Genomic DNA, 56,683 nt, shown 5'->3' on the forward strand with positions numbered 1-56,683 from the left:
GCTAGATTCATGCAAGGCTTTGGCGATCACATCTTTACCGGTGCCCGACGGACCCAGGATCAAGACGGGATCTTTTCTTTTAGCGACGTGAACGAGCGATTGAAGTTCTTGATTCCAAACTTCGTTGCGGCTTTTGATTGGAAACTGGTTGCGGATGTCTGCTTCAAGTCCGAACACCAACTCTTGGGATCCGAGTTGAATGATGTCGCCATCGTGTAAATAAGCTTCTAAAACTTGGGCTCCGTTAACCAAAGTCCCTTGGTTGGATCGTAGGTCGCGGATCAGATAACCGCGGTCCTTCTTTTCGATGCGAGCGTGGCGTTCCGAAATATCTTCGCTTTTGATTTGGACCTGGCAGTGGTCATCACTGCCGATGGTGCTGAACTCGTCGAGGTTAAAGATGGTCTTTTTTTCGTTTAAAAACTTTAAAAATGGCTTCTGCATGCGCCCTCCCTTATGCATTGCGCCTTATTCAAGGTCCTTGCCGATCCCAGAACGAATAAAACGAGTTCCGGACGCTTTTCGACTCAGCAGATTATTCAAGTTGCGACCCTCGTCTGAGAATTGAGAAATGCCATCTGCTCTGGTAGTCTATGTCATGCCTAAGTATATCCAATTTATGAAAAGCGCCGTCCTGGCCAAAGACTATCCCGTGCACAAAATGGCCGAAGTGGCTATTGCCGGACGATCTAACGCTGGAAAATCTTCTTTCATCAATGCGCTGACTCGCGACAAGGTGGCGAAGGTCAGTTCGACGCCAGGGAAAACTCGCTTGCTGAATTTCTTTAACATGGCGGACTCTTATGTTTTGGTGGATATGCCGGGGTACGGATTTGCGTCGCGTTCGCATTCTGAAGTTTTAGAATGGCATGAAATGATTGAAGCATATCTGATGACCCGTGAAAATCTGGTAGGTTTGATTTTGGTGATGGATATTCGCCGTGAATGGACTGCCGATGAAGAGCTGCTTAAAAAATTCTCGGACGAACGGGGCTTTCCTTTGGCTATCGTTTTAACTAAAGCAGACAAGATGTCTCGCAATCAGATGATGTCGGCAGCGATGAAGATGAAAAAGGTTTCGGGGCTTAGTGCTGTGTTCCCGGTGTCCTCATTGAAAAAAACCGGCCAAGATGAAATCGAACGTTATGTTTTTGAAAATTGGGTGAAGCAATGAAGATATTGGGCGTGATTCCGGCGCGATTTGGTTCAACCCGTTTTCCCGGGAAGCCACTCGTGTCCCTTCAAGGCCGCCCACTTATTCAATGGACTTTAGAAGGTGCAAAAAAATCCAAACTTCTTAGCGATGTGATCGTCGCCACTGATGATGAAAGAATTAAAAAAGCCGTTGAGGATGTGGGCGGTAAAGTCGTCATGACAGCGAGCGAACTGCCAACGGGCAGTGATCGTATTCACGCGGCCATCCAAGGCCTAGACTGTGATGTGGTCGTCAATATTCAAGGTGATGAACCTTTGGTGACGGGCGAGCTTGTGGATCGTTTGGCGCAAGTTTTTATTGATGAACCAAATATGGATATGGCGACACTAGCTCATCCCATCAGTGATGAGGAATTGCAGTCACCAAATTCCGTGAAGGTCGTGCTAAACCATAACGATGAGGCGTTGTATTTCAGTCGTTATGCGATTCCGTATTCTCGTAATACGGTGGAAAAAATGGGCAGTCGCGAGGGCTGCTTAAAGCATATTGGTATGTATGCTTATTCGAAAAAGTTTTTAAAAAAATTCTGTGAGGCGCCGCCTGCTTTCATTGAAAATGCCGAAAGTTTGGAGCAGCTCAGAGCTTTGTATTTGGGTGCAAAAATTAAAGTGATTAGAGTCAAGGAAGCCAGTCTCGGTGTGGATACTCCCGAGGACTTGGCAAGACTCGAAAAACTCTTGAGTCAGGGGAGATGATGGCAAAGAGAAAAGTCGTAAAGAAAAAGCTGTCGACAGCGAAGTCGACAAAAAAAGCCTTAAAGCAAAAATTTATTTTTGTGACCGGCGGGGTTGTTTCTTCTATCGGGAAGGGACTAACGGCGGCGAGTTTGGGGGCTCTTTTAGAAGCTCGCGGACATCGCGTCACTATTATGAAATTTGATCCGTACTTAAACGTGGATCCCGGCACGATGTCACCATTTCAGCACGGGGAAGTTTACGTCACTGAAGACGGTGCGGAAACCGATTTAGACTTAGGCCATTATGAACGCTTCACATCCGCTTTGATGAATCGTTCAAATTCAGTTTCAACGGGCCAAATCTATGACACCGTGATCGCGCGCGAGCGTCGGGGGGATTACTTAGGTGGAACCGTTCAAGTGATTCCGCATATCACCGAAGAAATCAAAGCCCGTATTTATGAAGCCGGTCAGGGCAGTGAAATTGTCCTTGTGGAAATTGGTGGGACTGTCGGGGATATCGAGAGTCAGCCATTTTTAGAAGCCATTCGTCAAATGCGTTTAGACGTGGGCCAAGAAAATTCCGTTCTTTTGCACGTCACTTATGTGCCATACATTGCGGCCGCGGGAGAGTTAAAATCAAAGCCCACGCAGCACTCGGTGAAAGAATTGCGTGAAATCGGTTTGCAACCAGATTACTTGGTTTGCCGCAGTGAAAAGTATATCGATGATAATTTAAAAGCAAAAATCGGTCTTTTCTGTTCCGTAAAAGCCGAAAACGTGATCGCCGCTCAAGACAGTCGTTTTATTTATGAAGTGCCGCTGGCCCTGCATAAAGAAAAATTAGATGAATTGATGGTTCAGCGTTTGGGATTGACTCCTGGAAAGCCAAATCTAAAAGGGTGGCAAAATCTGGTGAAGGTTTTAGAAAACCCGACTCACACGGTGAAAATCGCTCTTGTGGGTAAATATGTGGAATTAAAAGAAGCGTATAAGTCTGTGCATGAGTCGTTGGTTCATGGCGGCGTGGCCAACCATGCTCGGGTGGAAATCAGCTATGTCGATTCCGAAAAAATCACGGACAAAACAGTCAGCTCTCTGTTAGGCAAAGTGGATGGCATCCTGGTCCCCGGTGGATTTGGAACTCGTGGGGTTGAAGGAAAAATCACCGCGATTAAATTTGCGCGTGAAAAACGCATTCCGTTTTTCGGTATTTGTTTTGGTATGCAGCTAGCGGCGATTGAATTTGCACGCAACGTCTGTGGAATCAAAGATGCCACCAGCCGTGAATTTTCCGGCGAAGCAAAGCGCAATGGTAATTTCGTGATTGATTCCATGATTGAACAACGTGGGATCGTCAACAAAGGCGGCACGATGCGCTTAGGTGCGTATCCGTGCAACTTGGTTTCGGGCAGCAGGGCAGAGCAGGTTTATAAAGCTTCTGCGATCACCGAAAGACATCGTCATCGTTTTGAATATAATAATAAATATAAAGCACTGTTTGAAAAAAACGGCATGATTGCTTCGGGAATTTGTAAAGAACGTGATCTGGTAGAAATTGTCGAGCTTCCGGATCATCCATGGTTCGTGGGCGTGCAATTCCATCCAGAGTTCAAATCAAAACCTCTGGCTCCCCATCCGTTATTCGTGCATTTTGTTAAAGCGAGCATCGCGGGTTCCCATTCGGGTTCGCGCCGAAGCAAGACTTAGTTCTAGAGGTATAAATGTCCAAGATTATAGAGCAAGGTTTGAAAGTATTGGAAGTCGAAGCGCAGGCCATCTTAGGTTTGCGTGAACGCATCGGTGCTGACTTCGAAAAGGTCGTTAAAATGGTTACCGCTTGTAAAGGCAAACTCATCCTTACGGGAATGGGAAAGTCTGGACAGATTGCGCGTAAGCTTGCCAGTACATTTTCTTCTACCGGAACACCGGCGGTTTATTTACATCCAGGGGAAAGTTCTCATGGGGACATGGGCGTTATCGAAAACGATGACCTTATCATTGCGCTGTCTTATGGCGGTGAGGTTCCCGAATTCGGTGCGCTTTATAAGTTTATCGCGCGCAAAGGTTTGCCTTTGGTGGCCATCACGGGAAAGGCAGAGTCTTCTTTAGCAAAATCGGCGCAAGCTGTTTTAAATGTACATGTTCCGGAAGAAGCTTGTCCTTTGGGCTTAGCTCCTACGGCAAGCAGCACAGCCACACTGGCAATGGGTGATGCTGTAGCTATGGCCGTCATGGCTGAAAAAGGATTCAGCTCGGAGGATTTTGCGATCTTCCATCCAGGTGGCAGCTTGGGCTATCGTCTTTTAACTTTGGTGAAAGATGTCATGCACACGGGGGACGCTTTACCTACGGTGAAACTTGAGACGCCGATTCGCGAAGTGTTTTCAATTATGACCCACAAAGATGTGCGTGGTGCTGCGGGTGTGGTGGACGAAAAAGGGGACCTAGTAGGAGTGATCACCGACGGTCAGATTCGTCGTCGCTTAGAAAAAAGCAATGATCCGCTGACAGGTTTTGCAAAAGATCTTATGACCACCAACCCTCGCACCGTGGATGCTAACGAGTTGGCGGAAAAAGCACTCTTTGTCATGGAGCAGTTCCAGATCAATATGTTGTTCGTTTTGGATAAAGATGCCACCCAGGCTCGCAAGCCCGTGGGTATTTTACATGTCCAAGATCTCTTGCGCGCGAAAGTGCGCTAGTCTTTTAAGCGTTTTCGTAAAGACTTTAAATGTTTAATTTCTGCAGATTTGAGTTTAGGGAAATCTAAATTCAGCTCTGCCATTTTTTCGGTGATAATTTTTGAAGCGATTAAGCGCGCCGTGGGTTTATCGTCCGCGGGGATGATATACCAAGGCGCTGCTTTGTGACTGGTCTTAGACAGGCAGAACTCATAGGCCTTTTGATATTTATCCCATAATCCGCGCGCGGTAATATCGGCTTCTTCGACTTTCCAGTTTTTGCTAGCGTCATCAAAACGAGCCAAAAGACGATTTTTTTGTTCTTTTTTTGAAAGATGCAAAAAGATTTTAATAACTAAAATGCCTTGATTCGCCAGGTAGCGTTCATGACTGACGATATCTTCACAGCGATCTTTTAAAAGGTTTTTAGATGTTCGTATTTTTTCCGGCAGACGGCTTGAATCTAAGATTTCGGGCATGACGTAAGGGACGATGACATCCTCATAATAAGAGCGATTGAAAACTTTAATTTCTCCGCGCACGGCCATGGGGGTATGGGTCCGCCATAAAAAATCGTGCTTTAATTCTTCGCCGGAGGGTTTTTTAAAGCTGGTGACCGAACATCCTTGAGGATCGACGTCTTTAAGAACATGCTTGATAAGACCATCTTTTCCTGCGGTGTCCATTCCCTGCAATACGATTAAAACGGCCCATGTCGATTGAGCATAAAGGCGTTGCTGATGTTCCGCGATATCTTTTTGAATCTCTTTTAAAAGTTCGTCGCCGTCGGCGTCCGTTTTATATAACGGCTTGACCCCTGTTTTGGTTTTTTTTAAAGAAACCTCTCGGCCAGGTTTTACAATAAATTCCGATGCCTTCAATTTCATTCTAAATTCCTTCTGTTAACGGAAATGATCAGCAACTTCGAAGCCGAACGAGCGCGAATACGAATATCGCGAGAACCCGTTACTTTAAAAGTATCGCCGGTTTCTACACTTTGATCATCAATAGTTAAAGAGCCCTTGCAGCAAAACAGATAAAACCACCCCTCACCGAATTGCAAGGTGTCGGTCACATCGGCGGCAAATGTTTCTAAATCCATATAAGCGACGTATTTTTCGCGATTATAAATGATTCCTAAATCGACAACTTCCCCGGCAGAGGTGCTGAAAATTTCTTTCTCACCCGCGAATGAAAAAGGCTGCAAGGGTTCATAGCGTACATTATTGATTACCAAGCCATCGCCTTGCCAAACGGCCAAGATGCGATCAAAACCCGGAAACTTTGAAAATGCGGAAGGTGCGCGAACCAAAGCCGAGCTAACGCGAAAATCGAAATCGTTTTTCGAGAAATCTGAATTTGGGGGATAGATTTCAATTTCGTTGGTCACGCCTTCGCCATTTTTCCATGGCATTGATTTATAATCTGAAGATTTAATAAGTTTATTCATGATGACATCATTCTGACGTCACCATGAAGTCTTGTCACTAGTGAGAGTGAGATTTATCGCCGTCGTCGTGAATTTTTAATTCGACGGTCATTTGGATGGTGCCGACGTCTGTTTTAGGATCGTAGGCTTTAAATGGATCATCTTTAAGATCCTTAGCTGCTTTTTGCTTAATCCATAATACATAGTCTTCATCTAGATCCCATTGCACGAAATCGGCTTTGCGATCTGTGGGTTCACCTAAAGCGAAATTGCGAATCGCCGTTTGGACCGCATCGGCCATCGAAGTGGGGCCGGGTTGAAATTCAAAAGACATGTGTTGCACGAAAGGTTTGTTATTTTCATCCGTAAAATATTGCGCATGAAAATAACGAGTCCCGGGAAGGGGGCTTTGGGTGCGGATGATAAACATATCCCCGCTGGCCGGATTGCTGTCCCGAGTGACGACGGGATTTTGTCCTGACTTTTTTAAATCTGAAACGATACGTTCAAAGTTTTTATTTCCGCGAGCGGCATCTAACAAAAAATAACTCATTTTGCTTAATGAAGCTTTGGCATTTCCATTGCTTTTTGAATCGCTGACCGTGTTTGTTGCGGCCTGCTTTGATGGGGGACCTTGTTGAGTTTGGCCTTGGGGTTGAGCTTGAGCCGAGGTTTCACCTGCTGTTGCCGAGCCGTTGCCACTCTGGCCGGTAAGAAAGTCTGAAGTCGTCGCGGGTGTTTGTGAGCGCTTCATTTGCTCTCGACCCCAAAGGCCCAGAGCAATAACGGCAACAATAAGTAATGGTACTAGGGCTCTATTCATAACGACTCTTTAGCTTAATAAGAAGTTCCGAATTGGTTTTTTTCCCACTTCAATAAATATTTGGTTGGGTCCATCAAATCACTTCTGCGACCAAATTTATTTCCTCGGGCAGAAAGGCCGCCTTTCTTGGTACCGCTATACAATTCAAAATGAAGCATCGCCGGGCAGCAGTTCGAACTCACTGTTCCAATATAGCCCATCACTTGACCACGAGTGACTTTCGCACCGGTTGAGACACCTTTAGCGGCTTTTCCGGTCAACTCGCCATAACGAGCTACAAAACCACCCGGATATTGAACATCCAAAGCGTAAGTGTTTTGATAGAAGTAATAAAGTCCACGAGACACTTTACCGTCGGCAATCGACACGGCGGCTTCACCATGATAGCGGTATAAGTCACACGCGGCGTGCAGACGTTTCCCTTTACTGCGACCCGCTTTAAAGCGGCGCATGCCAGACAAGTAAGATTGAGTCGGTCTTTTTATTGTCGGAAAACCGCAACAAGCCGCATCGTTAATATTTTTGATTGGACCTTTAGGAATGGGTGTCATGCGCGTGGCGGACGAGTCTTCGTCAGCCTTTTTAGCAACAGAACATTGGCCCTCAAGTTTTACGTAATCTTGAGCCAGCCATCCAATGTTTTCCCCTTCTTTTTCCGGGAATTGGATTTTAACAAAAGTGTATTCCTTGCCATTAATAACTTTCTTTTTCGTATCAGCTGCGCCCCAGCTTTGAAATGGCAAAACAGTTTCGTTTTTCTCGGCCTTGAAAAGAACTTTCTCAAGGCTTTCATCGCGCACATTCAAAGTGTCTTCATTAATACAAACAACATGCTCTTGCTTGCTGTTGATCAATTTCAAATCTTCATCTTCGGTTTCTTCATCGTCAGCGGCATCGTCTTTTTGAACGGGGGCCGTGTCGACAGCGGCTTGCGCACTTTGTTTATTTTCAGTGGTCACCGCAGGAGGGGTCTGAGTTTTTGAACCTTCCGCGAAAGGCTTATTCACAAGCTTTTCTTGGGCTTCTTTTTGCGCTTTGATTTCATCGGCGGCGGCTTTTGTAACTTCTAACGGAGACGCGGCCACGGATCCAGAGCTGCCCACGCCACTTTCTAAAGATTGACGGCTGCCCGTAGGAGCTTGGTCCATGCGAGAATCTAAAACAACATCCGCCTCTGATGGGAGGTGAGTTAAGATAGAGCGGAAAATTCCGGTATGATCGGCATTGACCCCCACGCGTGCGACGGGGTTGCTTGAGTTTGCGGTGAAGACTTCAAAGATCATGAAGTTTCTAGCTTTTCCATCAATCGTGCAGGTAAAGGATTGTACTTGGTCTTTTTCGGTCGCTAATTGCCAGAACGTACCTACGGTTGGAATTTTTATCCCGGGGATTTCTTTGACGCTGACGCCAGATTTGATTTCAATGACATAGTCTTCCAGATTTTTAAGCGAAGATTCTGCGATATATCCATTGTCCATGCGATCGGCAAACCACTTATTAGTCTGCGCTTTGGGAGTTTGAGAGACGCCGATGACGTCGACGTATTTATATCCTGGGCGAGTTTTCGCCTCTGTTGAAATGCGAACTAGAGATCTATTTAATAGAAAAGATTTGCGAGAACCCTTAGGTGTTTGCAACTCGGTTTTTTCTAAAGACGAAACATTCTTTCCTTGAGAAATATAGAAAGGAATTTCTTTAAGCGATGTGATCTGACATTTTGAAGCGGAAACAAAACCTGCATTATTATGCCAGTAAAGATCCACCGGTGCCGCGTGAGCAAATGAGGATAGGCACACTAGACTAAGCATTGAAAACAGGCCAGATTTATAATTCATAGACAAACCCTCGCTTTGACGAATACGGGGTTTATTCCAAATCTCATGCCGTCTCAAATTGGAATAAATTCAGTGTGGAGGCCTTATAATGTCCATAAACTCTACACTCGTGCGCAAGTCGTCGCATTAAGCCCAGAAAGGTCCAGAATATTACCCGGGTGATATTGACTTTGGATAATACCCGGGTAATATTACCTTTAAGCAAAGGAAACACCTATGGAAGCAACGATCCCTTCACCCAGCACCGGATTTACCGGATACCAAAAATTCATTATCGCGATCTTAGCCTTTTTGCAGTTTACGATTATTTTGGACTTTATGATCTTGTCTCCCTTAGGAGCTATCTTAATGCCCGCACTTAAAGTCACGACGATGCAGTTCGGGGCCGTGGTCTCTGGCTATGCAATCAGCGCCGGTCTTTCAGGATTTTTGACGGCGGGATTTGCCGACAGGTTTGATCGTAAGAAACTGCTTTTGTTTTTCTATGGTGGTTTTATCTTGGGAACATTCTTATGCGGTATTGCGCCCAATTATGAATTCTTATTAGGAGCGCGAATCGTGACCGGTCTTTTTGGCGGCGTGATTGGGTCTATCGTATTTGCGATCTTGACGGATTTATTTCCGATGCACCAACGCGGACGGGTCATGGGTTTTTTGCAAACGGCTTTTGCTGCTAGTCAGGTCTTAGGATTGCCGGCCGGTTTATATCTATCTAATCATTGGGGATGGCATATGCCGTTTATGATGATCGTGGTGATTAGTTTAATTGCGGGGGTGTTCATTGTTTTATACATGAAACCCATTAACGCACATCTAGCGTTGCAAACCGATAAAAAAGCTTATCAACATTTACTTCATACCATCCAAGTGCCGAAGTATTTGCTAGCCTTTGCGGCGACGGCATTATTGTCTATCGGTGGATTTATGATCATGCCTTTTTCAAGTGCGTTTACAGTGAATAATTTAGGCATTCATCAAGACCAGTTGCCGATCATTTATTTGATTACCGGTATTGCTTCTATCCTGATCGGACCGTTGGTCGGAAAAGCCAGTGATAGCTTGGGAAAATTCAACGTCTTTATCTTTGGATCCTTAGTGAGCATGGTGATGGTCATGGTATACACCCATTTGGGTGTCACTCCGCTGGTCGTGGTGATCTTGGTAAATACGGTGATGTTCGTGGGCATTTTCTCGCGCATGATTCCTTCGCAAGCTTTGATGTCCGCAATTCCAACACCGGCTAATCGCGGGGCCTTTATGTCCATCAGTTCGTCATTACAGTCTTTAGCGGGGGGCTTGGGATCTATCATCGCGGGCCTGATTGTGGTGCAAGAGGCTGATGGTATGATTCGACACTTTGAAACCATCGGTTATGTGATGGTGGGACTGTCCCTTTTCACTCTGGTGATGATGTATATGATTAACCGCATGGTGCAAAATGAAAATAGATAGAACATATTCGGCCTTTGCCGAGTCAAAAAAAATAGCCACGGGGGATGTCCTGGAAGTGGCGAGCAGGGTCAAAAAGTTTTTGACCAAAGAGGCTAAAGCACAAGTTCTGATTTTTGATGATTCAACCAGCAATCAAATAGAAATCGACTTTCGTGGAACCCCCGAAAATGTCACTCGTCGTTTAGAGGCGTTGCTAGAAAATACGCAAGAGGGTGAAAAAAAGTCGGGCCCCGGCCGCCCAAAATTAGGTGTCGTCGCAAAAGAAGTAACCTTGTTGCCGGATCATTGGGAATGGCTGGCTCGTCAACCTGGTGGGGCTTCGGTCACTTTGCGTAAGCTCGTGGAAGAAGCTAAGAAAAAGAATTTAGCTAAAGACCAAATCAGAATGTCGCAAGAGGCGACCTATAAGTTTATGACCGTGATGGCCGGTGACCTGCCTGATTACGAAGAGGCTTTAAGGGCTTTATATGCAGGTGATGCCAAGAAATTTGAGAAACTGATCACCGCGTGGCCAAAGGATATTCAAGACCACACGATGATGTTGGCAAAGGCTTCTTGGAAGTAATTTCTTAGGCGTAGGGAACCCCTACGCCATTTTTGCTCTAAGAATGATGTATTCTTCGAGAGCATTCACGATGTGATACAGCGAACTTGATTTCGAAGAATCACCACTGAAGGTGTCTGTCTCTGAAAGCTGGTCGTACCACATGCCCGGAGTGGGAGTCGTAAAGAACTTAAATAAAGTTTCTAAGGCATCGTCCGCGGCTTTGGCATAAGGGCCTTGTAATTCTTTAACAACTTCATTTCCTAAACGAACTGCGGCTTTGATGCGCTCACACTGAGGCCAGAAACGAGAAGAGATCTTTTTGGGTGTCCAATCACTCCAAACTTCATCAAAGGCAATTTTTCTTTGGGGAGATGTGCCGTATTTTTCCGCCAAGTTGAAAATACGATGGCGAATATCTTTTAGATCCTGACCACTTAAATCTTCATATAAAGACATAAGCCAAGACCATTCATATTGATGGCCCGGTTCAAAAATAAATCGACCATTTTCAAACTTGTGATTCCACGAAGAGTCAAAGTACTCTCCGATCACGCCCGTTTTTTGATCAATGAATTTTTCTAAGCACAATGTGATCAGTTCGCGACCTAAATCTTTCCAGCGTGGATCTGGATCAATTTGCATCCAAGCGATCGCTGATTCGAACATGTGCATATGGGGATTTGACTTATAAGATTTGTTTCCCTGGTCATCAAGTTCAGTAAAGCCGCCTCCTGGCACAGTCCTTTCACGTCTTAGATAATCTAAAAGCTGAATAGCGCGATCTTTGGTTTTGGGATCTTTGGTGATGGAATACTCTTGAGCCAAGCCAAATAAGGCGAAAGCTTGAGTGTACAAATCCGGAGTGTCGTTTTTTGGTGTGCCATTGATTTCAATCGAATAGCGAAAGGCCCCTGACGGCAGGGAGAACTTATCTACCAAATATTTTGTGCCTAAGATCACGTGTTGGTGGGCCCAGTTAGGGGGGCACGACCCAAGTCTAGCTCCGGTCAGGAATGAATAAATTTGACGGCACTGAACCATAGCTCTGCGAGGAAGTGGCAAGGCTTCTCCAGAAAAGGAAAGGCTTTCAACAAAACCACCGTTGACCTTATCCACCCCGATATCGCCCCAAAGAGGATAGACGTTATGGCTCAGCCATTTTTTAGCATAATCGATATTCTTTTGTACTTCGTTAGTCATGAAACCACATTGAACTTTACCTGAAAAGAGGTCAAGAGCTAACACCCCATGCTTGACACTCTCAAGCGGGGGCCTATCCTAAACCAAATTCACATTTGTCAGGAAATTTAATGACGGCCACCATTGCAAAAATTCTGGGTTCGATTTTGCGCAGTATGTTTATCTCTATCGTTATGCTGGTCATCGCGTTGTCGGTGATTACAGGGCAATTCCCTCCGGATTTTGAAAAGCTGCAAAAAACCTACTCCAGCGTGCAAGAGCTCGCACAGCTGAGTAATGGTTTTCATGAACGCAAAAATATCGATGCGGCTACATCAACTATGGGCTCCGCGGGGTCTATGGAAGAAGACGACATTCGCCGGCTTGAAGAAATCAATGCGAAGCGAGCAGAAATTGGCGCAAATCTTTTGCCCCATGCTTCTGACAATGGATCTGCTTCTAAAGTGACGACGGTGGCGCAAGGTAAGACCCAAGAACAGCTTGAAGGTAAAATTCGTGACTTACAGCAAGACCTCTTTCGTCTGCAAGAGCGAGTCAATAGACTTGAAAGTCAAAGCAGAGGTGAGACCCCATGAATTTGTTCTTTCGCTTATTATGTATTCTTCTTTTTTCGCGCTTTCGTTCTGAAGTGAACGTTTTAGGTGAATGCTCGACACCTTTTACGGTGTTACCTACTGATCTTGATGTGCTCATGCACATGAACAATGGGGTTTATTTGTCGCTCCAGGATTTGGCACGCATGGACTATATGATCCGCGCCCAAGCGTTAAAAAAGATTTCGGCTCGTGATTGGTATCCCGTCGTCGCTTCAGAGATGATTCGTTTTCGTCGCTCCTTAGGGTTGTTTAAAAAATTCGAATTAAGAACACGTCTTATAAGTTGGGATGATCGTTATCTTTATATGGAACACAAATTTGTTAGCGGCAATGAAGTCATGGCTTTAGGGATGATTCGTGCCCGATTTTTAAGTAAAAAAGGCGGGGCGGTTTCGCCACAAGAATTAATGCAAGCTTTGGATCTTGATCTCAAGGCACCGGATTTTCCACCTCACCTCATTGAATGGTTGGCCGCAGATCAGGATCATTCCAAATTCACAGGTCTTTAGTCTAGAGCTGTTCTTATCCCAAAGTCCTGTATCAAGGTACTACGCTTGCCGCCTAGAGTTTTATTTTTCACAATGATTCAGTGGGATTAGAAGTATCAAAATTGAAAAATATCAAGATGTTGGTGCTCGACGTCGACGGCGTTTTAACTGACACACGGCTATGGTTTGATGGAAAAGAATGGCGACGTTTTTTTTCCATTCGAGATGGCGTGGGCATAAAACGCCTTATAGATGGCGGTTATCAAATCGCGATTATCACTGGCAGTCGCGCTGAGGACATTCGGGCGCGGGTGAAATCTCTTGGTATTCAATTTTTTTACGAAGGTGCTTTGGACAAAGAGCCTTCTTTCTTACAGCTGCAAAAGGATTCCGGAGTAAAGCCAGATGAGATGGCTTATGTCGGTGACGACATCTTCGATATTCCTTTACTGCAGACAGTGGCCTTTGGTGCCACGGTGCCAGAAGCCGTTGATGAAGTTTTAGAAGTAGCAGAGTACGTCACACGTCGACCAGGTGGTTGCGGGGCTGTTCGTGAAGTGTGTGATTATATCTATAAATATGGGGCATTTTCCTCTAGGTAGGTTTGCATGTTTAAAAATGGTCTTAAAGCCGTCTTAATTATTGTTGCAGCATTGATTCTGCATAAGACAGCCTTTGCGGCTGAGGCGGTAGATCTTCCGACGGACGAGCTAGCTCGAGAATCAGTATTGCCGATTTTTGATAAACCGGTGAGTGTAAAAAACCGCAGCGTTGTCACAGAGAAACGCTTTGATGCGAATGTGTTTTACGGTTATGCGATGACAGAAGCTATTGCCAATGTCAGTAAACTCGGCGTGGGTATTTATTATAATCCCAATGAATCAAGTGCTTGGGGTTTGCTATTGGCAAAAAACTTTTCCGGTCTTTCTAGTTACGCCAATCAATTGGATTCCCAATACAATTTAAAGTTTGATCGCGCCCCGGCCCCTGAGTTGACGGCGATGCTTGATTACAATCTCAAGGCCTTTTACGGCAAAATGAGTGTGACGAAATCATGGGTGCTAAACACGATTCTTTATGGTTCGGCTTCCGGCGGGATTATTAAATACGTTCACAAGACTTATCCGGCCGTAGCTCTGGGGATCGGACAAAAATTTTATTTCTCTAAAAATTGGTCGTTGCGCGCTGATTTCCGTATTTACGCCAATCAAGCGCCGGTTCCTTTCTTGCCAAATCGTATGAAAGAGGGCGATCCGGTACCAAGTTACGATCAATTCGAAGATAAATTCGCAACATCGACCACGCTTGATGTGGGCTTATCTTACTTGTTTTAGGAGCTGACAGATGATGATGAAATTAAAACCAGCCCTGATTCTGCTCTTAGCCCTAGCGACTCCACTGACGGTGTTGGCGCAAACGGGTGATAACGAAGAGCTGAATATTATTGAAATGGAAATTGATCGTGAGGCGCCCAAGGCGGCTCCCGCAAATGCGACCGAAAGTTTTTCTGAAACCCGATCTTCGGATAATACATTATCTGATTTTTCAGGTTTAACCGGTCTTTCGCCGTTTCAAGAAGTCAGCGTCATTCAAAGACGTTACCTGCCAAAAACGGGACGGTTCCAGTTGTTTGGTGGTTTCACAATGGTGACCAATGATCCGTTTTATATGACTTACGGGGGTGTGGCGAAAGCCAGCTATTTCCTGAGTGAAAAATGGGGCGTGGAGCTGAATTATTTCGCTCTCTCTACGTCGACTCGTTCCGTGACCGAAGATTTAAAATCCACGCAAGGGGTCGCAACAGAAAATCTAGTCTATGCCAAGTCCTATATGGGTTTGGATTTGATGTACATTCCAATTTACGGAAAAATGGCGTGGTTTAACGAAAAGATCGTTCCGTTTGATCTTTATTTTTCTGCGGGTTACGGAACGACAAATACCCAGTCTGGCGAAAATCCTGGGACCTTGCATTTAGCCACTGGGCAGATTTTTGCAATTTCTAAATCGTATGCATTTCGCTGGGATTTCAGCTGGAATCTGTTCACGGCTAAGGGCATTGATAATAGTGACTCGACCTTCAACAATCTTTTCCTCACTGTAGGAATGAGCTGGTTCTTCCCGGAGGCTAGTTACCGATGAAAAAAGTTATATCATTCTTAATTATCGCAAGTTTTATCGTCCCTGTAACAAGTTCGGCGCAACGGACGCGCAAAAGAACTGTCACGACACCTGCTAAGAAAGCGGCGACGCCGTATTTCCAAGGAAGTTCACGTGAAGGAGCGATGAAGGGGCAATTGAGCGATGCGCTTCGTATGGCCCAAAGTGGTCAGTATGAAAATGCGGCCAATGCTTTATTCAGTTTAGGTCGTCGTCCGGAACTTGCAGCCGAGCGCCCACAAATCAAATACATTCTGGGAACTATGTTGGTGGAATTAAAACTTTACCAAACAGCAGCCTTCCAGTTCGTGGATGTGATTCGCAGCAAACATCCCAAATATTCAAAACTGGCGATCGAAAAGCTTTCGGTGGTGGCCGATACCTTGGGTGATGACACAATCTTAAACTATGCGATCTCGCGCGTGGACTTAAATGATTTTCCGGCGGCTTTAAAGGACATGATTCATTTCCGTATGGGTGAAATCCGTATGAGAAATCATGAATACGCAAAAGCTTCGGAACTTTTCTCGCGCGTTCATTCCGGTAGCAGCACCTACTTCCAAGCTCAGTTCAATAAGGGTTTGGCAGAACTTGAAGCCAACCAACCGGGCCTGGCGATCGGCACTTACACGCGCATGATCGAAGCTCGAGGGCGCGCCCCGGTGACGGACACTAACAAAGTTGCCGCTCAATTAGGTTTGGCTCGGTCATATTACCAAAAACAAGATTGGGATCAAGCTATCGAAGTGTATTCGCAAATTCCACGCGATACTTTGATGTGGCATGATGCGGTTTTTGAGCAAAGCTGGGCGATGTTCCGCGCGGCCCGCTTCCGTTCGGCATTAAGTAATTTTCAAACTCTCCACTCGGCATATTATGAAGACTTTTATATGCCGGAGGGTTTACTTCTGCGTGCCATTGTTTACCTTTATATCTGTAAATACGACGAGATGGAAAAGGTCTTAAGTCTTTTTGAAAAGACCTATGGCCCGGTACGGTCTAAAATTGGCGATTTCCTAAAATCGACCAACGAGGCGAGTGCATTCTATGCCGAAGTTGAAAAAGCTCAAATGATTAAAACCACCGACCGTTCTGCAAATCTTCGCCTTCCGTACATCGTCTTGCGCAATGTTTTGGATGAAGGAGATGTGAAACGTGCGATGAACTATATCGACCGTTTAGCGCAAGAGCGTGCCCGTGTAGATAGCAACCGTGCATTTAAAGCTTCGGCATTAGGCCAATATGCGACCAAAATTTTAGCTAATCGCAGTCGTAACGCCAAATTTGCGGTGGGTGACATGGTAAAAGCGCATTTACAAAATATGCGTGTTGAGCTTCGTGATCTTTATGAACAAGCCGGCTTTATCCGTTATGAAATGATTAACGGCCGTAAAGAAAGCATGAAGAAAAAATTGGCGGGTCGTGATTTAGGTGAAACGCAAATTGACGATAAAATTGATCGCGAATTCTATATCCAAAACGGTTACGAATACTACCCATTCCAAGGAGAGTTCTGGCTCGATGAAGTCGGCAACTACCATTACCTTGGTAAGCAAAGTTGTGAGCAATAGACTATGAAAAGAAGCCACCGTATTTCCCTTCTGCTGACCCTTGTAGCCTCGGTTGCTACGCAATCTGCGTTCGCGCAATCGCGTACCAGAACATCCAAAACCACCACCGTAAAAAAACAAACGGTCGGGGAATACTTGTCGCAAGCCAATGATCGCAGTCGTGGCGGGGGTGTACAGGCTCAAGGAACAAAAGCGGACACTTCTTTGCCGTCTTCAAATTTAGGTTTTAAAGAAGAAGTGAAACAGGTGAATTTGGATTCCGTTAAGCCACCGCGTTCTTCTGAATTCATGCAAAAAGAAAAAGGCAACCGTGCAGCAGAATACGAACGCATCTTGGATCAGCAGATTCGTGAGCTTTATAAACTGACGCAAAAGTTTAAAACCAGCCCAAATCGGGGTGAATTGTGGTTGCGCTTGGCAGAGCTTTACGTGGAAAAAGCGGGGATCGTCGACGGTCGTAAGCAAGACGATTACGATGCAAGACTGCGCGCCTTTCAAACAGGTAAATCTAAAGTAAAACCTAAAATGGATGACAAAGAGGCCCGTGAATACAACCGTAAAGCGGTCCAATTATATGAGTGGTTCCAACGCGACTTCCCTAAAGATGAAAAAATGCCTCAAGCGCTATTCTTCTTGGGTTACAACTACTTTGAATTGGGCGATGTCCGACGGGGGGCAGAGTATTATGAAAAACTCACTCGTGGTTATCCCAATTCACCGTTTGTCGGCGAAGCCCATTTTGCCTTAGCGGAATATTACTTTGAAAACGAAAGATGGTCTGAGGCTTATAAAGAGTATTCGCATCTGATTAAAGAAAAGAAACACCGTTTGCACACTTTTGCTTTGTATAAAGGGGCATGGTGCTTATTCCGTTTAAACAAAGTTCAGCAAGCAATGAATTACTTAGAGTACATCATCAAAACGGGTAAAGCTGACGCGGCCGCTGCAGAAGCAGGACAAAAACGTGTGAATCGCAATCGTCTTGAGGGTGAAGCCCAACGTGATATCGTCGTTTTTTATGCCGAAGGTGGCGATCCGACGAAAGCTTATGGATACTTCAAGAACCTTATCGGTGGGGATGTTAGCCCTTATCTTGAAAGATTGGCTTATCAGTATTCAAGCCGGGGGGATAAAGAGGCTTCTCGCGAGGTCTTTAAAGTCCTTATTGCGCAAAATCCCACATCACCCAAGTCATTTGAGTTCCAATACCAAATCGTCCAGAACTTTTATTACGCTAAAAACACCACACGCTTTAAAGCTGAGCTTTACAGCTGGATTAAAGATTACAATCAAAGCAGTGCTTGGTATGCGCAAAATAAAAACAATAAAGAGCTGATTGAAAACTCGTACAAATTGCGCGAAACAACTTTGCGTAACTACGTATTGCAACAGCATCAAACGGCTCAGAACTCTCGTTCACCTTCAGTGCAAGCTAACACCAGTGATGCCTACAACCTTTACTTAAAAGAATTCCCAGATTCAGCGGCCGCGGGCGACATGCACTTTTATTATGGTGAGTTGCTTTACGATATGGGTAAATACGACGAGGCCTCAGCTCAATATAAATGGGTGGTTGATAATGCCCCGCAAAGCAAGTTTTACAGCAAAGCCGCGCAAAACTTAATCCTCTCTGTTGAGCGTAGCATCCCGACAGACCAAGAAATGCAAAAGCGTATTGGTCAAAGCTTAGACCCGGTTCCATTAGAGCCGCGTGTGGATAAATTTATTAAGGCCGGAAACTGGTACGTTGAAAAATTCCCTAACTCTGAAAAGTCAGTGGAAATCAAATTCCGTATTGGTCGCTTGTACTATCAAAGCAATCACTTTGATGAGGCAACAAAGTCATTCAAAGACATCGTCCAGAAAAATCCCAACACGAAATATGCGGAATATTCAGCCAATCTTCTTTTGGATATTTATAACTTAAGAAAAGACTATGCGGGCTTAGAAAAAGTCGGTGCGGAACTTTTAACTGTTCCATCGATCGCCTCTTCTAAAGCCGGTTCCGATATTCGCGGTGTCTTAGAAAAAGCATCGTTTAAACGTGGTCAAGATCTCGAGGTTGCCAAGAAATACGGAGAGAGCGGCCAGGCATTTGAATCCTTTGCGAAACAAAATCCGAAATCAGAACTGGCTGTCACGGCCCTCTTTAATGCCGGGGTCAACTATGAGCGGGCGGGGATGAATTTGCAAGCCATCGGAGCTTATCAAGAAGTTCTTAACTCTAAAAGCCCTTCGGCGGCCCAGTTTAAAACCAGAACTCAGCGTCTTTTGGCAAAACAATACCAAGACTCTGCCAGATTTGAGGAAGCGGCGAAATTATATCGCCAAGTGGCCCAAGAAAATCCAACCGATCCTCTATCGCCGAACATGATCTTTAATGCGGCGGTATTGTATGAAGTTTTAGGTCGTTCTGAAGAAGCCATTCGCACTTATAACGAGTTCATGAAAGTGAATAAGAAAAAGTCTGAAAATGCTGAGATCATCTATGCCATGGCGACAATTCATCGCAAAGCTGGTCAAACAGCCGCTGCGGTGGGACGTTACATGGAATATGTTGAGGGTGGCGGACGAGATCAAGAGAAAGTCGTAGAAAGTGCTTACTGGGTTCACGAACTTTCCAAAAAACAAAATGCAATCACCCGTTCAAAAGAATGGGGTCAAAAGACGATGCAAATTCAACGTCGGTTTGCTCCAAACAAAAAAGGTGTGGGCGCTTCTTACGCGGCTAAAATCCGTTTCCAAGAGGCTTTAGAAGTCTTTAGGGAAATGAAAGCCGTGACCTTCCCGAAAGATCCGAACAAGCAAAAAGCGGCCGCCGACAAAAAAGTGGCTCTGTTGACGAAACTTGCGAGCGAACTTGCTGATGTCATTAAATACGACAGTGGCGAAGAAATCGTAAGCTCTTTGGCGGTTTTGGCGGAAGCGAACTTAAACATGGCTCAGGCCATCATCAATGCGCCATTGCCTCCAGGCTTAAACGCAGAAGAAACAAAACAGTATAAAGCGGGTGTCGAAAAATTCGCCGAGCCATTCAATACCAAAGTCCGGGAAAGTTACAAGTTGGCGGTGGATCGAGGATTAGAACTCGAAGTTTACAACAATGCTTATCGCGAGGCTTACCAGTACATGAGCCAAGTCGATCCGAAGACGTATTATAATGGCGGCGAAGTGGCGACGGATATGCGCGCGGTGAATTGGATGGGTCAATAATGAAAAAGTTTATTATTCTTTCCCTTTTAGTATTGGCAGGATGTTCTTCAAGTCCAGTGAAGGACTCGTCAGAGGAGGTCGATTCGGCTCCAGCCCCTGAGGTGAGTGGCGAAGTTCGTGAAGAAAAGGCCACTCCAGCTAAGGCGTCCAAGGCGGAAGAACCGGTCCGTCCAGCGACACCGATGGCGCCATCTCAGTATGCGGGCCTTAATGACGCGATTAAGTCCCAAAGTGATGAGAAAATCTATCAAACCGCGACTCAGATTTTATCGCAGTCCCCAAATGATGGCCGGGCTTTGAATGCTTTGGCGATGTATCACTTTAAAAAAGGTCGTCATGATTTAAGTCGATATCTTTTGAACAAAGGTATTGCGGCCAATGCTCGTATGTCCGAACTTCATTCGAATATGGGGATTGTGCAGCTTTCAGAAAACGAGCGTCGCGAAGCGATCAAATCATTCCGTAAGGCATTAGAGATCAATAATGGTGACGGTATCGCGGCCGCCAACCTAGCGGCGATTTACACGCAAGAAAAAGACTATAACAAAGCGGGCGTGGTCTGTGAGACGGCTTACAAGCGGGGCGTCCGGGATCCTCGTTTTTTAAATAACTATGCGATCGTGCTAACGGCTCAGCAAAAATTCGATAAAGCGAAAGATATGTATGAGGCTGTTTTAAAGGAAGAGTCGAACAATTCGGCTGCATTATATAATTATGCAACACTCTTGATTGATCATATGGGTAAATTTCAAGAGGGATTAGAGCAGATTAACAGACTAAAGTTTGTAGGTGGGCCTGCGGACACCCGTAATAGAATAATTGCTTTGGAAAATAAGGCGAAAGCTGGGATAAAATAGGTAGGCAAGGATGAGGTCTATGTTGCGATTTGTAAAATTCCTGACAATGTTGAGTGTCATGTTCTGTGCTTTGGGGCAGAGCTATGCACAGTCGACTCGTACGACCACCACCACGACAACTACAAAAAATACGACGACACAGCGAAAAGCCGTGCTGAATTTCGAAGATGAGTTGGTTGAAGGGGGCACGCAAAAGCCTGAGCTCTTCTATCTTTTTCAGAAGAAGAACTTCAACTACAAGCGTTTGATTAAATTAAGAGAAAATTTTTTACCCGAGCAGAGACGAACAGCAGAAGATATTCAACGAGTCCGGGGTGCTAATTGAGATCGCCGTTAATTTTTAGAATTTTCAAAAACAACCAATTGGTGGGCGTCAAGCAATTCGATCAAGATCAAATCGTGATCGGACATAATGCGGAAGTTCACTTGGATCTTGATTCCGACCAAGTGTCGCCGATTCACTGTTTGGTGGAATTGCGAGACAATGGTTACTATGTGTGTGACTTGGGGTCTTCTTCCGGCACATTCAAAAATGGTCAAGCTGTCTTGGACGAAATGATTTCTTCAGGCGACGAAATCAATGTCGGACCTTTTAAAATCGTATTCTTTGTCGGCGTACCTAAACCGAAAGTAGTTCCCACAGTCGCTGCGGCTGCTATCACGACGCCAGCGGCAACGGGTGCAGAAGCTCCGGCTCCAGCGCCAACTCCGGTGGCGACACCAACGCCACCGCCTGCACCCTCCGAATCGGTGTTCGTAGAATACGAAGAGCCGGTGAAACCACCAGCATCTGTTCCGATGCCTCCTCCGGCAACAGTGAAAGTGGAAGAAATCAAAGTCGTTCCCGTTCCAGTGGCGGTTCCGGCAGAGATTCCGAAGATTGAAGAAAAGCCCGTCATTGCGAAGGCTCCGGTTCGTCCCGAAATTCGCGCAGAACGTGGGTCTTTCAAGAAACAAAAGAAAGTCAAAACTTTCGCACCTCCAAGTGAAGTGCAAGACTTGAAGCGCTATTTAAAACCAGGCAAAGGCGCCACTTTAGAGGTGATCGTTGCGTGGAAAGAACGCGTTTTGACCACTTATCACTATCGCAGTGGTAAAAAGACCGTTCGTATCAATGGCGGCGCGGAAGATGATATTTCCATTCCACATGGATTAGTCCCTAAAAACTTCCCACTGCTAGATTTAACTGCAGGAGTGAAAGTGAGCACGTCGACAGAAATGGACGTGGTCATGATGACAGGTAATACGGAACAATCCATCGACGATATGGCTCGCTCGGGCAAAGCTCAGCGTGGTAACGTGGGTTGGAATATCCGTATCGATCAAGGGGATATGTTGTGCATTAACCTGCCGGGCGGAAATATCACGCTTTATTTGCGTTACGTTCCACCAGCACCGGTGGTGCCAATGTTGCCACCGTTGATGCTTTCGGGTTCAGAAATGATGGGTGTAGTGATTGCCATCGTGATGGTGTCATTACTAGCACTTTATATTTCGGCGACGACACCGAAAGATTGGCAAGAAAATAAGCAAGAGGACGTTCAGCGTATTGCGCAAGTAGTGTTCAACAAGCCGCCGGTACAAAATACTCCGGTGCCAACACCGCCTCCACCAACTCCGCCGGCGCCCACTCCGACACCGACGCCTCCTCCGCCAACGCCGTCGCCGACGCCTAAAAAAGTAGTCGTGGCGGATAAGACGCAGGAAGCCCAGAAAAAAGGTCCTAACGTTAAGACCGAAACAAAAACGCAAGTGGCGGCCCGTGCTAGTGAAGTGGCACCAAAACCAAATGCGAAAGATCGTACGAAGAAATTCACCTCCACTCGTCAAGGAGGCGCGATCAAAACCGGGGAAACTGCAGGTGCTAATGCCGCTTCTTCGAATAAAGATTTATCTAAAGTCGGCTTATTCAGCGCCTTCGGTGGCGGTGGCGCACGTGCGAATATCGATAAAGCCTATACCGGTGCCGGTGAGGTTCTGGGCATGGCCGATAAAGCGACGGGGACATCAGGCTTTAACGAAAATCGTGCTGGTGATGACTTAGGTTCTAAGTTCAAAGACGCGGGAGCGGGCGGTAAAGGTACAGCCACTCAAGGTATCGCGGGTGTTGGAACAAAAGGTCGTGGGTCAGGTCAATCTGCTTACGGTGCGGCTGATGGATTTGGAAGCAAATCGACGGTCGCGATTGAAGGCGGCGGATTTGAAGAGTCCTTTGATGGAACGATCGATAAAGAAGCTATTCGTCGTGTGATTCGCGCGAAACTTCACGAAGTAAAAAGCTGTTACGAACGCGTGCTGAATACTTTGGAAAAAGGTCGTAAGCTTGAAGGTAAAATTGTTTTAGGATGGGAAATCGTTACTAACGGTGTCGCTAAAAACGTGAAAGTGAAAAGTTCAAACTTAGGTAACACCCAAGTTGAAAACTGTATCCGCGATCGTTTGGCAAGTTGGACGTTCCCGGATCCGCCACCAGGTTTAACGGCCGTGGTTGAAGCGTATCCATTTGTATTGAATCAATCGAATTAGTTTTTAAGAAAGTTATTAAAGCCCTTTAAGGAGGAGTTTTCGTGAACCCAACAGTAGCAGCAACAGCCGTCGCCACGGGCGACAACATGAATATGATTCAGCGTGCGTTCGCTGAAGGCGGATTCGTCATGTACATCATCGCGGTTATCGCGGTTTTGGCGATTTTCTTGATCATCGAGCGCATGATGAAATTTAAAAACCTTTCAGTGGATAAAAAAGAATTCACTGACCAAGTATTCCGCATGGTCGTAGCGGGCGATCTTCGCCAAGCTATTTCTTATTGCGATGCTCGTCCCGCTCCGTTGACGAACGTGGTAAAATCTGGATTGGTGCAAGCAATGAACAAACGCCCGGACGAAGAAGTTCAAGTGGCGATGGATGCGGCCGTAATGCGCGAAATGCCAAAGGTAGAAGGTTGGACTTCTTTCTTGGCGGTTTTCGGTAATATCGCGGTTCTTGCGGGTCTATTAGGAACGATCATCGGTATGATCGGTTCATTCCGCGCGGTGGCAGCCGCCGATCCAGCAACAAAAGCATTGGAACTTTCAAAAGGTATCTCGCATGCCTTGAATTGTACGGCTTTCGGTCTTTTCGTGGCGATCGTATCCATCGTGGCTTACGGTTTGTTCCAACATAAGATCCAAAAAACAGAAAACGAAGTGATCGAAACAAGCATGAGCTTGTTAAATCTAGTCGTTGCGAACAGAGAAAAAATTAAAGAGTAGGTTAAAATGGCTCACATAGATAGTGGTGATTCCAGCGGTCGGAAAAAGAATGTCGAGTTAAATCTCGTACCGGTCATCGATTTGATGTCCGTTCTTATTACGTTCCTTCTGATCACTGCTGTTTGGACCCAAGTGTCGATGATTCAAATTGGCAGTTCACTTTACGGGAAGAAGTCGGAAACGCAACCGGCTCCTACACCTCCACCTAACGCCGACGTGGTGTTAAAAGTGGATGTGAAGGAAGGTGGATATGTCTTAACTGTTGGGAGACAAATCATCAGTCTTCCGAAATTGAACGACCAATTTGATGACGCGGGTTTAGTAGCCCAGCTTCAACGAGTCAAACAATTGTACCCGGAAAAAGTGGACGCCATTCTTACGGTGGCCGACGTCATTCCTTACGAACAGCTTATCAAAGCCATGGATAATTGCTTATCTTCAGGATTCACGGCAGTTTCTGTGGCGACGGGAGGGCCGATCTAATGGCCATCTTTAGACCTGGTGAAAGACATCGTTATCACAATATTTTATCCAAACGAAAAGGGAAACGTGACGTCACGGCTTTACTGTCTTTGACAGCCATGGTCGACATGTTTACGGTTCTCGTGATCTTCCTTTTGCAGAACTACAATTCTACAGGGGAAATTTTGTATATTCCTAAGGAAGTTGTTCTGCCGCAAGCAAGCAGTGTGAGAGAATTAAAACCATCTCATGTTGTCACGATTTCTAATAAAGAAGTTCTGTTGGATAAAGACCAAGTAGCGACGTTTGAAGAAGTTCAAGCGGCCGAAGATTGGAATATTCAGCGTCTGAAGGATCAACTGGCTGAAGCCCTGCAAAAGAAAAAAGCAGAACAAGAAAGCAAGCTTCAGAACCGTATTCGGGACGCCGTCGAAGCGACGCGTGGTGAAAACGAAGAAGATCCAAATCAATGGAGTAAGGTTACAATCCAAGCCGATAAAGATGTGGATTTCTTAACGATCAAAAAAGTTCTATTCACGGTGACAGAAGCCGGTGCAGGCGAAATCAATTTCGCGGTGACTAAACTGCCCACCGAGTCGACTTCTCAGTAAAAAACTTCTACCATAGTCCCAGGATTCGTTAGAAACTGGGACCTTGATGGGCAAATTTAAAAATATCATCTTCATTACGTTATTAGGCCTTCTGTTTGTGGAAATTCTTATCGTATTTCCCTCGCGCTTAGAACACGAAGATGAAGCTGAGGTCCGAGCCCGGGTTGAAGCTCAAAATAAAACTCTTAAAGAAAAAGAAGAACGAGTGAAGCGCGGGGAAAAACCCGATGAAATCAACTCGGTCGCTGACCAAAAAATGGGTGGCGTCCATTTGGTTGAAAGCCAACAAGGAACGCGCGATTGGGAATTATTCTCGAAAGCCGCCGAGGGCAGTCAAGGCGCGGGAAACTGGAAGCTTCATCAGGTGCGCGTTCTTTTTTATAACAAAGAGAAAGTCGAATTCACCGTCACGGGGGATACAGGAACTATTGATTCTGCCACCCGGAATATTAGCGTGGTGGGAAATGTCGTGACCCGCTCTGAAAACGGCTATCTTTTTAAAACACCGTCGATTTACTACAATACCAAAAGCAGAATTATTGAAAGTCCCGAGCAAGTCGAAATGCGTGGACCTCCTGAGGGCTCCATGGGGGGTATGGAATTAAAGGGGCGTAAGATGAAAGTTTTTGTGGATCAATCCAAGATGGTGATTCAAGAAAAAGTCACGGCCGAAAAGCCCCACAAAGAGGGAAAGAAATTTCAGATCGCGGCTGATGGGGCGGAGTTTAGCGGCAAGAATAATGAAGCCAAATTTTTCGGCGCCGTGCGCATGAATTATGACAATATGCGCCTGGAAGGACCTGAGGCGTCCTTCGTTTATAACAAGGGTGCAAAGTTTTTAAGTTCTGTGGAAGTGCGCGGAGGCGTTAAGGTCAGTGATGTGGACAAATTTGCGACTTCCGACAGAGTGAATTTAGACCTGCTGGCCGACCGATATGTTTTTCAAGGTCGACCCAAAGTGATTCAGAATAATGATGAACTTGTAGGTGAAGAAATCATCTTCCTTGAAGGCGGAAAAAAAGTTAAAGTGGAACGTGTCCGAGCCCGAGTGGAGAATAAAGAACAATGAGCATGCTCACCATCAAAGAAATTTCCAAAACTTTCAAAAAACGTAAAGTCGTTGATGGCGCTTCTTTTTCTGTAGAGTCAGGACAAGTTGTCGGACTTTTAGGTCCTAACGGAGCAGGTAAGACCACTTCGTTTTATATGGTGGTGGGTCTAGTTCAGCCCGATTCCGGAACGATCAATATTGATGAAACGAATATCTCTCAAGAACCGATGTATCGTCGTGCGCGCGAGGGTTTAAGTTATTTAGCCCAAGAGCCAAGTATATTTCGTAAGCTGACGGTTTCTGAAAATATCATCGTCGCTTTAGAAGCGCATGGCTATTCAGGTGCAGAGCGGGCCGAGCGTTTAGAGCAGCTGATTGGTGACTTCCATATCGGACATATTCGCGACAGCTATGGTTATGCCCTTTCTGGAGGTGAGCGCCGTCGTGTTGAAATCGCGCGTGCCTTGGCCGGCGAACCTAAGTTCTTGCTATTAGATGAACCCTTTGCCGGTATTGACCCGATTGCGGTGGGTGATATTCAAGGTATCATTCGTGAACTTAAGGCCAAAGGTATAGGAGTTTTGATTACCGATCACAACGTGCGTGAGACTTTAGGCATTTGCGATTATGCTTATATACTGAAGGATGGGAAGATCCAGGTTAGCGGAAGTTCTGATGAAATCGCAAATTCTGAGATCGCCCGCAAGTTCTATCTTGGGGAAAACTTTAAGCTATAAAGCTTAGTAAGGATACGTATGGCTCTTCGACAATCGATGAACCTGAGTCAATCTCTGGTCATCACGCCTCAGTTGCAACAAGCAATCAAGCTTTTGCAGATGTCGCGCATGGAATTAGAGTCCGCTGTTCGCTCTGAACTTGAAGAAAATCCTATCCTAGAAGAAGCCGAACAATTAAAAGAAGAAGATCTTCAACGTACCAAAGAAGCCGCCACCGAAGTTGAAGCGGGCGGTGAAACTAGCAACGACCAAATCTCTCAAGATCCGCAAAAACAAGACGAATTCGAGTGGGAATCCTACATCGAAGCCAATCAGAAACCTCCGCAATCTGGAATGGCCGGTTCGGAAGAGATCATGAATTATGAGAACGTCATCACGGCGTCTCAAACTTTGGCGGATCACCTTTATTGGCAAGTTAAAATGAACGGCTTTTCGGAAGAAGAAGAGCGCGCCGCCGATGCGCTTATCGGCGCGATAGACGATGATGGCTATATCAAAGTTCCGCTTGAGCAAATTGCCGAAGAAGAAAAAATTGACCTAGGTCTTTTAGAAGACACGCTGACTTTGATTCACGAATTTGATCCACCCGGCGTGGGCGCACGTGACCTTAAAGAATGTCTTTTGGTTCAGGCCAAACACTTAGAAGAAGACACGCACGATCTTGTTAACTTGATTAACAATCACTTAAAAGATCTAGAAAAGAAAAACTACGAAGCCATCGCAAAGGCTTTGGGCCGTGACGTCGAAGACGTGGTGGAGATGTGTAAAATCATTTATGCCATGGATCCGAAACCAGGCCGCGCTTTTGTTAGCAGCGACACACACTATGTAACCCCGGATGTTTACGTTTATAAAGTGGGCGACGATTATGTCGTTTCATTAAACGAAGATGGTTTGCCGCGTTTGAAGATTTCAAACTTCTATAAAAACATGCTTAAGGGCGGCAAAACCACGGGCGATAAAACGCAAGATTATATCCAAGAAAAGCTGCGTTCGGCGGTTTGGTTGATTAAATCCATCCATCAACGTCAACGTACTATTTACAAGGTTGCTGAATCCATTGTGAAGCACCAACGTGACTTCTTTGAAAAGGGTTCGGAGTTCTTAAAACCAATGGTTTTGAGAGATATCGCCAACGACATCGGCATGCATGAATCCACGGTTTCCCGTGTCACCACGGCGAAGTACGTGCATACCCCGCAAGGTATTTACGAGCTTAAATACTTCTTCAACTCTGGTATCAGTTCATCAGATGGTGAGTCGTTAGCCAGTGAGTCGGTGAAAATTAAAATCAAAGATTTGGTCGGTAAAGAAGATCCAAAAAATCCACTTTCAGACCAAAAGATCGTGGATCTTTTAAAAGTCGAAGGCATTCAGATCGCCCGCCGCACAGTCGCCAAGTACCGCGACATGCTAAAGATCTTGCCATCATCCCAACGTAAAAAATATTTCTAGGTACCTCTAGGTACCAGCTTCTTTTCGTCGACTTTCGGTACACAAAAAGCCCCGCACAAGAGCGGGGCTTTTGTTTTAAAGCGACCACCCATTCCCTTAACCTAATTTGATGTTTTTTTCTAATTCGGCGAAAATTCTTTGGGCCAGCTTTGAATAATAAGGCTGTTCAAAATAATGCAAAGTGATGGGGCGTTTGTACTTGTTGTATCCGGTCAGGACGCGTATGTGCTTATGGTTTTGAATAAGATGACGGCTCATGATGGCGCGACCCAAGCCTTTTTCAACGCCGTCGATAATTCCATAAACATCACCCATAAAAGAACGACGGATTTTTTTCGGTGCGCGTGGCTGGTTTTTAAAAAACTCCTCTGTCGCGTTATCGCTGGGGCTGTGATCCAAATACACGTCCGTCGGTGTTTCGTAGCTGGCGCTTTCGATAGCCACGAATTCTTCATACCCTAAGACGGTTTCAGTAATGCCCTTTTTGTTCCATTGATAGTCCATGATAATTGCGTCGGCACTGATGGTGGAAAGAGCTTTGGGCAAATCCGCGATCTCGTGTGATTGAAAGTGAATGTGTACGGCGGGATTTTTTCTTAGGAAATCTGCCAGAGCGGGGATGACTAAGGACCTTAAGACGGAAGAATAGGCCGCCAAACGGAATGTTCCGGCAAGTTCGCCTTTGGCGCCATTGAGTTCGGTTAAAAGTTCGTCTTCAAGACTGCGATTAAGGCTGGCAAAGCGTAAAAGGCGTTCCCCGGCCTCTGTCAGTTTAAGTCCCCGAGGTTCGCGGACAAAAAGCGAGATTTCTAAATAGTCCTCGAGCTGAGCAATACGTTGGGAAAGGGCGGACTGAGTGAGTCCCAGATTTTCCGCGGCTAAAGTGATATTTAGGTCTGTGGCCGTCTGCTGAAAGGCCTGCAGGCCTAAGTGAGAGATCTTCATAGGTATTAAATATTCTAATGATCCAATTAAAACAATTAATTTTTATTATTGATGAATATCTTTTAAAAGCTCTTTCAAGGATCAATACCGATTCACTTAAAAGGAGAAAAAATGAAAAACCTAATATTGGCTGCGGCCCTAACACTTTCAGCCTCAACGGGCTGGTCTGTCACTGGAAGCTTTACTTGCAACAACAAAAAACTAGAAACTCTAGAGATTTTAGAAAACGGACCCGGCGCGAAAGTAGAAGCCTCATTGTATATCTTTCGTAATGTCGAGAATTTCCAAGGGCTCGTGGTCGGGGAACAGTATGTCATGCATCCAACGGCAGATGACCAAGAGGTGACCCTAAAAGTGGTGAAGTCGACATCTTTTTCGCCGCCGTGTGGACGTTGCCCGGGCGGAGAGTTTCCGCCAAAACCCGTTAAAGCTTCTTATTACGCCAAGCTGACTGTGGGTAACCACGTCTATGACTTTGTATGCAACAAAAAATATACACTTCCATAATAGCGCTTATTTTGCTGATCGCGGTGGCGAGTTCTTTCGGGAACTCGTCATCGGTGATCTTCGCTTCGGCAGAATCAAAAAATGCAGAGCTTCAGCCGGTTTATAATGAAATTCGATTTTTCCCTGGATGGGATAAAGATGTGTGGATGATGAACCAAAGTCACTATGGGCGATTTGTTGAAAGCAGTAAATGGGATCGACTGGCCATCGTGGTTGATAAAACGGTAAAACCCTTCACGGCAAAGTTTTATCAGTTGGCCGATGGTCCTTTGGTTTGGGAAGAGGATCTTCCCTTAAAGAAAATCGAATTCAGCGTTAGCTGCATGATTTGCCACAACAACGGCCCCCGGGCTTTGCGCGCTCTTAATGCAGACGACAAGGCGCCGTTAAATTTGCAGGATAAAATAAGAGTGGCGGCTTGGAATTTGAGGATTAAAACCTATGGCCGTATCCAATATGACCCTAGCCACGACGTGGAAGACCAAAAGATGAAAATCCCCTTCCGCCATAAAACGCCCGAAGCGGTTCAGGAACTTAAAGTGGCGACCTGTCTGCATTGCCACAATGAGACCGGATTTTTTGCCCGGGGTCTTTTGCAAAGACAGCAGATGGCGACCATTGAATCGCTGGTTTCCAGAGGTGAAATGCCGCCCTTGGGTTTCACGTTAAGTGATAAAGAAAAACAAGAACTGCAGGACTTTATTCGTGGCTTTTAGATATATTCCTGCGCCGTTTTCGTAATCAACGTGACTGTACCGCAAAGAAACGATCCCCAGATCATATCGACGATTGAATTTCCCAAGGGCCAATCGCGAAGCACGGCCATCGCGGTCATATCGTAAACGCCGTAAATAATTAACCCTAAGAAGGCGCCCTTAAGAAAAGTTCCTAAGAAAGAAGCCTCCGTCGTCAACGGGATGACAAACTGGGTGACTCCTAAGGCCAGCAAAAAATAAACGATCACGGCGGCCCAGATTTGTGGTTTGAATTCTCCATTCACCGTGCGTGCCAGATCTCCGTAAGAGCGGATGTAATAATCTTTGGCGATAAATCCCAACCAAATGTAATCAATAATAACAACGGCGACTAAAGCGATACCAAAAAGTTTTAATGAGCCCACGGAGCCTCCCAAGACGGCATCTTATGTTGGGTGAAACAAAAAATACCGCGCAAAGCATTTGAAATGCGAAAACACATCCCGCACGACGTCGGGGGATCAGAAAGCTTGCACGAATTGCACTTTGGTTTTTGAGTTGGGTGATTTTAGATAGGTGACAATTCTCTGCGGTGTTTGCAGTTCATATTTATCTGTCACCGAAATCCAGCTGGGCATAAAGCGGACGTAGCGATAGGTTTTCAAGTTCTCTAAACCTTCTTTCATGCGTCGATCTGCGGATTTGGCCGTATTGGCAGACACTTTGTCGCCCTCTTTCCATATGGCACTGCCGACGGCGACTCCGCCGCCGATGGCGTAGCCTAAGAACTCTCCCATTCCATCGGTGGCTCCTCCCTGAGCTGCCTGCGCAACGATAAGGACTGCGCCTGCCACGATCGCAGTTCCTAAAAGAAGTCCTGAGGCGCGCAATGTGTTGGCGGCCGTATAGCCCACCGTTTTTTCGGCACCCACCGAAGTGTTCAATCCATAATACTGAGCCATGTAATTTGATTTCATGATGACATCACGAATTTCCGTATTGCGCAGAAGATGTCGTCGATACCAAGGCATGGTTTCAAAACTGATTTTGTAAGTCGGTGCTGAGGTGTTATTGGTGAATGTAGGAATAGCTTCGCCATCAAACCACTGAACTGTGGGCCCGCCGCCGGTAAATACCACGGTGAACTCAGTCGGCGGCTTAGAGCCTTCTAACAGCGGCAAGAGAGATTTATTTTTAGTGAGCTCATAAGCTTTGCGCAAGTCCACTTGAGCTTCATTCCATTCACCTAAAGAGGCCCATATGCCCGCAAGCCATAATCGCAAAGCGGGATCATCAAAGTGATTTTGATCTTCGCGGAAATAATTTTGTAAAAAGAAAGTGGCCCGGCGTGCTTCGACTCGCGCTTCGGTCCATTTTTCTTGGCGCATAAAAAGCATTGCGTTTAGCATATGCATCACGATGATTTCATGCTCTGCCGGAATATAACCGTCTTCACTTTCGTTATAGAAAAAATACTGCGCTTCGCGCGAAATGCTGGTGTAACGGCGACTGTCCAACGTGGAAACTTGCTTCATTAGATCGGTGTTGTCATTTTCGCCCAACCAAAATAACAACCACGATTTTTCAATCGAAGTGACAAATCCACCTTCTTCTTTTTTAGGAAAACGCTGTACGGCCTGCGGCACATCGCCAGAGCGATAAGAAGCTTCAGAGTTGGCATACTCAGAATTGCGAATGATTTGTGATGTCGAGCAAGCCGCATTGGCCATTATAACCAGACCAAGAAGCAGCTTTATCAGGGACGTCATGACTCTATGCTAATATGAATCATTTCATAAAGTCAGCCTTTACTAGTTCCTCATTTTTGAATACTGTTTCACCGTGTGAAACCGAGCCGCGTTCGGCCTCGGTCGAACCGTAGCTCCGGCTTACCGTCCCTACAGGAGTATCCATGAACTTAAAAAGCCTCATCCGCGACGTACCCAACTTCCCTAAAGAAGGAATTTTATTTCGCGACATGTCTCCACTTTTGCAGAACCCAGAAGCTCTGGATTTTGTGTCAAAAAATCTGGTGAAAAATGTCGACCTGGCAAAGATCGATTATTTTGCCGGCATTGAGTCACGTGGATTTATTTTGGCGGCGCACATGGCGGCGACCCATAAAAAAGGTTTTCTGCCGATTCGTAAAGCGGGTAAATTGCCGCCACCCACGCAAAGAGTTTCTTATGCCTTGGAATATGGCAGTGCTGAAATCGAGCTGCCACTTGGAAAAGGCAACGTCATGATTGTCGACGATGTTTTAGCAACCGGTGGTACTTTGAAGGCGGCCATCGATGTGAGTCATGCAGCTGGTTATAATGTTGAAGCCGTGGCCGTCTTGGTGAATCTTACTTTCTTAAACCAAATGAAATTCAAAAATGCAGAGGTGATGTCCCTTGTTCAATATTAACCAAGTTGCATTATTGATGGCTTTGCCTGGGGAATCTCAAGGTCTTTTTGAAGGCGCCAACGTTCCCGTCATTTATACGGGCATCGGCAAAGTCAATGCGGCCTTTGTGGCGATGGAGGCCATTCAAAAAACGCAGTGTAAGGTCATGATCAATTTAGGAACGGCCGGAAGCTCAAAATTTAAAACCCATGAGTTGGTGGAAGTAAGTACTTTCGTACAAAGAGATATGGATATTTCTCCTTTGGGTTTTAAAGTGGGAGAGACTCCTTTTGATCCAATTCCGGGCGCTATAGAATTGATTCCGTATTTTCCCGAACTGCCCAAGGGGATTTGTGGTACCGGGGATAGTTTTGAAACAGGGGTCCCAAAAGTCGCCTGTGACTTGGTTGATATGGAGGGATATGCGCTGGCTAAAGTGTGTCGCAAAATGGGCGTGCAGCTGATATCGCTTAAATATATTACCGATGGCGCGGATCATAACGCCCATAATGACTGGCAGGAAAATTTAATTTATGGCTCTAAAAAGCTTTTTGAATACTATGGCCGGATGATAACCAAATAAGAGCCCTGCCCACTATTTCGACAAAAAATATCTTCGATTTTTTAACTTTTCTTTTAACCGAAAGAAAATCCTAACCCGTCTCAAATTAAGGCTCATCTTTAGTCTAGGTGAGCCGATAAGAATTTTAGGCGCTTCCCGCAACGGGAAGGCCGGGAACAGGAGACAAAATGAAGATCAACTATACCTTCAAGCACTTAGACCATTCAGAATCTCTGCAGAACTATACGGAAGAACGTATGGGTGAGGTCGGGCGCTTTTTACTGAAGGAAGGTTACGGCAGCGTTTATTTCTCGAAGCAAAAAAATGAATTTTGCGTAGAGTTGTCGGTGAATACTCGCCAGAAATATTTCAAGGCGACGGGCTTTGCGTCGGACCCTTATGCGGCGGTGGATGCTGCGGCCGAGAAGCTAGAAAAACAGTTTTTAAAGGTGAATAAACAGTTTAAGAGCCATAAAAAACCAGAGCAGACCAAAGAGGCTCGTACCGAGCATGTGATGCGTTGGAAAAAGGCGGCTTAAACCGTCCTACCATTTAACTTAATTCAATCAAAAGGTGGCTCATTTTGAGTCACCTTTTTTCTTTTGACCCTCATAGTCCGTTTTGCTAGGTTGACCGCTCGCTAATCGAAATAAATAAGATTAGGATGGTGAGGCCCATCTGAAGAGGCCCCGCCGAGCTCATTACACGTATGAGGAATACACGAGTGAAAAACTATCTATTTACCAGTGAATCCGTTTCCGAAGGACATCCCGATAAAATGGCCGATCAAATCTCTGACGGTATCTTGGATGCTATCTTAGCCCAAGACCCTAAGGGACGTGTTGCCTGTGAAACTCTTCTTACAACCGGCTTGATCGTGGTTGGCGGCGAGATCACGACATCTGCCAAAGTTAACTTTACAGACGTTGTTCGTGATGTTGTTAAGCGCATTGGCTATGATCACTCTGATAAAGGTTTCGATTACAAAACTTGCGGGGTGATGATCGCCGTGGGTCAACAGTCTCCAGATATCGCGGCGGGAGTTAAAGAAACTCTTTCTGACGATCAAGGTGCTGGTGACCAAGGTTTGATGTTCGGTTACGCGGTGAATGAAACTCCGGAATTGATGCCTCTAAGTATCGCGATGTCTCACAAACTTGTGAAGGACCTTGCGGCGATCCGTAAAGCTAACAAAGTAGATTGGTTGCGTCCGGATGCAAAATCTCAAGTGACTGTTCAGTACGAAAATGGTGTGGCGAAACGCATCGATACGATCGTTATTTCTACGCAACATGCGGACTCGGTAAATAACTCTACAATCAAAGAATTCATCACCGAAGAATTGATCAAAAAATCAATTCCTTCTCAATGGATCGACGCGAAAACTAAATTCCACATCAATCCAACAGGCCGTTTCGTAACGGGTGGCCCCATGGGTGACGCGGGTTTGACCGGTCGTAAAATTATCGTGGACACTTATGGTGGCCACGGGGCCCACGGCGGTGGTGCGTTCTCTGGAAAAGACCCTTCAAAAGTGGATAGATCCGCTGCTTATGCGGCACGTCATATTGCTAAGCACATTGTCGGTGCCCAGCTTGCAGAGCGTTGCTTAGTTCAGGTGGCGTATGCCATTGGTGTTGCTGAGCCCGTAAGTATCAACATCAATGACTACGGAACAAGCAAAGTTGGCACTGAAAAATTGGAGCAAGCCGTTCGCAAAGTCTTCGATTTGCGCCCAGCTCGCATTACGAAGGATTTGGACCTTCTTCGCCCGATTTACAGCCCGACAGCGTCTTACGGTCACTTTGGTCGCCAAGAAGAGGGCTTCACTTGGGAGCGTTTAAACAAAATCGAGCAGCTTAAAGAAGCTGTGAAATAGTTTTTGCGTTCGTTCTTTAAAAAAGCTAATCATTGCGCCGAGTTGTTTGTAGCAACTCGGCGCTTCTTTTTGTACTCTCGGGCGATCTCTGCATTCAGTTTAAGATTGGGAATTTAATGGATCCGAAATTTATACGAAACTTTTCTATTATCGCGCACATCGACCACGGTAAATCGACTTTGGCCGATGGACTTCTTGCTGCGACCGGATCCTTATCAGACCGTGAAAAGAAAGAACAATTCCTAGACAATATGGAGCTGGAGCGCGAGCGTGGTATCACCATCAAAGCGCAAACTGTGTGTTTGGATTTTAAATCTAAAGACGGCAATCAATACCAAATCAACCTGATCGATACGCCGGGGCACGTGGACTTTTCTTACGAGGTGTCTCGTTCGTTAGCCGCCTGTGAAGGTGCGATCTTGGTTGTCGATGCGGCCCAGGGGGTTGAGGCGCAGACATTGGCCAATGTTTATTTGGCGATGGAAAATAACTTAGAAATCATTCCGGTTTTAAATAAAATCGATCTTCCATCAGCAGATCCAGAGGGAGTGGCAAAACAAATCGAAGACACCGTGGGCTTAGACACAACGGGGATCATTCACGCATCGGCTAAAGAAAAAATCGGCATCACAGATATCTTGGAAGCCATCGTTGAAAAAGTGCCACCGCCGAAAGCGGATCGATCGCTTACGGCACGTGCGTTGATTTTTGACTCGTGGTTTGATGCTTATCAAGGCGTTGTGGTCCTGGTTCGTATGGTGGATGGAGTCATCAAAAAAGGTGATAAGATCAAGTTCATGGCGACCGACCGTGATTACGAAGTTTTGCGTATGGGTAAATACAAACCTTTCCCGGCGCCTCAAGATGTTCTTGAGGCCGGGGAGGTGGGTTTCATTATTTGCGGTATTAAAGACATCCGTGACGTTAAAGTCGGTGATACGGTGACGGCGGCAAAACACGGTGCGATCGAACCGTTGCCGGGCTTCCAAAAAATCAAGCCGATGGTTTTTGCCGGGATCTTCCCGGTGGTTGCTTCCGAATATGAAAGCTTAAAAGATGCTTTGGATAAACTGTGCTTAAATGACTCATCGCTGACTTTCGAAATTGAAAAATCGGCGGCTTTGGGCTTTGGCTACCGTTGCGGTTTCTTAGGTCTTTTACATATGGAAATCGTCCAAGAACGTTTAGAGCGTGAGTTCAATTTAGATTTGATAACAACAGCGCCCACGGTTGTTTATCGAATTACGAAAACCGATGGCACCGAGATGTTGCTTGAAAATCCAACGGGCATGCCAGAAGAAACTCAAATTGCAAAATTTGAAGAACCTTACGTAAAGGTGACTTTGCATACGCCAACAGAATACATCGGTGGTATCTTAAAACTTTGTGAAGACAAACGTGGATTCCAATTAAAAATGGAATACGTGACGGATAAAAAGGTCATCATTGAATACAAACTTCCGATGAATGAAATGGTGATGGATTTCTATGACCGTTTGAAATCAATCTCTAAGGGATACGCTTCTTTAGAGTATGAATTCATGGGTTTTGAAGAATCTGACTTAGCGAAATTAGATATTTTAATTAACGGTGAGCCCATTGATGCGTTGTCCTTAATTGTGCATAAATCAAAAGCCGTGACTCGTGGACGTAAGTTGACTGAAAAAATGAAAGAGCTCATTCCTCGTCAGCAGTTCCAAATTGCGATTCAGGCGGCCATTGGTTCTAAAATCATCGCCCGTGAGACGGTGGGAGCGTTGAAAAAAGACGTGACCGCGAAGTGTTATGGTGGTGATATTTCCCGTAAGCGTAAACTTTTAGAGAAGCAAAAAGAGGGTAAAAAGCGCATGAAAGCGATCGGAACGGTCGACGTGCCTCAGGAAGCCTTCCTTGCGATTCTTAAAGTCGAAGACTAGTTCGGCCGTTTCGACGACCTTGAAGGAGTTAGTATGAGTGAGAAAAAAGATAAGGGTGGTTGGAACTTTAGAACCAAAATCTTTTGGACAGAAGGTTGGGGATCTTTATTCCTGGCTGTGTTTATTGCCTTGTTCATTCGTTGGGGATTTATTGAAGCTTACGTAATTCCTTCAGGTTCAATGCTTCCTTCGCTTTTAATTCACGATCATATTTTTGTGAACAAATTGACTTACGGATTGCGAGTTCCTTTTAGCGAAAATTGGTTGGTAAAATTCAACGAACCAAAGCGTGGGGAAGTGATTGTTTTTAAGTTTCCTAAGGACATGAGCACATTCTTTATCAAGCGTATCGTTGGCGAGCCGGGCGATAAGATTTATTATGAAAATGGAACTCTTTACATCAATGACAAGCCTGTCGATAAAAAAGTTCCTTTAAGCACGGCCGATTTTGCGTGGCTTCGCGATGCGGACTTCCAACGTGATGGCAACATCAACGACAGCCGCGAAAACTACGTTCAGTTTGCGGAAGAATTGCCAGGCAAGAATCACTCGATCTTGCTTCGTAAAGGCGACATCTATGAAACTTATGGCCCCGTGGTCGTTCCCGATGATCACCTGTTTGTTATGGGTGACAATCGCATGAACTCCTCAGACAGCCGTGTGTGGGGGTTCTTGCCTAAGAAAAATATCTTAGGTCGTGCCATGTTCGTGTGGCTTTCTTGTGAAGAGACTATTCCGGCATTGCCGTTCTTGTGTAATCCGATCACGATTCGCTGGGGACGATTCTTCCATCCCGTGAACTAGTGGAATCAAATCAACAACCGCAGAAAAGCTTAAAAGGAACTTGGAATCAGGCGATTCTAACGTTCCTTTTTCCGATTTTGCTGGTGCTAACTGTCCGCTGGGCGTTGGTTGAACCTTTCGTAATTCCTTCAGGAAGCATGATTCCCAATCTTTTGATTCATGATCATATCTTGGTAAAAAAATTCGCTTACGGATTGCATGTGCCTTTTGCTGAACCTTGGCTTGTTCAGTGGTCGCAGCCGGAACGGGGCGAAGTGATTGTTTTTCGTTATCCTGAAAATCCCGATGTCTATTACATCAAACGTCTGATTGGTTTGCCCGGGGACCTTGTGCAAGTGAAGGCGGGACGAGTCACTGTCAATGATCAAGAGTTTAAGATGACCCCGACGACGGGTGACGACGGGTCTTTTCAATATTATAAAGAAAACAACGGATCTAAAGAATACACCGTCAGATTTTTTCCCGACACTTCTGGTGACGTGCAAACCTTTGAAGTGCCCCAAGGAAATTACTTTTTCATGGGGGATAACCGCGATCAATCCAGTGATTCTCGCGTTTGGGGCTTTGTGAAAAATGATTATATCATCGGAAATGCATCGCTGATTTGGCTTTCTTGTCACAGCACTTTGCCGACGATGTCTTTTGTTTGCGATCCGTCACAAATCCGTTTCAATCGACTGTTTAAAAAAGTTCAATAGAATCACTAGAATTTGCTCTCCGTTACGTCTAGACTTAAAGAATGAATCGTTGGCGGGAGTATTTAACAACATTAGTCCTAGCAGTTCTTTTTGCTCTGTTTGTGCGCAGTTTTTTGCTGACCGCTTATAAAGTGCCGACCGGTTCCATGCAGCCTACTTTAAAATCTGGCGACTTTATTTTTTCTTCGCGACTGTCTTACGGCGTTCCGATGCCCTTTTCATCTCAGCGTTGGAATGAAATATTTCCGGAAAGAGGGGATTTGGTCGTTTTTACTTATCCGGAGTCTCCGACAATCACTTACGTAAAGCGGGTGGTGGCATTGCCGGGGGATAAAGTGCAGATCTCTCAAGGCCGGTTGTCCATCAATGATCAGCCCTTGGAGTACCGCCTTATTTCGGGTGAGGACCGCGATAATCCCAATCCACAGCTTTTTGATATCTTTGAAGAAAAGTCCGAAAGTCATATTCGTCGCGTGATCTTCCAAAAGCAATCTGAAGAGAAAGATTTCGGGCCCCTCGTTGTTCCACCGGGAGAGGTTTTCCTTCTTGGGGACAATCGCGATGCTAGTGACGACTCGCGCTATTGGGGCACGGTTCCGATGGATCGCGTGGTGGGTGAAGTCGTCTTAATTTGGCTCTCGCTGGATTGGCAAAAGAAATGGGGCGGCGATCGTTACCCTTCAGTGCGTTGGGAAAGAGTTTTTTCTTCCGTTCAATAATCAGTCCGTTGACAGAACGGGCTTCGGGCCATAGGCTTGGGTTCTAGATGTCATCTAGAAATAATAAATCTCTCATTGATCTTTCTTCTCTCGAAAAAACAAAAATAGACCGTCTTTTCTCTGTGGCAGACGAGATTTCGGAAGGCCGGAGCTTTGGTTTGGCCGATGCCAAACGCGGCTCTGCTATTCCCTTTGAGGGCTTCGGAAAAACCGGAGCCCTTTTGTTTTTTGAAGCCAGCACGCGCACCCGTATGAGCTTTGAAACGGCCTGCGCGCGATTGGGAATTTACCCTCTGCGCTTGGATGGAAAATCTGGCAGCAGTTTGGAAAAGGGTGAAACCTTCGAAGACACCATCTTGAACGTCAATGCGATGAAGCCGTCATTTCTGGTCATTCGCTGCGGGGATGAGCTTGATTTCCATGATATTGCAAAAAAAATCAACACGCCGATTTTAAATGCCGGCTGGGGTAAGCGCGGTCACCCGACGCAAGCGCTGTTAGATGCTTATACAATTCGCAAGCATCTGGGCACCTGTGAGGAGCAAAAAGTTTTGATTGTGGGCGATGTTCGTCACAGTCGCGTGGCGGCTTCGCACTTTGAATTATCAAAAAAGCTGGGCTATGAGGTGGCGTTGTGCGGACCTAAAGAATTCTTGCCGGAACACTCTCAAGTAAAAGTTTTCAGCTCTTTAAAAGAGGGTTTGCAGTGGTCCACGGCCGCGATGGCGTTGCGAGTGCAGTTAGAGCGTCATGAAAATAAATATTCTTTGGCGGACTATCGTCGTGATTACGGATTTACTAAAGAGAATTTAAAAGCTTTATCATCCAAAGCCCTGATCATGCATCCAGGCCCGATCAATCAAGGGACTGAGCTTGACTCAGAAGTTTTGCAAGACCCTCGTTGCCAGGTTTTAGATCAGGTTTCTAACGGCGTCTTCATTCGTCAGGCATTAATTTATCTCACACTTTCGGAGGAAAAATGAACAAAGGCTATCTGGTTTTAGAAAGCGGAGAAGTTTATCAAGGCCTTTGGAATGGGGGCCACGATCGCGCCGGTGAGGTTGTTTTTAACACCTCTCACTCCGGTTACGAAGAAATCGCGACCGATCCTTCTTATTTTTCACAAATTGTGGTGATGACCGCCCCCATGCAAGGGAACTATGGGGTTGCTGATGAAGTTTGGGAATCGAGCCGAATCTGGATTGAGGGCTTTATTTGTCTTGAAGTGCAAGACACCGAGCGCGATCAGGCTTGGAAAAAAAGACTGACGGAGGCCGGGATTCCACTTCTTTCGGAACTCGACACGCGCCAACTGGTTTTGCGCTTACGCTCTGGGGGAACTCCTTGGGGAGCGATCGTGCACGCCAAGAATGAATCGGAAGCAAAACAAAAGGCCGCCGCATTAATAGCGGAAAAGAAAAAATTAGATAAAGATTGGGTTTACTTGGCCTCGCGCAAAGAAGCCGAAGTCCGCCGTGGAGATAATATGGTGGGCCCGAAAGTGGCGGTGCTTGATTTCGGCAGCAAAGAAAACATCTTGCGTGAGCTGCAAAACCGTTGCTCGGAAATTAAGATTTTCAACAGCCGCTCTTCGGTTCAGGAAATCATGGATTATAAGCCTGACGGCGTCATGTTGACAAATGGGCCCGGGGACCCGGCGGATGTGAAGGTGGCTATTGGAACTGTTCGTGAACTTTTAGGTGTTAAGCCCATTTTTGGGATTTGCATGGGCCATCAGGTTTTAGCCCTGGCATTAGGAGCTAAAACCTATAAGTTGAAGTTCGGTCACCGGGGCAGCAATCATCCGATTCGCGACACCGTGCTTAATCAGATTTATATGACCAGTCAGAACCACGGTTATGCAGTTGAACAGGAAAGTCTTCCTCCGGACGTCCAGGTCACGCACGTGAACCTAAATGATGGCACTGTGGCAGGTTTTTATAGTGATAAAAAGAAATGTTTGGGAATACAATATCATCCGGAAAGTTGTCCTGGACCGCATGAAGCGTCCGGACTGTTTAGCTATTTTATAGAGCGGATGATATGAACGAATACGAAAAGTTGATCGAAAAGATTTTGAATCACTTTGTCAGCGACGCCTTCAAGGATGAGCTGGCGATGGCAAAAAAGGAATTTTTTGAAAATGCGGGAACGTTGGATGAAAACTCCGAACATTTTGAATCCCGTATGGCGCAATTTTATGATTGGTACTTTTTTACGCGTGAGTTGAAGGGCTATGGCCAGACTCCGTTAGATGCATGTCTCTTAGTGCGTGAACTGCGTTTTTCAGATGAAGAGTTAAAAACCTTGGAAGTTTTAAAACGCCATCGCCATTCGCTTTTTGAATTTATCAAAATTAAAAACGGTGATGTTTACATCAAAGATTTGTTGGCGAACCAAAAACTGGTTGTAAAACAAAGCTCTTTTGTTTTTGGATTTGATTCGGATGAAATTTTTGAAGTGCGTCTGATTCCGCATGGTGACAGCTATGTTTTCACGCGTGGTTTTTGCTTCCATCCGGAAAGTGCCAAAAAATTCATCTTGGGCGAAGTGAAGCGCCATCGCAAAGATCCAGATTTAGATCCCGATCTATTGATGCTTCGTCTGATTAAGATGCGCTACAAATTTGAACAGTATAAACATGTTAGACCCGAACTCATCTATACCAACGATGGGAAGATGGGGCTTTAATCCGCCGAAGCTTAAGCAAAGGTGGAAGGAGATAAAGATGCCACGCAAGTCCAATATTAAGAAGGTTTTGATCATCGGTTCAGGACCGATTGTAATTGGGCAAGCGTGTGAATTTGATTACTCTGGGACGCAAGCTTGTAAAGCCTTGATGCGCGAAGGTTTGGAAGTGATCTTAGTCAATTCCAATCCGGCGACCATCATGACCGATCCTGAAGTGGCGACCCGAGTTTACGTCGAGCCACTGAAAGTCGACTATTTAGAAAAAATCATCGAAAAAGAAAAGCCCGATGCGGTGATCCCTACATTAGGTGGTCAAACGGCTTTAAATCTGGCTCTTGATCTTTACGCCAAAGGCATTCTGCAAAAGCATAAAGTTCAACTTTTAGGTGCGACCCCGCAGGTGATCAAGGCCGGAGAAGACCGCGAAATTTTCCGCGGCTTGCTGGATAAGATCGGCGCGAAATATCCTAAGAGTCATATGGTTCGTACCTTCGAACATGGCCTTCAGGTGGCTGAAGAACTAGGGTATCCGATTGTCCTTCGTCCAAACTACACCTTAGGCGGCGGCGGGGGCGGTATCGCCTACTCTCCCGAAGAGTATCAAAAAATGTTAGTCGGGGGTCTTCATGAAAGTCCGACCTCTGAAGTTTTGGTTGAAGAAAGTATTTTAGGTTGGAAAGAATACGAACTTGAAGTCATGCGCGACTATCAAGGTACCTTCGTGGTGGTGTGTTCGATTGAAAACCTGGATCCATGTGGTGTGCACACGGGCGATAGCATCACCGTCGCTCCACAACAAACTCTCAGCGATCGCGAATATCAAGCGATGCGCGATGAAGCTTGTAAGATCATCAACGAAGTCGGTATTCAAACAGGGGGCGCAAACATCCAGTTCGCAGTTCACCCCAAGACGGGTGAACGCGTGGTTATTGAGATGAATCCACGGGTCAGTCGTTCGTCGGCACTGGCAAGTAAGGCGACGGGATTCCCGATTGCTAAAATCGCCGCTTTACTGGCGATTGGTTACAGTCTTGATGAATTACAAAATGACATCACAAAGGTCACGCCATCTTGTTATGAGCCTGCGCTGGACTATGTGGTTACAAAAATCCCACGCTTTGCTTTTGAAAAATTCCAAGGTTCGAAAGACACCCTAACCACCCAAATGAAAAGTGTGGGCGAAGTGATGGGTATTGGCAGGACCCTCCAAGAATCTTTAATGAAAGCTTTGGCCAGTTTAGAAGCAAACCCTCAGGCTATTCCCGAAGTGGAATTAGAGGTCGGCAAGATTTCTTACCCGAACAGTCTGCGCATTTATCAACTATTCCAAGCCTTCCGTGAAGGTAAGACTGTCGCCGAAATCGAAGAACTGACCGGCATCATTCCTTACTTCTTAGAGCAAATTGAAGGCCTGATTAAATTTGAAAATAAATTTAAGCGCGACTTCACGCCCGAAGCTATTGACCTTATGTTGACGGCAAAGCGCAAAGGTTTCACGGACGCGCGTTTGGGCGCCTTAATGGGAAAAACTGAAAAAGAAATACGCGAGTTCCGCGAAAAACATCAGATCCTACCTCGCTACCAACAAGTGGACACGTGTGCGGGTGAGTTTGAATCTTCAACACCGTATTTTTATTCCTCCTATTGGCCGACGGTTTCTGCCTCGGTAAACGCGCCGAATGCGGTGGTGATTATTGGCAGTGGTCCGAATCGCATCGGTCAAGGAATTGAATTTGATTACTCTTGCGTGCGTGGGGTTAAGGGTTTCCAAAAAAATGGCAGCAAAGTCATTATGGTAAACTCAAATCCCGAAACTGTTTCTACCGACTATGACACCTCGGATGTTCTTTTCTTTGAGCCTTTGACGGTGGAAAGCTTAATTGAAGTCATGCGCTTCATGAAGCCAAAAGGTTTTGTTGCCCAATTGGGGGGACAAACTCCGATCAATGCAGCCCCTGAGTTAGTCAAAGCCGGTTTTCATCTTTTAGGTTCTTCACTTGAAACGATTGATTTAGCCGAAGATCGCGGATTGTTTTCAAAGATCTGTAAAGAGCTCAACTTCGCCATTCCCAATTCGGCTATGGCGGGCAGTCTGATGGACGCCTTAAATTTCGAAGAAAATGTCGGTTACCCGATGATTTGTCGCCCCAGCTACGTTTTGGGTGGACGCCGTATGGAAGTCATTGAAAACCGCGATGAATTAATGTCTTATTTCCAACGTCATAAAGACTATATCTCCAAAGAGCGTCCGTGTTTAATGGATCAATTCTTGGCCGGCGCTTTAGAAGTCGATGTGGATTTAGTGCGCGGTGAAGATTGGACTGTTATCGGTGGGGTGGTTGAGCATATTGAAGCCGCGGGGGTTCACTCCGGAGATTCGATGGGTGTTTTACCTCCACAACGTCTTAAGCCAGAAACTTGCCAGCGCATTGAGGACTTAAGTAAACAACTAGCAAATCGTATCGGCGTGATTGGGCATTTGAATTTGCAACTGGCCGTTTTAAATGATGTTGTTTACATGCTCGAAGCCAACCCTCGCAGTTCACGCTCGGTCCCATTTGTGGCAAAGGCCACAGCCATTCCGTTGATTGATTTGGGTGTGGCCGCGATGTTGGGCAAAAAGGCGAAAGATTTGAAATTAGATGGTTTGCAATGGCGTAAAACTGAGCACGTTTCTGTTAAAGGCGTTGTCTTCCCGTTTAAAAAATTTCCTGAAGCAGATTCTTTACTAGGCCCAGAAATGAAATCAACCGGTGAAAGCATGGGACGCGGAAATAACTATTCCGAAGCTCTGTCGAAGGCATTCCTTTCAAGTAACATAAAACTTCCAAGAACCGGCCAGGTGTTTTTCTCTTTAAGAGATAAAGACAAAGAGAGCATGCTCACTTTAGCTAAAGAACTTCAGCGCATGGGCTATGGCGTTTCGGCGACGACGGGAACGGCGAGTTTCTTTAACGATCGGGGTGTGAACTGCATGTCTTTAAAGAAAGTCGATGAGGGGCGCCCTCATTGTGTGGATAAGATCCGCTCTGGCGAAGTGGCATTTGTGATTAATACGACATCGGGTCGTCGTGCGATTGAGGCGAGTTTTGATATCCGTCGCGCTTGTACGGATTACAACATCCCTTGTCTGACTGAAAGTGACGCAGCTGAAGCCTTTGTTCTTGCTTTGCAAAATCAAAAGAATGAATCATCAAATGTTGAGTCATTGATGGCGATGGAGGAGTTTTGATCGGTCGTATTTTTCTTTTAGTTTGCGCCTTGGGTTTGGTGACGGTGGGTCATCCTGTTTTTGCCGCAGAGGCTCAACCCGAGACAATCACCATTGGGGTGATTCCCGGTGGCAACCCAGAAAAGTTGCGTGAACAAGGTTTGGCTTTAGCCAAAGCATTGCAAGAAAAGTTGCAAATACCGGTCAACATTTACCTTTCCAAAAACTACATCGGGCTGGTTGAAGCCATGCGCACCAAGAAAGTCGACTTTGCGTTCTTTTCTTCGTCCACTTTCGTCTTTGCCGAGCAGCAGGCCCAAGCCAAAGTTTTATTAAAAACGGTGTGGCAAGAGCCCTTCTATTACTCTACGGTGATCGTTCCGACGAATTCAAAAATTCGCAAGCTGCAGGATTTGAAGGGCAAAAAAATCGTCTTCGTGGATGAAAAGTCTTCGTCGGGTTACCTTTATCCACAAGTGGCGCTGCAAAAGCTGGGCATTAAAAATTCCGACTTTAAAGAAGCGGCCTTTAGTGGAAACCATAAGGAATCCATTCAATTTTTAGAGGCGGGTAAGGTAGATGCGGCGGCGGTTTACAGTGATGATGAAAAAGGCAAACACAGCGCTTGGGCTCAATTTGCAAAAGACCCCAAAAAATATCGTATTATCTGGACCAGCGAACCAATCCCGAATGATCCATTCTGTGTTCGTCAGGACTTTTACGATAAATATCCTAAAATCACGCACACCTTGATGTTCTCTTTGATCGAAATTTTTGAAGAAAACCCCACTAAGCAGGCCTATTCTGAAATTTTAGGTTCTCGTGACTTGATGCCAGCCACTTCTAAACAGTATGATCCTGTGAGGGAGATGGTGAAGGCTCTAAAAATCGAGCTTAAACCGTAAAGGTTGATGGCAGTATTAGAAATCAAAAAAATAAATAAGACCTTTAAGGGCGGTTTGTTCGAAAAAAATCGCCACGTTCTTAAAGACGTTTCTTTTGCTTTACCTGAAGGCCAAACGTCAGGTTTCGTCGGCAGTAACGGTGCGGGGAAAACCACCACCATCAAATGCATCTTTGACTTCATTCGACCGGATTCTGGTGAGGTTTTATTTTTTGGCAAACCTTTAGATAACAACGCAAAAACTCGCATAGGATATTTGCCCGAGCGACCTTATCTGTATGAGTTCCTAACAGGTATGGAATTTCTTCGTCTGCATTGGAATCTTTGTTACGGAGCTTCGCTAAAAGACTTCCACGAAAGAGCCCATGAAGCCCTTAAAAAAGTTGATTTGTTTGAAGCCAAAGATCGTCGTTTAAGAACTTATTCTAAGGGGATGTTGCAAAGAATTGGGATCGCGCAAGCGATTTTAACTCGTCCGGATTTACTGATTTTAGATGAGCCGATGTCGGGTCTTGATCCTGATGGACGAGCGATGGTGAAGGATATCTTGCGTGAAGAACAACGTCGCGGGGTGAGTCTTTTTTTTAGCAGCCACTTGTTGCAAGACATGGAAGAACTTTGCTCGCACCTGGTGGTCGTCAATCACGGCGAGATTCTTTATAATGGCGTCTTAAATACATTTATGGCGGAATTCCAAAGTCTGGAAAAAGCTTTTGCTGTTTTAAAAAAACAGCAGGAGGTGCGCCGTGGTTAAAGTGTGGGCGTTAGCTAAAACCACTTTGCGCGAAATGTTACGTGAAAAAGTTTTTATGATCGTCGTGGTGATCGCCGGGGGCTTGCTGGCATTAAGTTTCTTACTCGGGGCTCTTTCATTTGATGAACAAAGAAAAATCCTGACGGACTTTGGTTTTTTAGCGATTCAAACGGCGATGCTGGGTATTTCTTTGTTTTTGGGTTCATATCTTATTTCAAAGGAAATTGAAAAACAGACTTGTCTTTTAATACTGTCTCGACCGATCACTCGTGGTCAGTTTATCTTAGGGAAAATGGGAGGCATTTTAGCTCTCAACACCCTTGTGATGGGGGCTTTGGCGGTTCTTTTGTTTGCTCTTCTAAAATTATGGAACAATTCGGAACAGTGGCTTTCCTTTATCCAGATCTGCTTAAGTCTGTGGTTTGAAAGTGCCGTGTTGTTGGGAATCGTCATCGGGCTTAGTTTGATTGTTCGACCGGTGTTAGCGTTAGCGGGCGGGATCATGTTCTTTATTTTGGGACATTCCCTGGAAGACCTGACGTTCTTTGCCAATAAAAGCCAAGAACAGACATTTATCGATGTTGTTAAATTTCTGCATTGGGTATCGCCTAATTTTTATCGCATGAATTGGAAGTCGGCCTATTTCTTAGAAAACGGATTGCCATCGGATGGCATTCTATGGATGCTAAGTCATATGACAGGGTGGTTGTTGTTATTGATTCTGATTTCTCAATTCCTGTTCAAACGGAAAGACATCGTTTAATTCGCAAAGGACGCGTGCATGTTGCCAGAGATGGAGATTTTTTATTTGGTCGTTTTCTTTGTTTTTGGCGCGCTGTTTGGTAGCTTTGCAAACGTTGTTATTTATCGTCTTCCGAAAGAAGAAAGCGTCGTTAAGCCCGGCAGTCACTGTTACAGTTGTAAAACACCGGTGAAGTGGTACGACAATATTCCGATTTTTAGTTGGTTTATTTTGCGTGGAAGATGTCGCCATTGCGGCGCTAAATTCAGTTTCCGATATGCCTTGGTGGAACTCTTGATGGCCAGTCTTTTTGCATTGAGTTTCCACTATGTGGGATTTTCTTGGTCGTTGCTTGAATATTTGATTTTTATTTTTGGGTTGGTGGTTTGTACGTTTATCGATTTAGATCATATGATTTTGCCGGATGAATTTACTTTGTCGGGAATCGTGATTGGCCTTGTCGGCGCCTATTTAAATCCGCAACGAGAGTTCTTGGACTCTCTTTTTGGGGTTTTAATGGGGGGCGGATTTTTATGGGGCATGGCCTATGTCTATTATTTGCTGACGAAGCAAGAAGGCATGGGAGGCGGTGACATTAAGCTGCTTGCCTGGATCGGAGCTTTGTTGGGTTGGAAAGCCATTCCTTTTGTTATTATGAGTTCGGCGATCATCGGGAGCGTTGTCGGGATCATAGCTGCAAGAAAACAAAATGCTGGACTAAAGACGGTGATCCCTTTCGGACCTTACCTCGCCCTCGGGGCCCTGATGTATTTGTTCGGCGGCGAGACCATAGCGTTGTGGTACCTGGACCTTTTTCTTCCCGGTGTGTAAGCGTCTAGGCTAGACCCCTTATTTGACATTCAGTCTTCAAGAAGAAATAATTTGGTATTAGGACTTGTGTCTTAAAGACGTAAGTCGGCGTAAGTCGCGGTAACTTTTGGGGAAGCAACGAAGGCATGTTTTTTAAATCAAAGAAAGTCATTGGACTCGATATTGGTACGAGTTCCATCAAGCTTGCTGAGATGGATTTCAGTGGGAAAAGCGCCACTCTGCTTTCTTTTGGTTTCGCCCCAACTCCTGCGAACTCCGTTGCCGGCGGAGAAATCGTTGATATCGGCTCTGTTGGGATCGCGATTCAGTCTCTTTTAAATGAAGTCAAATCCAAAAGAAAAAATGTTGCAACGGCGATGTGGGGAACGGCCGTGATCGTTAAAAAGATCACCATTCCACGCATGGATGTAAAACTCATCCAGGATCAAATTCGCTTTGAAGCAGAACAATACATTCCTTTTGATATCAATAATATCAGCTTGGCCCACCATATTCTTTCTCATAGCAGTTCGCCGGACTCTATGGATATTCTGTTGATTGCCGCGCAGAACGAACTCGTGTCGCAATACACCCAAGTCGTCGAACTTGCGGGGGTGAAGTGCGGTGTCCTTGATGTAAGTGGCTTTGCATTAGCTAACGCCTTCGAATTGAACTATGGAAAAGTGAATGGCCAGGCTGTCGGGATTTTGAACTTCGGTGCTTCAATCACCAATTTCGTGGTTATTCAAAACGGAGAAGTGATTTTCTGCCGTGACATCCCCGTGGGTGGGGCCAATTACACCAATGAAATTCATAAAGCCATGGGCGTCACGATTCAAGAGGCAGAGTCTCTAAAGCTCAGCGCCATGTCTCGTCGAGATGTTCCAGATGAAGTCCACAGCATTTTAAGCTCTACCAATGAAGCCGTCACTGAAGAGATTCGCTCCAGCTTAGACTTTTTAAGTGCGACAACAAATGGCTTGGTCTTGCATCAGTGTTATTACACGGGCGGAAGCTCGTCGACGTCAGGGTTGGTGGAAACAATTGGCCGGGTGACGGGCATGCAAATGCAGCGCTTCAATCCTTTCTTAAAGGTCAAAGCCAACGGCAAAAAGTTTTCCCCGGAATATTTAGAACAAATCAGTTCTTTTGCTTCTGTGGTAACTGGATTAGCCATCAGAAACCTGGGGGACTCATGATTAAGATTAATCTTGCGGGTTCCGCCGTGGGTGCAATTCCGGCATCGGCTCCAGGGGTTTTCTCCGCCGATGGCTTTTCATCACCGGAACAGATTCGCCGTGATGCTTTAATTCGCCTGTTGGTTATTTTGGCGGGACCGGCTTTGCTTTACTTCTATGAAATGCAAAGTCTTCCGGCAAAGCAAAATGAACTGGCTTCGAAACAGCAGATGCTTTCAGAACTGCAGGTTTATAATGAAAAGCAGGCGGCATCTGTGGCCGAAATTAAAAAATTTAAAGAAGATGAAGCTTTGATCGAGGCGCGTATCGCGGCTTTAGAAAAGATCTCTGTCGATCGGCAGCGTGAAGTGAGGGTCCTAGAGCTTTTACAGACTGTGATTCCGGAAAAAGCATGGCTGACTCGAGTTCAGTTAGAACCGGACAGTGTTCAACTGCAAGGCTTGGCTTTAAGTGACTTTGAAGTTTCCTCATTCTTAGACGCTTTAACTCGCAGTGTGTTCTTAATGGACGTCAACTTGTTAAACTCTACCGAGCAAGTGCAAGATGGCATTCCTTTGAAAAAGTTTGAAATCAGTTGTTTGTTGGAGAGACCTAAATGAATAAGTTTTTTGAAACTCTCGCAGCTCAGGAGTTTTCAAAGGTCCTTATGATAGGACTGGGTCTGACCGTATTCTATTGGTACTTCTTGTATAACGATGGGTCGCAAATAACGGCGCAAATTATGGCCATGAATGATCAGTTGGCCGCCGAAGAAGTAAAAAAGAAAGACACCGATAATACGCTAAAGCAAGTTCAAGAGATGCAAGAGAAAATCGGTCAGCTAAGTCAAAAATACGAAGAGATTTCGCGACGTCTTCCGGCGACTTTGTTTTCGATCGATATCAATAAGTCTATCGATGATTTTGCACGTGGTTCTGGCGTGAGCGTAAAATCCAAAAAACCAGGCGATAATGTGCGTGGCGAAGTGGTTGAAGAAGTTCCGGTGGAAGTCACTCTTGAAGGCACCTATGCGCAGCTTTCACGATTTGCTTTCCTGGTGGGCTCGGCAGAAAGAATGTCCCGTGTGAAAAACGTGGTCATTTCTACTTTGCCTGAAGATCCCAAGCGTTTGAAATTTAGCGGTAATGTTGTGGGTTATAAACTGACTCCGGAAAAGCCAGCGGCCGCTCCGGGTACGGGGACTCCTAGGTGAAGTCGTTTAGATGGTTTTTTTCTTATCTTGTGGTAGCGTCCTTGGGACTGGGGCTTGCCTTCGTGGTGAGTTTGAAGTTCATGGCGCCGGCACGTTCTCAAGACGCACCATCTTCGGGAGAATTGCCTGCGGAATTTTTAAAAGAGGTTGAGTCGACGCAAGTGCCGACACCTCCGAATACTCCGCCGCCGACGGGTGCGGCGACTCCGTCGGCAAATCCAGGTGCGGTGCCATCGAAAGTGCCGCCGCCACCGGTGGATGAAAATGCGTTTGGTGATGGGGCGACGACACCAGATAACGGAAATATGGCGGCTCCAACCCCTGCGCCGCCGGTACCGGCTCAAGGACAAGCGCCAGGGGCGACGGATGTCGCCGCGCCTACGTTCCAAGAAATGCCTTACGATCCAGCGACACGCCGGGACCCGTTTAAAGCATTCCGTTTAGCGCGTCCCGTAGACCCCAGAACGACTCAGCAGTTAGAACCTTTACAAAAGTTCGAAGTTGAGAAGTTGCAAGTGATCGGTATTCTCTGGGATGTTCGCACTCCACGTGCGATGATAAAAGACCCAGATGGGGCCGTACATACGGTCATTAAGAATTCTAAAGTGGGCCGTAACGATGGATTTGTTGCGGTGATACGAGAGGGTGAAGTCGTGGTCGTTGAAACTATGTATGACGACGGAAAAGTCACCAAAGAAACTCGAGTGATGGAACTGACTAAGTAGTAGCATATATCGACATTCGGCTGGGGCCGAAAAGTCGTTTTCCAAGGAGGGAACTAATGAACGGATTCATTAGATTGTTAATCCTGAGTGCATTGATAACGTCTTTATTATCATGTACAAGTGCGCCGGTCGAAGATGACATGGCTTTTGATGGTACCGAATCATCTGATTCTGCCATGGCGGCTGATGATTCTGGAGGATCGGGTGACGATTTCTCTGAATTTGAAGATTCGGGCTCAAACCAAACGGCTGAAGCAGCTCCCACGGAGAGTTCAGGTGATCAAGATCTAGCTATCGAAGACGAATTCAATGAACCGTCGGCGAACGGATCTGCGGACCAAGGCATTGCCGAAGCGCCAGCAGAGCCTCCAGCTGACATGCCCGCGGATGTTCCGGCGGATCATATTGCTGAAGAAGATCCCTTTGCGGATCCCGCGATTGCCGACGTTCCCGCGCCAGACGTGCCGGCTCCAGCTCCAGAACCAGACTTGTTAGCTCCAGCACCGGAACCAGTTCCCGTCGTGGATGCCCCCGCTCCAGAGCCAGAACATGAACCAATGCCAACCAGCTCTCCAGCGATGATCACAGATCTGCAGTTCCGTGCTAATGACACTGGCGGGACTATCGTGGTGAAAGCGGATCGTCCTTTAAATTACACAACTCGTGCAAACACTGATTTGCAACAGTTCGTGATTGAAGTTGAAAATGCAATCTTACCTGAAAAATTAAAACGTTCTCTGAATACCAAAGATATCAAGGGAAGCATCGGGGCCGTGGATGCTTATCAAAATCCGGGCTCAAATGTCGCACGTTTCGTGATCCAACTTCGCCAAGGTTTGAGTGAGCCTGCAGTTCAAGCGGAAGGTTCAAGTCTTTTGATCGTGGCGAACTCTCAGGCGGTAGGTGGTGTGGCGGCAGCACCGGCAGATGACGAAAACGAAAAAATCCTACCTAGTGAAGACTTGACTGGATTCTTAGCAAATAACACGCAGTTTTACGGAAAGAAAATTTCCATCGAAACTAATAATATGGATGTTCGCGACGCCCTGGGTTTTATCACCGAGGAAAGTGGCGTCAACATGGTCATCACCGAAGACGTGAAAGGCCCCATCAATCTTAAACTTCGCCAAGTGCCTTGGGACCAAGCTTTAGTGGTTATCATGAAAGCTAAAAAACTGGGATACGCGCGCCAAGGAAATGTTTTACGTATTGCTCCTTTGGCGGACCTAAAAGCCGAAGAAGACGATGCGACCAAATTGGCTCAGTCAAAGCGCACGATCGAACCTTTAAAAGTTCGTATGTTCCCGGTGAGCTATGCGCGTGTTGATGATCTTGAAAAGAAAATCAAAGAATTCTTAGGCGAGCGGGGCCGTGTGATCGGCGACGCGCGTACGAATGCTTTGGTTGTAACGGATATCGAAGAAAATCTAGAGCGTGCGGCAAAACTTATTGCAAGTTTAGATACCCAACCACCCCAAGTTCTTATCGAAGGGCGTCTGGTTGAAGCCAGTGAAAGCTTTTCTCGCAGTGTGGGGGTTACTTGGAATTCTTCGGGCGCTCCGATCCGTGTAGGTTCAACGTCTCGAGGTCCGGTTCAGATGGTTCCTACTTTCAACGTCAATCCGGGCGTTGTGCAAGGCGGAAACTTCAATTTCAATCTCTCTGTAGGTACGTTGGATTTCTTTGGTACATTGGGTGCGGCTTTGACATTGGCTGAATCCGAACAAAAAGTGAAAGTCATCTCGGCTCCAAGAGTCATGACGATGACAAACGAAACTGCGGTGATCAATCAAACCACTGAGGTTCCGTTAAGACAGGTGACTCAAAATGCGAATACCACGGTGGAAACTATTACTTTTAAACCATTGGTATTAAAATTAGAAGTGACCCCTCAGGTCACGGCCGATGGTTCGGTTATTATGAAGGTGAACGTCAATCGTCAGTTCCGCGGAGCTGATGTGGGCACAGCCGGCGCTTTTTCGGTCAACAGTCGCGAGGCTAATACGCGAGTGTTAGTTAAAAATGGGCAAACCGCTGTTATCGGTGGAATTTTCCAAAGCGATGCGACCGAGGGAGAAGCTGGCATTCCATGGTTAAGAGAGATTCCGGTTTTTGGAAATCTGTTTAAATCTCGCGGTACAACCCGTGAAAAATCAGAGCTATTGGTGTTCGTCACTCCAAGAATCATGGGACAAGTGGATGGCAATGCACCCACAGAAGAATTGTAATGGGAGGCGGTATGAAAAAACTTATTTTAATGTCAAGTTTGATGACCGCAGCTTTGCTCTTAGGGTCTTGCGGTCAACAAGAAGAAGTGAACACAGAGTTTTCAGTCACCACGTCGCCTTTGCCTTTGATTCCGGCAAAGGCAATTAGCTGCTACAGTAAATTGATTACCGGCATTGGTCAGACACCCACTCAAGATGTAGAGGCCGATTATTTCCGTATTCCGACGTTCAAATTCTGGCGGGCTAATAACTCGAACGATTTAGTGATTTCTCTTATCCGTATAACCTACAATCTTCCGGGGTCAACACCGGGAGAGTCCGCGCAGGCTTCAAAATGTGAGATTTCTGGGGACTCTCTTCGAGCGCTTAACACGACCTGGTGGAAAAATTATACCGAAGCCATCGTGCCCGGCGGCTCGGGAAGCCCAGACAGCCCTTTCCAAACCGATTGCGCGGCTTATTGTGGTGGGGTGAAGGCTTCGGGTCAGTTTACCACCACCGGAACGGTTGAAATTTTTGGTTTAGAGCGAGCCCCCAATGGCGATGAGACGCCCGTAAAATTACAAGGATACGTCACCATCCAAGCTTTTTAATGATTTATTCAAATCCATGGTTTATGTGTAAGCCATGGATTTGTTCTCTTCTTCTCAAGCCGCCGTCAGTTCTTCGCCGTTATCTGAGGTTCTTCGTCCCAAGAATCTGGATGAGATTTTTGGCCAAGAGAAAACTTTAGGCACACAATCCAAGCTAGGTCAGATGTTGCGAAAAGGCTATTTGCCAAGCCTTATCATCTGGGGCCCTCCGGGAACGGGGAAAACCACTTTCGCTTTGGCTTTATCCCAGCACTTCAATGCTCATTTTGTAAATATCAACGCGGTGGATTCGGGCGCAAAGACTTTGCGAGAAATTGGCGAAGCGGGGCGAGAGCGCCGCCTGCAGTACCAACAAAAAACCGTGCTTTTTGTCGATGAAATCCATCGTTTTAATAAGGCCCAACAAGACGTGCTTTTACCCTTTGTAGAAAAAGGGGATGTCGTTCTTATTGGGGCTACGACGGAAAACCCTAGTTATGAACTGAATCGCGCCCTTTTAAGTCGTTGTCGCGTGGTTATTTTTGAACGCCTTTCCGAACACGATTTAAACAAAATCATCGCCCGCGCAGAGGCTCACTATAAGAAGTCTGTGACAGAGATGTTAACTGCCGAAGCCATTCAGAATCTGATTGAGTTTTCTGACGGAGATGCTCGTCGCCTGATCAATAGTTTAGAAATCATTTACAATTACATGCGCGATGAAAGCCCCGAGCTGCGCTTGGATGTGAATGAAATGCGCGAGCTTTTACAGCAAAATCCTATCGGCTATGACAAGAATTCCGAAATGCACTATGACCTGATTTCGGCGTTTATTAAAAGCGTGCGTGGCAGTGATCCGGATGCGGCGGTTTATTACCTAGCTCGTATGTTGGATGGCGGGGAAGATCCTATTTTTATCGCCCGCAGACTTATTATTCTTGCCTCGGAAGACATCGGAAATGCCGATCCACGCGGAATTTCCGTGGCGGTATCGGGACTGCAAGCTGTTGAAGCTATTGGTTTGCCTGAGGGGGCGATCACCTTGGCCCAAGTGACTACGTATTTGGCCTCGTGCCCAAAATCAAATGCGTCTTATATGTCTTTAAATAAAGCCAAAGCTTTGGTTGAAGAGACCCGCACTTTGCCAGTGCCATTGCATTTACGTTCTGCGAAGACTGCTTTAGCCAAAGACTTAGGATACGGTCGAGATTATAAATATCCCCACGATTATCCCACAGGGTGGACCGCGCAAAATTACCTGCCTGAAGAAATAAAAGATTCTGTTTTTTATGAGCCCACACAACGGGGCTTTGAGAAAAATATAAGAGATTATTTAAATTGGATGAAGGGGCAGAAGTAAATTAAGCCCCACTGACGGCGTTGCTGCGTCGGCGCTGTTTATTTAGATGGTTTTAGCGCAGACGCTGATGCAACCGTTCGGGCCGTGAGCAGCGTAAGAATGCTTAGTATTTGCCGGAATTTCCAAACGATCCCCCGGGCGCAGAGCAAACTGATTGCCTGAGATATTAAAGATCATCTCTCCTTCAATCACCACACGCACTTCGGCGAAGGGGTGACGCTTATCTTGGATTTTTGTGTGAGCCGCGCAAACTTCATCGAAGGGTTCAAGTCCTTCAGATTCTAAGATCATGTGAACTTGTTGTTTCGTTGGAACGATCGGTGCTTGCCATCTTGTGATAATCATAAACGTCTTTTCTTCTAAAAAATCCTTGAGTACTTGGGGTTCCTTGAGCTTCGTTATCTCAAATCGAAACGCGAAACTCAAGTCGCACTGCTTGCTTTCGCTGCCGCATCTCGTGATGAAACACTATCGCGAGAAAGTACTCAAATTGCGACAGGATAAGAGACCTGATTCTCAACATTTTAAAGTTTGCCGTTAAGTCATGCGATATGCTGACGATAACTCTATTGTAGGAAGGACCCTATGTAATTAGGGGGAGGAATTTTGAGCACTAAATCTAAGTCGACACATGCTGAACTAGATCACATCTTGAATTTTGTCGATGGTTCGAAAGGCCTTCGTGCGAAGATCAACGAATCAGGACGAGTGCAAATTCGTCAAGACCTCGACGGGAAGCTTTTCTCTTTCAATTCAACTGACGTGAGTGAAGTTCTTCACCGCGCAGACTCTGAAGGGAAGCCGTTCATTCAGGTGAACTTTAAGAACTCTACGAAGGTCTTATTGACGGAAACTCTTGTCGGTTTCAAA

General features: G+C 45.8%; 58 protein-coding genes (2 of these 58 only partly in view). 48 read left to right on the forward strand and 10 right to left on the reverse strand.

Annotation, left to right across the window (positions count from 1 at the left end):
- On the reverse strand, positions 1–444 hold the 5' portion of the coding sequence (locus AZI86_RS10215; protein ID WP_061834934.1) for a sigma 54-interacting transcriptional regulator. 789 nt of this gene lie to the left of the window's left edge; the window shows 444 of its 1,233 coding nt (coding positions 1–444); it begins with the start codon at positions 442–444; its stop codon lies beyond the left edge, outside the window.
- Between the two features lie 175 nt (positions 445–619).
- On the opposite strand from AZI86_RS10215, the gene yihA reads away from it, so the two are divergent.
- From yihA to AZI86_RS10235, 4 genes are read left to right on the forward strand one after another with little or no spacing between them, the layout of a single operon-like run.
- A complete protein-coding gene (yihA, locus tag AZI86_RS10220; protein WP_253715858.1) occupies positions 620–1,174 on the forward strand; it encodes a ribosome biogenesis GTP-binding protein YihA/YsxC in 555 nt (184 codons plus the stop codon).
- Entirely contained in the window at positions 1,171–1,911 is a 741-nt protein-coding gene (gene kdsB, locus AZI86_RS10225; protein WP_061834936.1) for a 3-deoxy-manno-octulosonate cytidylyltransferase, read from the forward strand. The genes yihA and kdsB overlap by 4 nt, the downstream gene beginning before the upstream one ends.
- Positions 1,911–3,602, forward strand: coding sequence for a CTP synthase (locus tag AZI86_RS10230; protein ID WP_061834937.1), 1,692 nt, complete (start codon positions 1,911–1,913; stop codon positions 3,600–3,602). Before kdsB ends, AZI86_RS10230 begins: the two co-directional genes overlap by 1 nt.
- Positions 3,603–3,616: 14 nt before the next feature.
- Positions 3,617–4,597: a KpsF/GutQ family sugar-phosphate isomerase gene (locus AZI86_RS10235; protein ID WP_061834938.1), complete on the forward strand. Its 981-nt coding sequence runs from the start codon at positions 3,617–3,619 to the stop codon at positions 4,595–4,597.
- Here AZI86_RS10235 and AZI86_RS10240 read toward each other — a convergent pair.
- The 4 genes from AZI86_RS10240 to AZI86_RS10255 are packed head-to-tail and all read right to left on the reverse strand — an operon-like array spanning position 4,594 to position 8,663.
- On the reverse strand, positions 4,594–5,463 hold the full coding sequence (locus AZI86_RS10240; RefSeq protein ID WP_061834939.1) for a PPK2 family polyphosphate kinase: 870 nt from the start codon (positions 5,461–5,463) through the stop codon (positions 4,594–4,596). The two genes, AZI86_RS10235 and AZI86_RS10240, sit on opposite strands and share 4 nt — an antisense overlap.
- Entirely contained in the window at positions 5,460–6,026 is a 567-nt protein-coding gene (locus AZI86_RS10245; protein ID WP_061834940.1) for a HutD family protein, read from the reverse strand. Before AZI86_RS10245 ends, AZI86_RS10240 begins: the two co-directional genes overlap by 4 nt.
- A 37-nt stretch (positions 6,027–6,063) precedes the next feature.
- On the reverse strand, positions 6,064–6,828 hold the full coding sequence (locus AZI86_RS10250) for a hypothetical protein (protein ID WP_061834941.1): 765 nt from the start codon (positions 6,826–6,828) through the stop codon (positions 6,064–6,066).
- Between the two features lie 14 nt (positions 6,829–6,842).
- A complete protein-coding gene (locus tag AZI86_RS10255) occupies positions 6,843–8,663 on the reverse strand; it encodes a M23 family metallopeptidase (RefSeq protein ID WP_061834942.1) in 1,821 nt (606 codons plus the stop codon).
- A gap of 216 nt (positions 8,664–8,879) precedes the next feature.
- On the opposite strand from AZI86_RS10255, the gene AZI86_RS10260 reads away from it, so the two are divergent.
- Entirely contained in the window at positions 8,880–10,115 is a 1,236-nt protein-coding gene (locus AZI86_RS10260; RefSeq protein ID WP_061834943.1) for an MFS transporter, read from the forward strand.
- Complete coding sequence (locus AZI86_RS10265) at positions 10,102–10,680, forward strand: DUF2239 family protein (protein WP_061834944.1); 579 nt, start codon at positions 10,102–10,104, stop codon at positions 10,678–10,680. Before AZI86_RS10260 ends, AZI86_RS10265 begins: the two co-directional genes overlap by 14 nt.
- 21 nt (positions 10,681–10,701) lie before the next feature.
- Here the strand turns inward: AZI86_RS10265 and AZI86_RS10270 are convergent, their stop codons facing one another.
- On the reverse strand, positions 10,702–11,862 hold the full coding sequence (locus AZI86_RS10270) for an AGE family epimerase/isomerase (protein ID WP_061835146.1): 1,161 nt from the start codon (positions 11,860–11,862) through the stop codon (positions 10,702–10,704).
- Positions 11,863–11,972: 110 nt separating this feature from the next.
- Here AZI86_RS10270 and AZI86_RS10275 point away from each other — a divergent pair, with 110 nt between their 5' ends.
- The 16 genes from AZI86_RS10275 (at position 11,973) to rpoN (ending at position 28,311) form a co-directional block, all read left to right on the forward strand.
- Positions 11,973–12,437 carry a hypothetical protein gene (locus tag AZI86_RS10275; RefSeq protein WP_061834945.1) on the forward strand — a complete coding sequence of 155 codons (465 nt, stop codon included), beginning with the start codon at positions 11,973–11,975 and terminating at the stop codon, positions 12,435–12,437.
- On the forward strand, positions 12,434–12,967 hold the full coding sequence (locus tag AZI86_RS10280) for an acyl-CoA thioesterase (protein WP_061834946.1): 534 nt from the start codon (positions 12,434–12,436) through the stop codon (positions 12,965–12,967). Before AZI86_RS10275 ends, AZI86_RS10280 begins: the two co-directional genes overlap by 4 nt.
- An 80-nt stretch (positions 12,968–13,047) precedes the next feature.
- Positions 13,048–13,548: a KdsC family phosphatase gene (locus AZI86_RS10285; protein ID WP_061834947.1), complete on the forward strand. Its 501-nt coding sequence runs from the start codon at positions 13,048–13,050 to the stop codon at positions 13,546–13,548.
- 6 nt (positions 13,549–13,554) lie between these two features.
- Positions 13,555–14,280 (forward strand): outer membrane beta-barrel domain-containing protein, encoded by a 726-nt coding sequence (locus tag AZI86_RS10290; RefSeq protein ID WP_061834948.1) that lies wholly within the window; start codon positions 13,555–13,557, stop codon positions 14,278–14,280.
- Positions 14,281–14,290: 10 nt separating this feature from the next.
- The gene (locus AZI86_RS10295) at positions 14,291–15,085 is read left to right on the forward strand and encodes an outer membrane beta-barrel domain-containing protein (RefSeq protein WP_061834949.1); all 795 of its coding nucleotides are present in this window, start codon (positions 14,291–14,293) and stop codon (positions 15,083–15,085) included.
- Positions 15,082–16,674, forward strand: coding sequence for a tetratricopeptide repeat protein (locus tag AZI86_RS10300; protein ID WP_061834950.1), 1,593 nt, complete (start codon positions 15,082–15,084; stop codon positions 16,672–16,674). Before AZI86_RS10295 ends, AZI86_RS10300 begins: the two co-directional genes overlap by 4 nt.
- 3 nt (positions 16,675–16,677) lie before the next feature.
- On the forward strand, positions 16,678–19,887 hold the full coding sequence (locus tag AZI86_RS10305) for a tetratricopeptide repeat protein (RefSeq protein WP_061834951.1): 3,210 nt from the start codon (positions 16,678–16,680) through the stop codon (positions 19,885–19,887).
- Positions 19,887–20,744, forward strand: coding sequence for a tetratricopeptide repeat protein (locus AZI86_RS10310; RefSeq protein WP_061834952.1), 858 nt, complete (start codon positions 19,887–19,889; stop codon positions 20,742–20,744). Before AZI86_RS10305 ends, AZI86_RS10310 begins: the two co-directional genes overlap by 1 nt.
- A gap of 19 nt (positions 20,745–20,763) precedes the next feature.
- Entirely contained in the window at positions 20,764–21,069 is a 306-nt protein-coding gene (locus AZI86_RS10315) for a hypothetical protein (RefSeq protein ID WP_061834954.1), read from the forward strand.
- Positions 21,066–23,270, forward strand: coding sequence for an AgmX/PglI C-terminal domain-containing protein (locus AZI86_RS10320; protein ID WP_061834955.1), 2,205 nt, complete (start codon positions 21,066–21,068; stop codon positions 23,268–23,270). The genes AZI86_RS10315 and AZI86_RS10320 overlap by 4 nt, the downstream gene beginning before the upstream one ends.
- Positions 23,271–23,311: 41 nt before the next feature.
- The gene (locus AZI86_RS10325) at positions 23,312–23,995 is read left to right on the forward strand and encodes a MotA/TolQ/ExbB proton channel family protein (RefSeq protein WP_253715860.1); all 684 of its coding nucleotides are present in this window, start codon (positions 23,312–23,314) and stop codon (positions 23,993–23,995) included.
- Positions 23,996–24,001: 6 nt separating this feature from the next.
- Entirely contained in the window at positions 24,002–24,478 is a 477-nt protein-coding gene (locus tag AZI86_RS10330; protein WP_061834956.1) for an ExbD/TolR family protein, read from the forward strand.
- Positions 24,478–25,068, forward strand: a complete 591-nt coding sequence (locus AZI86_RS10335; RefSeq protein ID WP_061834957.1) for an ExbD/TolR family protein — start codon at positions 24,478–24,480, stop codon at positions 25,066–25,068. Before AZI86_RS10330 ends, AZI86_RS10335 begins: the two co-directional genes overlap by 1 nt.
- Positions 25,069–25,114: 46 nt before the next feature.
- Entirely contained in the window at positions 25,115–26,137 is a 1,023-nt protein-coding gene (lptC, locus tag AZI86_RS10340) for an LPS export ABC transporter periplasmic protein LptC (RefSeq protein ID WP_061834958.1), read from the forward strand.
- A complete protein-coding gene (gene lptB, locus AZI86_RS10345) occupies positions 26,134–26,856 on the forward strand; it encodes an LPS export ABC transporter ATP-binding protein (RefSeq protein ID WP_061834959.1) in 723 nt (240 codons plus the stop codon). The genes lptC and lptB overlap by 4 nt, the downstream gene beginning before the upstream one ends.
- 18 nt (positions 26,857–26,874) lie before the next feature.
- Positions 26,875–28,311 (forward strand): RNA polymerase factor sigma-54, encoded by a 1,437-nt coding sequence (gene rpoN / locus AZI86_RS10350; protein ID WP_096000884.1) that lies wholly within the window; start codon positions 26,875–26,877, stop codon positions 28,309–28,311.
- 96 nt (positions 28,312–28,407) lie between these two features.
- Here the strand turns inward: rpoN and AZI86_RS10355 are convergent, their stop codons facing one another.
- Positions 28,408–29,256 carry a LysR family transcriptional regulator gene (locus AZI86_RS10355; RefSeq protein WP_061834961.1) on the reverse strand — a complete coding sequence of 283 codons (849 nt, stop codon included), beginning with the start codon at positions 29,254–29,256 and terminating at the stop codon, positions 28,408–28,410.
- Between the two features lie 111 nt (positions 29,257–29,367).
- On the opposite strand from AZI86_RS10355, the gene AZI86_RS10360 reads away from it, so the two are divergent.
- Positions 29,368–29,763, forward strand: a complete 396-nt coding sequence (locus AZI86_RS10360; RefSeq protein ID WP_061834962.1) for a hypothetical protein — start codon at positions 29,368–29,370, stop codon at positions 29,761–29,763.
- Entirely contained in the window at positions 29,736–30,479 is a 744-nt protein-coding gene (locus AZI86_RS10365; RefSeq protein ID WP_061834963.1) for a c-type cytochrome, read from the forward strand. Before AZI86_RS10360 ends, AZI86_RS10365 begins: the two co-directional genes overlap by 28 nt.
- On the opposite strand, the gene AZI86_RS10370 is transcribed toward AZI86_RS10365, so the two are convergent.
- Together AZI86_RS10370 and AZI86_RS10375 are read right to left on the reverse strand one after the other, a co-directional pair.
- Positions 30,476–30,883 (reverse strand): DUF2177 family protein, encoded by a 408-nt coding sequence (locus AZI86_RS10370; RefSeq protein ID WP_061834965.1) that lies wholly within the window; start codon positions 30,881–30,883, stop codon positions 30,476–30,478. The genes AZI86_RS10365 and AZI86_RS10370 overlap by 4 nt on opposite strands.
- A 96-nt stretch (positions 30,884–30,979) precedes the next feature.
- Positions 30,980–32,227, reverse strand: coding sequence for a hypothetical protein (locus AZI86_RS10375; protein WP_061834966.1), 1,248 nt, complete (start codon positions 32,225–32,227; stop codon positions 30,980–30,982).
- A 143-nt stretch (positions 32,228–32,370) separates the two neighbouring features.
- On the opposite strand from AZI86_RS10375, the gene AZI86_RS10380 reads away from it, so the two are divergent.
- From AZI86_RS10380 to AZI86_RS10490, 23 genes are all read left to right on the forward strand, one after another.
- Positions 32,371–32,868, forward strand: coding sequence for an adenine phosphoribosyltransferase (locus tag AZI86_RS10380; protein ID WP_061834967.1), 498 nt, complete (start codon positions 32,371–32,373; stop codon positions 32,866–32,868).
- A 16-nt stretch (positions 32,869–32,884) separates the two neighbouring features.
- A complete protein-coding gene (locus AZI86_RS10385) occupies positions 32,885–33,430 on the forward strand; it encodes a 5'-methylthioadenosine/S-adenosylhomocysteine nucleosidase family protein (protein WP_061835148.1) in 546 nt (181 codons plus the stop codon).
- A gap of 167 nt (positions 33,431–33,597) precedes the next feature.
- Positions 33,598–33,948, forward strand: a complete 351-nt coding sequence (hpf, locus tag AZI86_RS10390) for a ribosome hibernation-promoting factor, HPF/YfiA family (RefSeq protein ID WP_061834968.1) — start codon at positions 33,598–33,600, stop codon at positions 33,946–33,948.
- 170 nt (positions 33,949–34,118) lie between these two features.
- The gene (gene metK, locus AZI86_RS10395; protein WP_061834969.1) at positions 34,119–35,288 is read left to right on the forward strand and encodes a methionine adenosyltransferase; all 1,170 of its coding nucleotides are present in this window, start codon (positions 34,119–34,121) and stop codon (positions 35,286–35,288) included.
- A 116-nt stretch (positions 35,289–35,404) separates the two neighbouring features.
- On the forward strand, positions 35,405–37,204 hold the full coding sequence (lepA, locus tag AZI86_RS10400) for a translation elongation factor 4 (RefSeq protein WP_061834970.1): 1,800 nt from the start codon (positions 35,405–35,407) through the stop codon (positions 37,202–37,204).
- A gap of 33 nt (positions 37,205–37,237) precedes the next feature.
- Positions 37,238–38,008 carry a signal peptidase I gene (lepB, locus tag AZI86_RS10405; protein WP_061834971.1) on the forward strand — a complete coding sequence of 257 codons (771 nt, stop codon included), beginning with the start codon at positions 37,238–37,240 and terminating at the stop codon, positions 38,006–38,008.
- Positions 38,008–38,706 carry a signal peptidase I gene (lepB, locus tag AZI86_RS10410; protein WP_061834972.1) on the forward strand — a complete coding sequence of 233 codons (699 nt, stop codon included), beginning with the start codon at positions 38,008–38,010 and terminating at the stop codon, positions 38,704–38,706. The genes lepB (AZI86_RS10405) and lepB (AZI86_RS10410) overlap by 1 nt, the downstream gene beginning before the upstream one ends.
- Positions 38,707–38,747: 41 nt before the next feature.
- Positions 38,748–39,425 carry a signal peptidase I gene (lepB, locus tag AZI86_RS10415; protein ID WP_061834973.1) on the forward strand — a complete coding sequence of 226 codons (678 nt, stop codon included), beginning with the start codon at positions 38,748–38,750 and terminating at the stop codon, positions 39,423–39,425.
- Between the two features lie 47 nt (positions 39,426–39,472).
- On the forward strand, positions 39,473–40,408 hold the full coding sequence (locus AZI86_RS10420; RefSeq protein WP_061834975.1) for an aspartate carbamoyltransferase catalytic subunit: 936 nt from the start codon (positions 39,473–39,475) through the stop codon (positions 40,406–40,408).
- Positions 40,405–41,472: a glutamine-hydrolyzing carbamoyl-phosphate synthase small subunit gene (carA, locus tag AZI86_RS10425; RefSeq protein ID WP_061834977.1), complete on the forward strand. Its 1,068-nt coding sequence runs from the start codon at positions 40,405–40,407 to the stop codon at positions 41,470–41,472. Before AZI86_RS10420 ends, carA begins: the two co-directional genes overlap by 4 nt.
- Positions 41,469–42,116 carry a hypothetical protein gene (locus tag AZI86_RS10430; RefSeq protein WP_061834979.1) on the forward strand — a complete coding sequence of 216 codons (648 nt, stop codon included), beginning with the start codon at positions 41,469–41,471 and terminating at the stop codon, positions 42,114–42,116. The genes carA and AZI86_RS10430 overlap by 4 nt, the downstream gene beginning before the upstream one ends.
- Positions 42,117–42,153: 37 nt before the next feature.
- Positions 42,154–45,348, forward strand: a complete 3,195-nt coding sequence (carB, locus tag AZI86_RS10435) for a carbamoyl-phosphate synthase large subunit (protein WP_061834981.1) — start codon at positions 42,154–42,156, stop codon at positions 45,346–45,348.
- Positions 45,345–46,232, forward strand: a complete 888-nt coding sequence (locus AZI86_RS10440) for a substrate-binding domain-containing protein (RefSeq protein ID WP_096000885.1) — start codon at positions 45,345–45,347, stop codon at positions 46,230–46,232. The genes carB and AZI86_RS10440 overlap by 4 nt, the downstream gene beginning before the upstream one ends.
- A 6-nt stretch (positions 46,233–46,238) precedes the next feature.
- On the forward strand, positions 46,239–46,985 hold the full coding sequence (locus AZI86_RS10445) for an ABC transporter ATP-binding protein (RefSeq protein ID WP_061834983.1): 747 nt from the start codon (positions 46,239–46,241) through the stop codon (positions 46,983–46,985).
- Entirely contained in the window at positions 46,978–47,748 is a 771-nt protein-coding gene (locus tag AZI86_RS10450; protein ID WP_253715863.1) for an ABC transporter permease, read from the forward strand. Before AZI86_RS10445 ends, AZI86_RS10450 begins: the two co-directional genes overlap by 8 nt.
- An 18-nt stretch (positions 47,749–47,766) precedes the next feature.
- Positions 47,767–48,558, forward strand: coding sequence for a prepilin peptidase (locus AZI86_RS10455; protein WP_253715864.1), 792 nt, complete (start codon positions 47,767–47,769; stop codon positions 48,556–48,558).
- Between the two features lie 125 nt (positions 48,559–48,683).
- Positions 48,684–49,736, forward strand: a complete 1,053-nt coding sequence (gene pilM, locus AZI86_RS10460) for a type IV pilus assembly protein PilM (RefSeq protein WP_061834985.1) — start codon at positions 48,684–48,686, stop codon at positions 49,734–49,736.
- A complete protein-coding gene (locus AZI86_RS10465) occupies positions 49,733–50,335 on the forward strand; it encodes a PilN domain-containing protein (RefSeq protein ID WP_061834987.1) in 603 nt (200 codons plus the stop codon). Before pilM ends, AZI86_RS10465 begins: the two co-directional genes overlap by 4 nt.
- A complete protein-coding gene (locus AZI86_RS10470; RefSeq protein ID WP_061834988.1) occupies positions 50,332–50,928 on the forward strand; it encodes a type 4a pilus biogenesis protein PilO in 597 nt (198 codons plus the stop codon). Before AZI86_RS10465 ends, AZI86_RS10470 begins: the two co-directional genes overlap by 4 nt.
- A complete protein-coding gene (locus AZI86_RS10475) occupies positions 50,925–51,653 on the forward strand; it encodes a pilus assembly protein PilP (protein WP_061834989.1) in 729 nt (242 codons plus the stop codon). The genes AZI86_RS10470 and AZI86_RS10475 overlap by 4 nt, the downstream gene beginning before the upstream one ends.
- Positions 51,654–51,709: 56 nt before the next feature.
- Positions 51,710–53,881: a type IV pilus secretin PilQ gene (gene pilQ, locus AZI86_RS10480; protein ID WP_061834991.1), complete on the forward strand. Its 2,172-nt coding sequence runs from the start codon at positions 51,710–51,712 to the stop codon at positions 53,879–53,881.
- 11 nt (positions 53,882–53,892) lie between these two features.
- Positions 53,893–54,474: a hypothetical protein gene (locus tag AZI86_RS10485; RefSeq protein ID WP_157684676.1), complete on the forward strand. Its 582-nt coding sequence runs from the start codon at positions 53,893–53,895 to the stop codon at positions 54,472–54,474.
- Positions 54,475–54,508: 34 nt separating this feature from the next.
- Positions 54,509–55,813 carry a replication-associated recombination protein A gene (locus AZI86_RS10490; RefSeq protein ID WP_061834993.1) on the forward strand — a complete coding sequence of 435 codons (1,305 nt, stop codon included), beginning with the start codon at positions 54,509–54,511 and terminating at the stop codon, positions 55,811–55,813.
- Positions 55,814–55,855: 42 nt separating this feature from the next.
- Here AZI86_RS10490 and AZI86_RS10495 read toward each other — a convergent pair whose 3' ends face one another.
- Positions 55,856–56,158 carry a cupin domain-containing protein gene (locus AZI86_RS10495; protein ID WP_061834994.1) on the reverse strand — a complete coding sequence of 101 codons (303 nt, stop codon included), beginning with the start codon at positions 56,156–56,158 and terminating at the stop codon, positions 55,856–55,858.
- Between the two features lie 261 nt (positions 56,159–56,419).
- Between AZI86_RS10495 and AZI86_RS10500 the strand changes: the two genes are divergently transcribed.
- Positions 56,420–56,683, forward strand: partial view of a hypothetical protein gene (locus AZI86_RS10500; RefSeq protein WP_253715865.1) — the 5' portion only. Its footprint extends 249 nt past the window's final position; only the first 264 of its 513 coding nucleotides appear in the window; the start codon lies at positions 56,420–56,422; the stop codon falls past the right edge of the window.

It is taken from the genome of Bdellovibrio bacteriovorus (assembly GCF_001592735.1).
In the GTDB taxonomy this organism is placed as follows: domain Bacteria; phylum Bdellovibrionota; class Bdellovibrionia; order Bdellovibrionales; family Bdellovibrionaceae; genus Bdellovibrio; species Bdellovibrio bacteriovorus_D.

What these genes read in the sequence shown, in the direction of transcription:
- AZI86_RS10305 (WP_061834951.1), top strand. Translation starts at nt 16,678, where the DNA reads ATGAAAAGAAGCCACCGTATTTCCCTTCTGCTGACCCTTGTAGCCTCG.
- AZI86_RS10445 (WP_061834983.1), top strand. Translation starts at nt 46,239, where the DNA reads ATGGCAGTATTAGAAATCAAAAAAATAAATAAGACCTTTAAGGGCGGT.
- pilM (WP_061834985.1), top strand. Translation starts at nt 48,684, where the DNA reads ATGTTTTTTAAATCAAAGAAAGTCATTGGACTCGATATTGGTACGAGT.
- AZI86_RS10270 (WP_061835146.1), bottom strand. Translation starts at nt 11,862, where the DNA reads ATGACTAACGAAGTACAAAAGAATATCGATTATGCTAAAAAATGGCTG.
- AZI86_RS10250 (WP_061834941.1), bottom strand. Translation starts at nt 6,828, where the DNA reads ATGAATAGAGCCCTAGTACCATTACTTATTGTTGCCGTTATTGCTCTG.
- lptC (WP_061834958.1), top strand. Translation starts at nt 25,115, where the DNA reads ATGGGCAAATTTAAAAATATCATCTTCATTACGTTATTAGGCCTTCTG.
- AZI86_RS10295 (WP_061834949.1), top strand. Translation starts at nt 14,291, where the DNA reads ATGATGATGAAATTAAAACCAGCCCTGATTCTGCTCTTAGCCCTAGCG.
- AZI86_RS10430 (WP_061834979.1), top strand. Translation starts at nt 41,469, where the DNA reads ATGAACGAATACGAAAAGTTGATCGAAAAGATTTTGAATCACTTTGTC.
- AZI86_RS10490 (WP_061834993.1), top strand. Translation starts at nt 54,509, where the DNA reads ATGGATTTGTTCTCTTCTTCTCAAGCCGCCGTCAGTTCTTCGCCGTTA.
- lptB (WP_061834959.1), top strand. Translation starts at nt 26,134, where the DNA reads ATGAGCATGCTCACCATCAAAGAAATTTCCAAAACTTTCAAAAAACGT.
- AZI86_RS10290 (WP_061834948.1), top strand. Translation starts at nt 13,555, where the DNA reads ATGTTTAAAAATGGTCTTAAAGCCGTCTTAATTATTGTTGCAGCATTG.
- AZI86_RS10245 (WP_061834940.1), bottom strand. Translation starts at nt 6,026, where the DNA reads ATGAATAAACTTATTAAATCTTCAGATTATAAATCAATGCCATGGAAA.
- AZI86_RS10265 (WP_061834944.1), top strand. Translation starts at nt 10,102, where the DNA reads ATGAAAATAGATAGAACATATTCGGCCTTTGCCGAGTCAAAAAAAATA.
- AZI86_RS10275 (WP_061834945.1), top strand. Translation starts at nt 11,973, where the DNA reads ATGACGGCCACCATTGCAAAAATTCTGGGTTCGATTTTGCGCAGTATG.
- AZI86_RS10315 (WP_061834954.1), top strand. Translation starts at nt 20,764, where the DNA reads ATGTTGCGATTTGTAAAATTCCTGACAATGTTGAGTGTCATGTTCTGT.
- carA (WP_061834977.1), top strand. Translation starts at nt 40,405, where the DNA reads ATGAACAAAGGCTATCTGGTTTTAGAAAGCGGAGAAGTTTATCAAGGC.
- AZI86_RS10420 (WP_061834975.1), top strand. Translation starts at nt 39,473, where the DNA reads ATGTCATCTAGAAATAATAAATCTCTCATTGATCTTTCTTCTCTCGAA.
- AZI86_RS10230 (WP_061834937.1), top strand. Translation starts at nt 1,911, where the DNA reads ATGGCAAAGAGAAAAGTCGTAAAGAAAAAGCTGTCGACAGCGAAGTCG.
- lepA (WP_061834970.1), top strand. Translation starts at nt 35,405, where the DNA reads ATGGATCCGAAATTTATACGAAACTTTTCTATTATCGCGCACATCGAC.
- carB (WP_061834981.1), top strand. Translation starts at nt 42,154, where the DNA reads ATGCCACGCAAGTCCAATATTAAGAAGGTTTTGATCATCGGTTCAGGA.
- AZI86_RS10255 (WP_061834942.1), bottom strand. Translation starts at nt 8,663, where the DNA reads ATGAATTATAAATCTGGCCTGTTTTCAATGCTTAGTCTAGTGTGCCTA.
- yihA (WP_253715858.1), top strand. Translation starts at nt 620, where the DNA reads ATGAAAAGCGCCGTCCTGGCCAAAGACTATCCCGTGCACAAAATGGCC.
- AZI86_RS10330 (WP_061834956.1), top strand. Translation starts at nt 24,002, where the DNA reads ATGGCTCACATAGATAGTGGTGATTCCAGCGGTCGGAAAAAGAATGTC.
- AZI86_RS10310 (WP_061834952.1), top strand. Translation starts at nt 19,887, where the DNA reads ATGAAAAAGTTTATTATTCTTTCCCTTTTAGTATTGGCAGGATGTTCT.
- pilQ (WP_061834991.1), top strand. Translation starts at nt 51,710, where the DNA reads ATGAACGGATTCATTAGATTGTTAATCCTGAGTGCATTGATAACGTCT.
- kdsB (WP_061834936.1), top strand. Translation starts at nt 1,171, where the DNA reads ATGAAGATATTGGGCGTGATTCCGGCGCGATTTGGTTCAACCCGTTTT.
- lepB (WP_061834971.1), top strand. Translation starts at nt 37,238, where the DNA reads ATGAGTGAGAAAAAAGATAAGGGTGGTTGGAACTTTAGAACCAAAATC.
- lepB (WP_061834973.1), top strand. Translation starts at nt 38,748, where the DNA reads ATGAATCGTTGGCGGGAGTATTTAACAACATTAGTCCTAGCAGTTCTT.
- AZI86_RS10495 (WP_061834994.1), bottom strand. Translation starts at nt 56,158, where the DNA reads ATGATTATCACAAGATGGCAAGCACCGATCGTTCCAACGAAACAACAA.
- AZI86_RS10385 (WP_061835148.1), top strand. Translation starts at nt 32,885, where the DNA reads ATGGCTTTGCCTGGGGAATCTCAAGGTCTTTTTGAAGGCGCCAACGTT.
- AZI86_RS10380 (WP_061834967.1), top strand. Translation starts at nt 32,371, where the DNA reads ATGAACTTAAAAAGCCTCATCCGCGACGTACCCAACTTCCCTAAAGAA.
- AZI86_RS10360 (WP_061834962.1), top strand. Translation starts at nt 29,368, where the DNA reads ATGAAAAACCTAATATTGGCTGCGGCCCTAACACTTTCAGCCTCAACG.
- AZI86_RS10335 (WP_061834957.1), top strand. Translation starts at nt 24,478, where the DNA reads ATGGCCATCTTTAGACCTGGTGAAAGACATCGTTATCACAATATTTTA.
- AZI86_RS10260 (WP_061834943.1), top strand. Translation starts at nt 8,880, where the DNA reads ATGGAAGCAACGATCCCTTCACCCAGCACCGGATTTACCGGATACCAA.
- AZI86_RS10300 (WP_061834950.1), top strand. Translation starts at nt 15,082, where the DNA reads ATGAAAAAAGTTATATCATTCTTAATTATCGCAAGTTTTATCGTCCCT.
- metK (WP_061834969.1), top strand. Translation starts at nt 34,119, where the DNA reads ATGAGGAATACACGAGTGAAAAACTATCTATTTACCAGTGAATCCGTT.
- AZI86_RS10365 (WP_061834963.1), top strand. Translation starts at nt 29,736, where the DNA reads ATGCAACAAAAAATATACACTTCCATAATAGCGCTTATTTTGCTGATC.
- AZI86_RS10470 (WP_061834988.1), top strand. Translation starts at nt 50,332, where the DNA reads ATGAATAAGTTTTTTGAAACTCTCGCAGCTCAGGAGTTTTCAAAGGTC.
- AZI86_RS10485 (WP_157684676.1), top strand. Translation starts at nt 53,893, where the DNA reads ATGAAAAAACTTATTTTAATGTCAAGTTTGATGACCGCAGCTTTGCTC.
- AZI86_RS10280 (WP_061834946.1), top strand. Translation starts at nt 12,434, where the DNA reads ATGAATTTGTTCTTTCGCTTATTATGTATTCTTCTTTTTTCGCGCTTT.
- AZI86_RS10355 (WP_061834961.1), bottom strand. Translation starts at nt 29,256, where the DNA reads ATGAAGATCTCTCACTTAGGCCTGCAGGCCTTTCAGCAGACGGCCACA.
- AZI86_RS10465 (WP_061834987.1), top strand. Translation starts at nt 49,733, where the DNA reads ATGATTAAGATTAATCTTGCGGGTTCCGCCGTGGGTGCAATTCCGGCA.
- hpf (WP_061834968.1), top strand. Translation starts at nt 33,598, where the DNA reads ATGAAGATCAACTATACCTTCAAGCACTTAGACCATTCAGAATCTCTG.
- AZI86_RS10455 (WP_253715864.1), top strand. Translation starts at nt 47,767, where the DNA reads ATGTTGCCAGAGATGGAGATTTTTTATTTGGTCGTTTTCTTTGTTTTT.
- AZI86_RS10375 (WP_061834966.1), bottom strand. Translation starts at nt 32,227, where the DNA reads ATGACGTCCCTGATAAAGCTGCTTCTTGGTCTGGTTATAATGGCCAAT.
- AZI86_RS10240 (WP_061834939.1), bottom strand. Translation starts at nt 5,463, where the DNA reads ATGAAATTGAAGGCATCGGAATTTATTGTAAAACCTGGCCGAGAGGTT.
- rpoN (WP_096000884.1), top strand. Translation starts at nt 26,875, where the DNA reads ATGGCTCTTCGACAATCGATGAACCTGAGTCAATCTCTGGTCATCACG.
- AZI86_RS10235 (WP_061834938.1), top strand. Translation starts at nt 3,617, where the DNA reads ATGTCCAAGATTATAGAGCAAGGTTTGAAAGTATTGGAAGTCGAAGCG.